This is a genomic window from Nitrosomonas sp. Nm166, from assembly GCF_900112825.1.
In the GTDB taxonomy this organism is placed as follows: Bacteria; Pseudomonadota; Gammaproteobacteria; order Burkholderiales; family Nitrosomonadaceae; genus Nitrosomonas.
Map to the genome: position 1 here is coordinate 1 of NZ_FONE01000026.1, position 43,752 is coordinate 43,752.

Sequence of the window (43,752 nt, forward strand, 5' to 3'; positions counted from 1 at the left end):
CAAGTTGCTCCGTTCCACTTGCCTTCCGTGCCATGATGACCTCTACCAAAGGTAAAGGCTTATATTATTACTGTTTCTATCTGTAATTGGAATTAGTCAAGGATTTCTGGATTTTTATTGCTTAGTAATTCGAGAACCACGCGCACCCTTATTGACGCGCTGCCGAAACGATCCGATCAGGTCTGGCGGATTCTCCTGAGTAACTGCGTCATGAAATTGGCTCAAGATCGCGCCATCGTCCTTAACGGAGATCAGTGTTGGCAGCTTATGCTCACGCACCTGCTGGTATTCAAGCTCAGTAATGGAAAAGGGCTGACCGGGAGGGTGAATCCATAACGCCGACCGATAATTCCGCACCCCGCTACATCTGCCAGACAGCTCTCGCGGATACGCGTTCGTCAGCCGTATAACTTTCGACAACCGTACAATCACCGCCAAGAGCTTTCCGGACTGCTTCGCGCTCAGGGCCCAAATCGTTTTCAATGTCGATGAAAGATAAACTCTCATGGTCAATCAGAAAAGAAAGGGATAGTCGACTCATAGGAGAAAGTCGCCTGAAAATTTCTCAAAATAGATGGCTGTGAAATAATCACTGAAATGATGAGATTTGAGAAAATGATAAAAATAAACATACTCTTGATGCAGTGAAATATACGCAAAGCGATCTATGAAATCAATTTGTATCAATCCAAAATATGCTCGCCCAACAATAGCTTCAGGAATTTATCGCGCGTAGCACTCGATGAATCCCGATAAAGCGTATATTTCGCATGCTGATCCGGCTGTTCCGGGTTGATTTCGATGCCCCAGAGCGGCGCCAGTGTCATCGGCAAATTGGAGTAACGCACATCCACCAATACATTCGGTTGTTCCGGGCGAATCGCGAGCAGCCCTGCTGAGAAATGGCTGAAACGTGCAATGTCGTTCGCCAGCACTGATGAAGCGGGCAATGTGCTCAAATCGCGCTCCAGCACAAATTTATCAACCGATTCCCCGGGATAAATGTGAGGCTCGGAAAACAAACCGACCCGGATGGCATCCACATATAATTTACCTTCAAATTGATAAATCGAGCGCCACAATACCAGATTGGCGAGTGTAGGCTTCACCAGTAACTCTTCAGCCTTATGCCCTCTTTCGGCAATCAATGTTTGAGCCACGGTTTCAGCGCGTTGCAATTGTATCCAGCCGAATGACAGGTAAGCGGCAGCCAGCAATAGCCCAATGCGCGCTGCAGCATGGCTATATTTCTTGAAAGCAACCACCATGGCGACCAGCAGGATCATTGTGAAAGCCGGATCCAGCACAGAAATGATATTCAATGCTACGCGTGCATCGCTCAATGGCCAGAGCAGATTCGTGCCATAGCTGGTAAAAGCATCCAGCACGCCGCTTAAACAATAGCCGAGCAAAGCAAATACATACAGGCGGGCAAAAGGCAAACGCTTACGCAAAAAAGGCCACAGCAGCAGCGCTGCAATCAAGGCGCCCAGCGGCACAAAAAACAGCGAATGCGTGAAATGACGATGAAACTCGATATTCAGTAGCGGATCATTTTCTGATTGAATCAGAATATCAGCATCGGCAACCAGGCCTGCAAAAAATCCGATACCGGTTGCCATGCGTATGTCTGGTTGCTTGGCACCTGATTGAGCCATTGTGGCGCCCAGCAATCCTTGAGTTAATAAGTCCATAATTTAAAAGACAGTACGAAAAATTTTTTAAAATGACGTATAGTATAGAAAAGATGAAGGGTTTGAGTGCGATTTATTCTTATTGCCTTCGTTAAGGCGCAAAGAAATAAGGGAAAATAAGTGAGTAAACATTTAAAAACCTGGTTACTGATTCTGACCAGCCTTATCATTATCGTCGGAGCTGGCCTTTACCTCTTTCGCCATTCGCTGCTGGAAGCACTGATTAGCGATCAACTACGCAAGCAGAATATTCCGCTGCAATCCGTTTCGGTGCTTGATGTTTCACTCAATGCTTTACGGTTGCAGGGTCTGACAGCAGGCGTTGACAAGGAAATGCGTGTTGACAAAATTCTGGTAACCTGGGATTTCAGTGATCTGCTTGCCGGCAAACCGATTGCGATAGAAATCAGCGGCTTGCAAATAATGCTCGATCTAAGCAAGAAGCCTTCTCTTTCAGACTCCCTGCAATCAATGACTTCAGCCACAGAAAAGGATTTGACAATCCCTTGGCTGCCTATCCTTTCATTACGGGATTCAGCGATTCATTTCCATTCGACGGCAGGTGATTTGACTGTAGCGCTGTTCGGAGATATCACGCCAGGCCAATCAGGAAATCAGGCGGTACATCTCAGCGCCATAGTTTCTGGCTCATTCGCTCAAACCAAAGTCATGCTGGCTGCAACTCTGGATAGGCAGGGCCATATGCAGGGTAAAATCACTGTCTCAGAAGGCACGCTCAATTCACCCGAAATCCAAATTTCCAGGTTTGCCGGTGAAACAACTTTTGCGCTAGCGGCACGGCATCTGCAACTGATCCAAACCGAATTCATGTTATCGGATATTCATCTGTCAGCAATACCGCTGCCAGAGTCAGTTCCTGAGCAGACATTCAAGCTGGATAATATGACCATTAACCGGCTTACGCTTAAAGGAAATGCTCGCGGATCGCCTTTGAGCGGAGAGTTAGATCTAAATGTCGATGGCGGCCACCTGGCGGCGGAATCCGTAACCATTCAGCAGATGTCCATTTCACTGCCGCTACAGGTAAGCCTCAATCAGAAAATTGCACGAGTAGGTTTGAGAAATCCGGGGCAGATCAGGTTTGGCAAAATTGACTCCAGCTATGATCTGATCCTCCAAGGTCCGTTGGGATTTTCTATTTCCCAGGCAAATATTGAATGGGCAGAAAATATACTTAAACATCAAATTGCAGTGACACCCACAAATTTTACCTTGCTGGCAAAGCAAGAAAAATCTCCAGCGATTGAAGCAAAGATCCGCCCTGGAGAAATCGTGTTGAGTGGACAACTCAATGTCGATAAGAAATACCAAGGGGAAGTTACTCTCAGCAATGCCGCACTGTTGCTACCTCAATCCCACCTGCAATTAAAAAATATCTCGACCAATTTGCATCTTGGTACCACACAAGCCAATAAAATTGCTGACTTCTCCATCGGCCAACTGCAGCATCTGACATCCGAGCCGCTGTTTGCACCGTTGTCCGTTTCCGGCAGCATCAGGAACGAAGCCGTTGCTGGAAAGCCGGCGGTATATGCATTGGATATTGCAGGTGGCGTGTCGACTGTGCGTTATTTAAAAATCACTGGCAAACACGCATCCGATAGCGGTAATGGCATGCTAAAGGCAGAGATTGTTCCGCTACGCTTTTCACCGGATGGCTTGCAACCGGATGCCCTTTCCCCCCTTCTTGGGTCATTGGATGATGTCAGCGGCTTGTTCAGCGCAAGCGCTCTAATTAAGTGGTCCAATGAAGGGATGCGCGACAGCCACGGTGCAGTCGAGTTACAGAATGTATCGTTTGCTCGCGAGGCCGCGAAAATCGACAATCTGAATGTAACGCTCCATATAGAAGATTTATTATCTCCCAGTAGCCAGCCGAAACAAGCCATTACGGTCCAGCGCATCGATTTGGGCATACCTTTGGAAAATCTGTTGGTTTCCTATCAAATCGAAGACGGAGAATCACCTCGCATCATTCTTGAAAAAGCACAGTTTTCCATGATGGATGGCGTAGTGTCATTGGCACCCACGGTCATCAATCCGGCTTCTGCCCGTTCCGAGATCTTGATACACATCGATAATCTCAATCTCACAACCTTTTTTGATCTGATTCAGGTTAAAGGTCTCACGGGAAGCGGGCATCTCGACGGCGATATCCCGATTATCCTGGAGGAAGGTAATCAGGTCACGATAAAAAACGGCCGTCTCGCAGCCAAAGCACCCGGCATTCTGCGTTTAAAATTAGAAAAAGCTTCGCAGCTATTGGCCAGTGCAGGTGAGGAAATAAATCTGTTACTGAAAGCGCTACAGGATTTTCACTACACTGAATTAACACTGAACCTGGACAAATCGGTCACGCACGATTTGATAGTCAAACTTTCCCTGTTAGGGAAAAATCCTGAGGTGAAAAAGGGACGATCTTTTCGTTTGAATATCAAACTGGAAACGGACATTGACAAGATCCTGGAAACTATCAATCAAGGATATAATTTATCTCATGAAATTCTGCGCGGTTCATTAAGGCTCCATTAAGTTATACTGCGCTACATTAAAGCCAGGAAGCAAATAAAAGCTCATTAAAAGGAGTGCAATCATGCGCCACATTGATCAAATGGCAGATGCCATACTTGCGAAAGTAATACTGACCCTTTGCTGCTTGTTAATGACTGCCTGCGCACCCACAGTGAAAGTCGATCCTCCCGAGGAACCGATCACTATTAATCTCAATATCAAGCTAGATGCCGATATTCGAGTAAAGCTTGAAGAAGAAGCTAAAAAAGATATCGCTGCCAATCCTGGCATCTTCTAATGCTCACCAGATAAAAGGAGAATAATCACATGCCCTATGTTCCAAAGAGGATCATTACAAGACCCTTGTGGGGAATTATGAATACCATTCTGCTGACATTGTCGCTTCTCGGGGCATCTGTATGGGCTGATAGCCTGGAAAGCTTACGCGCATCCGGCGCTATCGGTGAAAGTTATAATGGCTATGTGATAGCGCGAGACCCTGGTGCAAAGGCCGAAGCTGATGCGATTAACGCCAGACGCAGTGCGATTTATCAGGAAAAAGCCGCTGCCCAGGGTATCGACATTGAACAGGTGGGAAAAGTGTATGCAGAAGAAATCATCCGGCAGGTCCCGCCAGGAACCTGGATTCAGATCAATGGGCAATGGAAAAAGAAATAACAAAAGAGCTCATAATGACATGCTTTCTTGTTAACCGCGAAATCTATAAGAATCCAGCTTCTCATCACTGAAGATCATTATTTTTCTGTAAACCAGATATCACCGTACCAGGCTGTAGCCCTTCCACCTGCGTTATCCGTATCGGTCATAATGGCCACGGCATCGGCTTGACCAGGCTCTTCACCGAAGGCACGGCGGTAATCAGCACGCACGTCCCGGCGTTCGCTGATCCATTGACCAGCCCGATCAGAGCCTGATTCTATTGCAATCATGTGTGCATTGCTGGTAAAGGCATTGGGCCAGCTGCTGCCAACCGGCTGCTTGTTCGACCACACGTAATTGATGGCGCGGGTACGCCAAAACATCACGCCACCGGAAAATACCACATAAACTCGTGCCGGATAATCATCGCCTGCGCGGGTGCGCTCATCATTACCCGTCAATATATTGCCAACCTTCCATCTCCAGTGAAGGATGGGTGTTTTGTCAAGATCGACGCTGACTTCGCGATAGCGCCCCGAAGCCGCTGCACTGCTGTCAGCACGCAAGGCAAGCTGTCCATCCGAGTTCTCCAGCGCATAACGGGTTTCGCCAACAAAAGCTTTTTTCTGCCATTCACTTAGATCACCTTGTGAGAAACGGGCGATATCTACACGCTCACCTTCTGCCCATGACATAGCCGGCAGACTGATTACCATCCAGAATAAGAATTTCCTCATGCGTTATTGCATCTTCTCAAATAGCGATTCGATGAGAAACGCATCGTCAAAATGACGACGTCCGTTAAAAGCAGTGGCATGATGTCCCCATTGGCGCATTGCGCCGGGTGAGCGAACACCCATCGGCCACAGAATAAAGCGTTCCGGTCGCTCCGTTCCAGCAATCAGTCCATATTCACCGAACAAGCTGCGATACCCTTCATCCGCAGGTAACGAGCGTAATACATTATAATCCCCCCACGCCAGCGGCTGACTCGCCGGTATCACCGATGATTGACTGCCTAGCACATTATCATGATAGACCCGCTGGATGAAATGAGTACGGGAAGCAATGCGCAGCACCAACGATTGTTGCTCGGGCGCCGATTGCGGCAGTAGTGGCGCTTCAAAATAGAGAGAGGGCAAATCTTGACGCAAGCGCAACTGGTGACTCAGGAAGAATTGATGATAGCAGCCACAGTTATGAATGGTATCGTAAAGCCAAGGCTTTCCATTCGGCCCTAGAGTTACCCGCCAGTTAATGCCGTCGAGTTTACCGGCATAGATGTCATCTCCCGGGCGCGCTGGAAACCAGACAATATAATTAAGCTGCAGCAACACTTGATCGCCGAAACGTGTATGTGAAATCTTGTGATAGAGCGTTGAGTGGGTGATGTCTACAGTCGCCTCGTTTCCCCTCCAGCCTACCCTGCCGATATGATCGTTCTCGTCTACGACATCCACTTCCCATATTGGTGCAAACGTGGCAAAAAGCTGCTCCAATTCAGCAGCCATGGGCAACGGAATCCCGAGTGGATCACGCGAACGTTGCAGGATATCGCTGATTTGCTGAGTGTTGAGAGGTTTAGGTTTATTAGGTAATGGAATGCCTGTTGCGGTAATATTGGTCGTTGCAGGTGGCAACCAACGCACCAGTTTACCCATAACAGGCAGTAATGCGAGCGGTGTGGCGAAGGTATCATGTGTTCTGCTATGCCATGCGGATATACCGGCAGAAACAAGCGGGGCAGTAATTGGATAAAGCCCCAATACCTGCCACCAGGTCACGTAGTCATCCGGAATGCGGACGGCCTCGCGCAGCCGGACAGGAAGTGCCGTGCCCGGTCTCATTAGATCAACCATGATCAATAAATCACGGCAACTGTTGAGTTCGTCAAGTACAGTATCTTTTTGCCGCCCTCCCATTGCTGTGGAAGGTAAATTGCGTAACTCTAATGCACGCGCTCGAGCATCAAGATCAGCCATATGATCAATCCATGCTGACCACTGTGGCGATGCATCGCTGAGTTCGTGGCTGAACGAGGACAGCAGACGTGTCGTGCGAAGATAGGGAAAACCTTGAATTCGAAATGCACCATAGTCACGCATACCTGCATCATCAATAGCAGCATCAACCTCTTCATACAAAGCCCGGCAGGCTGTCTGGGTAATATCTATCGGTGCAGCCATTGGTGCAGCCGTTCTAGTTTTTACGGCAACACAACCAGTCAGAAATAGCACGCTGCAGATAAGAACCACCTGCATCATCGGTATCATGCATTTTGAATGTTCGAAATTATTCATGAACTTTCCCCCGCTATGCAATTGCTTATTGCTCACTGTGAACTCATCAACGCTGAAAAAATGCGCGCTGTGTCAAATTACAATACCGTCATTACATTGTGTATGTATTATTAATTCCTTCTTTATTTAATTAAGCTTAGATCAAAAAGCTTTCATTGTCGAAAAGAATGCGTTAAGCTTTTTTAAAGCTTATTATTTAACAGTTAAAGAAGAAGAGAAACAAAATCATTTATTATTCGTCTCATAGTGTTATTGGATTCTTATATTGGATGTATGTTTTTCAGAATACGCTGCCAGGATGAAATAGACGGTGAGTCCTTTCAGCGGAAGTTACCTGGATTTTCCTTATTCCGCAGTTAAGAGAATTTAGAATTTAGCTACGGAAGAACAAAATAATCATTTGATTTAAGGAGGAGAAGAAAATGGCATTCCATATTTTCCACATTAACGAAGTGTATTCCAATGCTGATGGAACTGTTCAATTCATTGAATTCGTGGGCGATGCCGACGGTCAGCACGTGTGGGCAGGGCATTCGATCACCTCGAGCGACGGTACCAACACGAATACCTATTCTATCAACACCAATCTACCCAACGCAGCGACCAGCGGCAAATCGGTACTGGTTGCAACTCAAGGGTTTGCGGATTTAGGTATTGTTACGCCTGACTACATCATTCCGAACGGATTCTTGTTTACCACCAATGGCAGTATCAATTTTCCAGGAATGTTTGGGGGTACACTCAGTTGGTCGCAGTTACCGACTGACGGGGGACTGTCACTTAATCGTAATGGTACGACTGGAATCAATTCCCCAACGAATTTTGCCGGTAACACAGGCACTGTACCTGTACAGAACAACGTGATCTCAGGCACCGATGGTCCTGATAATTTGGCAGGTACGACAGGGGATGATGTTATTCAGGCTGTCGGTGGCAATGATACGTTGAATGGTGAAGGCGGCAATGACACATTGGATGGTGGCTCGGGTATCGATACCGTAATCTACAGCAATAGCCGCGCGAGCTACTCAATCTCAGGAACAGCATCCGGCATAAGTGTTTCTGGACCAGATGGTAACGATACATTATCTGGTATCGAACGTTTCCGATTTGCAGATAGAAATTTTGCTATTGATCTTAACGACGGACAAGCGACTAACAATACAGTCCGTATCATCGGTGCAGCGTTCGATGCACCTGCTATCCAGGAGCATCCAGATTATGTGGGCGTCGGACTGAATCTGTTCGATTCTGGTCAAAGTGTGCTTGAAGTATCACAACTCGTAGTTGATTTTATGAATCTCAGCAATGAGAATTTTGTGGATACGGTTTTTCAAAATATAGTCGGTACAGCCCCTACGCCTGCAGAACATGATTTTTATGTCGGAATGCTGGAAGGCGGAACATCCACTCAGGCGCAATTGCTGGAACTTGCAGCCAATTCTGACGTAAACGAAACGAACATCAATCTCGTCGGGCTTCAGCAAAGTGGCGTAGAGTTCGTTTAATTGAACTGGGCTTGTCTATTTCTGACTGATCTTACTGTTGAGATGCTCGATTTTTACTTTGGCTACGCCATGTAAACCGATTTTTTTTGCGGCACCATGAGATAAGTCAATGATTCTGCCTTTTTTAAAAGGACCACGGTCATTGACGATGACATCCACATAGCGACCATTGTTCAGGTTGGTAACTCTGACTCTGGAAGGCAAAGGCAAGGTTTTATGAGCAGCGGTTAAGCCATGAGGGACAAAACGTGTGCCCATGGCTGTGCGATTGCCCGATTCTGAGCCATACCAGGACGCAGTCCCAACCTCACGATATCCGGCAGCTGACTTTAATGGATAATAAGTAACGCCGTTAATCTTATAAGGTTTATTATAAGCTGCATTAAAGTTGGGGGCACGGTGCTCACCGCCAGCCGAGTGAGGTAGTGTACCGGAAAACATGGAAGCACAGCCGCTCAGTAGGCCAGCCATCAACAACATGATTCCGATCGATTGAGTGTGACTCAATTGGGACATAGAAAAATCTTGAATGTACAAGTTCTATATAGACAGGCATGATTATATATACCCGCACCCAATTGTAAAACGCTGAGCTTATGACGAAGGTTATCGTATGATTCTTACTGAGTTTATGATCAATTTAAGTTATCTTATTACATCACGATGACTGCTGCTGGACTACTCTCACTTTCGTCAGTAGATTTAATTTCTAATTCATTTTCTGCATGGTGCTTTTTATCTTCACCATCGCTATCAGTTTGACCAGTATGGTCGCTTTCATGAAACTGAACAGGAAATTCCTTCTTTAACTCAATGTGTTCAGCAACAATACGCTGATCCGCATCTAATCGCCCGCTGAGTTGGAGAAGCTGATCTTGCTTGAGATCACCTCTTGCATTACCCTCTATCTGCGCATTGGAATCAAGCGTGACCATATGGCCATTCAAATTGAATTCCTCGTCATTTAATGCATGAATGTAGCCTTCCATTATTACATGCTCTACATCTCCAATACTTTGACGGGTAGGTTCAGTCTGGACATACTGCGCCTCCAGATAAGCACCATCCCAGCGACCCACAACCAGAACTTCCATCCCTTGCATGATGTTGATCGGTAAATCATGATTGATGATGCGAGTACCATTAACTTCAAAGCCATTAGCATCAACTCGAGTGACATGACCCTTTATTCTAGCCTCTTCAAGAGGTGAAATTGAATCGATGCGGGATGCGATAATGACATTACCAGCGAGCCTGTGACCACTAATCTGTACCCAATCACCGGCTTTCAAGCGCGAAAAATTATCCTGATCTTGCGATTGCCTAACTTGTACGGTTTGAGCCAATACATACAATTCTCCAGTTCCAGGATCTAGGTCACTAATAGGTCCAACTGCAGCATGGAAGACCGCAATGTTACGTGCTGTAAACTCATGCCCTGCACCTACAGCTCGCGCAGCAATGACTTGACCTACGGCCAGGTCATGTATGGTAAATGGTTGCCCATCGACTGAGACAGGCGTACTGGCATCATAGTGAATTTCAACATCATTAACACAAATACTCGCGAATCCGGTAATGATTCCAATAATACCTGTGCCACCGATACCGCCATCCTTGGCTTCAATTCCGGTACCGCCTATTCCCCCTTCTGTATTGCCAGTACCCCCAACACCCCCCATCTCTAACTGAGGTCCACCTGTACCGCCTATTCCGGAATTAGTAGCGATGTAAGGATTAATTGATGAAGCGTTTGAATTACAATTGTTTTTCGCTAATGCGTCGACAGAGCATGTGAGCATCAGAGTCATGATGCCTAATATATATCTATTGATATGATATAGCGCTGTCAATGAGATTTTTGTCATGCAGAATTCCAAGTATTTTCCCGCTCAGTAGACATGCTGTTTTTCATCTCGGCAGACTTTTCTGATTGAGCAGGTTCACTAAAATAATAAATACCAAATGTCATGCGATAACGCGGCTCGTTTTTCAGGATATCATTTTTTTCTAGTTCTATCGCTTCTTTATTAATTGCTAATAGAGATTCCATCCCAAGACTTTCAGATTTCTCAGCGAGTATCTTAATCGAGTCCGCGGTTAATTCGTCATAATAAACAGTCCGTTCAAGGAACGGTGGACTTTCCTCCAGTAAATTACTGGCAGCAGCTGCTGCATGATCGTGTAGATTACGACCAAAATAATAAACTTTCTCATCAAAGCCATGCACAGGAATAAAAGCAGCCGTGTTAAGACAAACACGCTTTTTATCATCAAAGCGGGCAACACCCAGCCTTAGCCATTCGTCAAGCACAACTCTCGAACGGATATCGCAGCTCACACTGGTAACCAGGCCTTCAAAAGAAATTTCTCCACCTTCTTTAATAAATCTAGGTAATGGCTTGGGTTGATTGTTTTCATCCAAATAACGCGCATCACTTGTCCAAAGGCTGATAAGCCGCGCACCCAGAGAAACAGTATGCGGAATAATTTCGATATTTGAGTGCGCATAATGGCGCAAGCGTTTAATATCTTTACGATGAATGCCTGTAAGCAAACTTAAGTGACTATCGGTGGAAGGCTTTTCTCCAATCCTGAACTCCTTATCTGCCACTTCTACAAAAATTTCCTTAAGTATCTCACTTAAAAAATTATAAGTAATTCCTTTCGCAAGCATCAGTTTGACCAATGGACGCAATGCTCGACGCAGCGCAGCAACAAGTGCAGGTGAAAATATTGAAATGGAAGGAAGCATGCAGTACATATTCAAATGAAATATCAAATAATTAAATTAAAAATGGATAGTAGATTAACTCTGAATTTGAGTCCATTTTTAATAAGGGTTCATATTAATTTACTTACTTTCTTAAGGAATAATGAAAAAGATTCTTTTTCAGAGATCTTACTGTATTTTGTCAGATACTTTACCTGCTTCCACAAACTCACAATGCCATTCATATAATTTTTACCTTGTAATAGCATAGGGTGATTAATGCATCAGGTAAGGATAGTCTTACGTCTTGTGCGTTATAACTTCAATAGCTGGGCAAACTAAGCTAGCTGATGTTATTTACATGTGATCAGTGGCGTGCATCTAGAAGTCGGTGTTACTTCGTCAAATCTGTGTCAGATCTTGTGTCGCTAAATAGCGATTATATAAAACAACGCTGCAATATGCGCTGAATTTCTAGCAAATACCGATGATCTCTGTCACTTCTCTAATACAAAATATTCGGTTTCCGGATTGTATATTTTATTAATTACAATCACTTACCTTTATCTGATTAGCCGCTACAGCCCTTAAAAATAGAAATTATCAATCATGATAGCACAATGTGATAACACAATGTGGGAAATTATTACATGAATTGTTGACATGAGAAAATTTCCCACGTATGATGAGACTGTGTGGGAAATATTCACACATATGCACATCCTGATAGTTTTACCGATGCTGCGCTTACTTAATTAATCGCGGAAAAGTACTATGAAAAAATTCTCAAATATTACAATTCTAGTATTCAGTATAGGCCTCGTCTCAGGGCCTTGTCTCAGCTCCAGTCCTAGCACGACAAGCCTTAGATAATTATGCCGGATACTCTATGCGTCATGCAGATAATCCAGTCGAGCGATATGAGCATGGCTCAAATGATCTAACACAACAAAGGCAAAGGCGCGACGTAGATGATGCTGCTGAGCTTACTTGTGGTAGTCAAAATCAATGACCGTGAAGTAAGGCGCATTGGAAAACTACTTTGGATTAGCTATATTAATGGCGCCAAAGGTAGCACGGTGTATTAAAGAAAAACTCGATTACGCCGAACTAACGGCGCAACTAAGTTAATACAAAGGCAGGCAGCAAATAAATTAATGTTATTAAATCAAACCAAGGAGAGCATTTAATATGCTTAATACATCTTTCATTAAAAAGATTGTGAGCCTTACAGCTTATTCTTCAGTGGTCTTAGCCCTTCTATCGATAAACAACGCTTCTGCTGGCGCTAACGAAATCGAATTTAAACTCACAGACAACCCAGCACACTGGTTTGATACCGGAACAGCAATCGCAGGCAGTCGCTCCCTTGCAATCGCTTCCCCAGGTGTACGTGTCAAATTTGCCGGTGATTCCAGAACGGTGCACACGAGAACCAGTGTGATCTTTCCAACCGGCGCCGCTAACATGCCATTTAATACAGAACCTACCAAAGGCGGCGATGATGTAACACTGACAACACCAGGCTTATATGTTTTCACCTGCAGTATTCATCCCTTTATGTTAGGTGCGGTGATTGTTGATGACCCAAACACAAGCGGCCTCGATCTTGGATCTTCAATCAGCTTAATCAATGGCATTACCGTGCCAAGCAGCAGCGACCTGGCAACACGCCTGCTGCGAGCTTTCTTTGTCGCAACCAATCCCGCTAACTGGCAAGACTATACAAGTAATAAACCGTGGCATGTTACCTATCCTGATGTTGATGTGCGGGTGGACACCGGTGTCGTTAATTTACCGGCTGTTTTGAATGCCCGCTACGGCAATGACATTCCCCTGGCAGCAATTGTAAATCCTAAGACACCCGCGGTAGGGGAAATATGGGTAGCCACTCAGTTTGAAACCACCACAGGAAAGACAAAACCAGGCACGGTATCAGCGGTAGATGGCTCATCTTGGCAAGTCACTCGCAAAGTAGCACTGCCCTCCATCAACATGAACAATGCACACAATATGTGGACGGATAAGGATCAAAATGTTATCTATGCGACACAATGGTTTGATGACAAACTGACCGTTTATGATCGTCAAACAGGTGCACTGATTCGTAATGTTCCTGTGGGCGAAGCACCTGCACATGTAATGACGCTAACGGATAGCGACCGCCTTCACGTCACCAATAACGGCGATACCCGCACTGATGCTGTGATGGAACTGGCTCCGTTTGCAACCGAGCTGTTGCGCCGAGTGGATATTGGACGAGGCAATCCACATGGACATTGGATGAGTCACGACGGAAAAACCATGGTTACGCCAAATGTCCTTTCAGATGATTCCACGCAATACAATTTCAAAACAAATACGATTGAAGCCATTTTGCCGGTCAGTGGTCCGTTTAGCCATCCTATAGCCACAGGCATGATGCCGGATGCCAGCAAATATTATGTTGCAAGTCTATTAGATAGCACCATTGCGGTGGTGGATATGAATACGCACCATGTCATCAAGAAGATCAATCTGATAGAAAATTATGATCCTGTAGCAGGAACCATTTCTGGACCTGCCGGTGCCCTACCGATTCAAACCCCTGTTTCGCCAGATGGAAAACACATGGTCACAGCCAATATGCTCATAGACACGATTACCGTTATTGATACACGGCCAGGTCTGGTAACTACTGATGAAGTTGTTGCCATGCTGCCATGTGATCCAGGTTGCCATGGTGTGCAATACGGTGCCAAACAAGGCGGTGGTTACTATGCGTATGTTACCAGCAAATTCTCAAACAGAATGACAGTTGTGGATCCTGATCCAAACGGTGACGGCGATCCTTCCGATGCCAGAATTGCAGGTACGGTAGGATTGTTTGCTGCGGACACAACGCAAATGGATGACACCATCAAAGGTAATCCAGGAATGGGAGGACAAGGCATCCTGCCAATCCCCCTGGCTTATAACGGCTGGGTTCAGAATCTACCCGCTTCCTGGAGTAGTCAACTGACACCAGCGCAACGCGATCCGATTAAATAACTCAATTAATCAATGATGGGCGTGAACGTGAACAGTGTTTGATAAGATCTTAGGACATTAGACACCGTTTATATTGCCGAATTTATTTACTTAGAGAAGGAGGAGAAAAGATGAGTACAGAGTATGATGATTCATCCACCCAAAGTGACAAACAATTTATGTTTACCATTGAGAATGGCGTTGTGACGGCTTTTTTCGAAGTTGAAAACGGCGTTAGTGAACAACAATCAATTGATAACGAAGATTCCTTTTTTATTGAAGGTGATCAGATTACACACACAAAGCAAACCGCTGATGGATCTGAAGTCACCATCTATTCTGATTCGGATGGTGATGGCTTGTACACCATTTCCTCTGATTCGGATGATACGGATGACAACGATGATAGTGATGATGACAGCATTAATGACGAGGATGATCATCCGCCGGAAAGTGGAGAACACAAAACCTTCCAATTCACTATTTCCGATGACCAGATAACCGAAGTATTTGAAATTAAAGACGGTGTACCAGAACCTAAATCGGTTGATGACAATAGCGAAACCTATGCAGTGGATGGCACTGAAGTAGTCCATACCGAAATTGAAACTCTCGGGATTGAGGTCACTCGCTATGCGGATATCGATGGCGACGGTTCTTATCACCGCATTTCTGAACAGTGGATACCCGACACACCCGGAAGCGGACCTTTTAATATTGAAGATGAACTCAAATTTTCCCCGACAGACGATGATGATCTTATTGCCGTGCGTGGCGGTGAGGATTGCCATGGTGGATCCGGAGCAGATCAGTTTGTTTTCCGTGAAGCAGCGCATTTGCGTATCGGAGATTTTAATTCTAGCGAAGGTGACTTGCTGGTGTTTGATACTGGCCTTGGCTTAACCTCCGTTGATCATCTGGCGAGTTTTGTTACCGATATTCGCCGTAGTGATGACGACCAGGATCTGATTGTAGACTTTGGCCCGGATGTCTCCATCACGTTCGTGGGTATACAACCTGACCAAATTAGCTGGGATGATGTCAGTGTGTTGAGCTAGCTAGCATTAAATAAAGAAGGGGCGACAATCGCCCCTTTTAGTTTCTGGTCAATAACTCATAAGTTACTCGTAATGAACATTCTCTGCAGCACGCTTAGAAAATAACAAGAAAGCTATATTGCTTAATTTTTTTATAAAACTCACTATCTAGCACAATAAATAATAAAACTAACAATATAAGGTACTTATCGAAAAAGCGCGCAAATTCAGGAACCAAAGCTTCAGGGAGGTAATCTACAATAATATAACCTTCTATAAACTCTACGCTCTATGGGTTGATAGTAAATTTTAGGCCTTAGAATGTCTTTGAAGATCAATTAATCATTTTCTAAAATAAACGAGCAGAGGATTTAAAATGAATATTTCATTCATTAATCAGGAGCGTCTGCTGAATGCCAAAATAGCTTATACGTCACGTAACTTAAACCCGGAATCAGTGGCAATTTTATTGGATGGAGATGATGTTGTTCCTCATGCCGGAGATATGCTGTTAGCCAAAATCATAACAGTAGGTCACTATAACGAACTGGAATTGGTGCCTGGCCGACGTTCTGGTTTGTCTGTAGGAGATGAAATCATCATATGCTACGGAAATCGCTATGCACCCGATCAGTTTGAGGCACAAGTGCCCAATGATCTGAGAATATGTGACCTAGTGGCAGCGGGAGGTATTGCAGCACGCATGAATTATCGTCATGCCCGTGTAAGAAAGCCTACTCGAATTCAACCCATTGGTCTGCTAGCAGATTGCAATGAACGAAGAATCAATCTAAAAAATAATGCCCTACCTGAACTATTCAGTTTATTTCCTCATCCATATACGGTGGCGGTGGTTGGCACGACTATTAATGCTGGTAAAACAATGACTGCAACTACGATGATTCACGGCTTGGCCAATGCAGGATATACAGTCGGCGCGGCTAAGGTAACTGGTACTGGTTCTGGCAGAGATGCCTGGCTTATGGAAGACGCTGGATCCAAATTAACTTTAGACTTTACCCATGTAGGCTTTCCATCGACTCACCTTGTTGCACCAGAACAGGTTGAAAATATTATTGAAACGCTTGTTACGCATTTAAGCGTAGCTAAGATGGACGCCATTGTCATGGAAGTAGCCGGTGGTCTGTTAGGATGCGAAACAACCGCTTTATTGAATTCTAAAGCGTTTGCGAAGCTTGTCGACAGCGTGATTTTCGCCGCAGGCGATGCACTGGATGCAGCAGCAGGGATTGAAAGTTTAAAACGTAAAAAATTACCTGTGACTGCAATCAGCGGCCGATTGACAGCTTCTCCGCGGGCGGTAATTGAAACTGAAGATGCTACAGGATTACCTGTTTTAGATAAAACAGCGCTCAGTTCTCAAACCATAGTTGATGTATTGCAAATTCCCCCCTCAGCAAATACTCTTCATTCGGGATATGATGAAAGATTAAGAGCTTACTAACCACATTTTTATAAATGTCAAACCATCTATAAAAGCCAATACGTGTTGTGCCCTCTACATTTTTATGGCTACTAGCATTTAATTGGCTCAGATTGCGCACTGGCAAAAATTCTGTGCACATCAATCACTCTCCGGTTTTAATATCGAAAGCAAAATATCAGGTAAATCCAACATTATTGGCTGCTCAATTAACATTTGCAGTTGACAAACCTCCCCTTGCATCCAAAATACATACTTATTCATTTAGAGTGTTTGTTATTGCCTGGTTTTTTAACATTTTCATCACATTATAAAGGTGTTCTTTGGAAGACATGCCGCTGCACATCATGCTGATTGCATTGGTGTTCTTGTTAATTCTATCCGGTTTTTTCTCCTTATCTGAGACCAGCATGATGGCGATTAATCGTTATCGCTTGCGGCATCTCGCCAAGCAAGGCCATCGTAGCGCTCGATTGACTGTAAAATTGCTCGATCATACGGATCGCTTACTGGGTGTCATTTTACTGGGTAATAATTTACTTAACACAGCCTCTGCAATGTTAGTGGCTGTCATTATCGCTAAGCTTTTTGCTCATGATGATTTTGCACTGTTCATAGGCACGATAGCTGTTACTTTTGCCATTCTGGTGTTCAGTGAAATTACTCCCAAAGTCGTCGCCGCTGCCTATCCAGAGCGTATTGCGTTAACAGCTAGTTATGTACTGACCCCCTTATTAATCATTTGCTATCCTGTTGTATGGTTCATTAATTTGTTTGTCCGAGGATTGCTGATCCTGTTTCGATTGCAACCCAAAAAAGGCGAGCTCGAGCAAAAAATAAGTACCGAAGAACTTAAGACCTTGGTATTGGAAGGCGGGCATTTCATACAGCATAAGCATCAAAGTATGCTGCTGAATTTGTTCGATCTAGAAACCATCACGGTAGATGATGTCATTGTGCCGCGCAGTCAGATTGAAGCAATTGATATGGATGCGGATGATGAGATGATCCATGCGCAATTATTGACGTGTCATCATACGCGCTTGCCCATCTATCGTGAACGCGTAGATAATATTGTGGGTATTGTTCATGTGCGCAAGGTTTTGAATCAAATGCAAAATGGCAAAATAACAGCAGAAGCGCTTGAAGCAGTGATGCGTGAACCCTATTTTATCCCCTCAGGTACACCCTTATTTTCTCAATTGCAGCTATTTCAGGAAAATCAGCAGAGAGTTGGCTTGGTGGTTGATGAATATGGTGAATGGATGGGCTTGGTTACCTTGGAAGACATTATCGAAGAAATTATTGGAGAGTTTACGACCCATGCACCCACTCAAACCAGCACATTTTTGAAGCAGGAAGATGGCAGCGTGATTGTCGAGGGCAGCACATTATTGCGTGAATTAAATCGCAAGCTTGATTTCCAGTTTCCACTGGATGGGCCAAAAACCTTGAATGGCCTGATACTGGAACATTTTCAGGATATCCCGGAAGCAGGAATCGGGCTAAATATTGCCGGTTATCCAATGGAAATCATTCAAACCAAAAACCGAGTGGTAAAAACTGTTAGAATTTTTCCAGCCTTGACAGAAGTTGAAACAAAAACCCAGGAGTAGTTTAAAATTTCTAATCGAATTTTAGTGTTATCGTGCTGATATAAATTTAATCCAGGTTGGACGAGAACTATAAAAGCAGATATCCTGTCAGCCGATAAAAGTCATCAAAACTTTCATCAAAGCGCCCATAGCTCAGCTGGATAGAGTACCGCCCTCCGAAGGCGGGGGTCGCACGTTCGAATCGTGTTGGGCGCGCCATATATCATCTAATGTATAGATAGAGCTGCAAAAAAAGCTTTGATGGGATTTTTTTTGACATTCAAGACAACCGGTCGTATTATAAACAAATGCCTAAATCAATCCAAAAAGAACTGAATAGAGAAAACTTGCTGAACCAAGGGGTTGCCTTTTTTATAGCGCAAGGCTATCACGGTACCGGACTACAGGAGATTTTGGATGCAGTCAACGTTCCCAAAGGTTCTTTTTATAATTACTTTGATAGTAAAGACGATTTTTGTGCCGAAGTCATTCAGCATTATATCCATCCGTTTATCGCACAATTATCCATATACTTAAACCAATCCGACACGGATGCGCTGGGTGCAATCAGGCGTTATTTTGACGAGCTCATTGAGGAGCTTGAAAAGAACGCGTTCAAAGGAGGTTGTCTGCTCGGCAATCTGATGGGAGAAATCGGCAATAGCAGTGATGCTTGTCAGGAATCCCTTCAATCGGCAGTTAAAAACTATCGGGATTTATTGCAATCTGGGTTGGCCAGGGCCCAGCAGCAAGGTACAGTAAGAAGGGACAAGACAGCTGAGGAAATGGCTGATTTGCTGGTAAATACCTGGCAAGGGGCTTTATTGCGAATGAAAATAGAAAAATCATCCGCACCGATTAAACAATGTTGCCATACTTTGCTGGAAGATTATTTTAAAGCCTGATTGATGCTTTCATAAAATAGACGACCGGTCATATTTTAGCCAATACTACAGGAGAAGTGAAATGCCAAAATATATTATCGAACGTGAAATTCCCGGCGCAGGCTCGCTTAGCCAGCAAGATCTGCAAGCCATTTCACAGAAATCATGCAGCATCCTGAACAGCATGGGCCCACGCATCCAGTGGCTGGAAAGCTATGTGACGGATGATAAAGTCTATTGCGTCTACATTGCACCCGACGAAGCCACCATCAGAGCACATGCCGAGCAAGGCGACTTTCCCGCCAATTGTGTCTCTCAAGTTAGATCCGTGATTGATCCAACCACGGCTGAATAGAATAGGAAAGTTTCTATTGATCACGAAATTTTATTAAGAGGTAACGCTCATGCAATCTCATGCTATTCATTTCACGGTATTCATTCTGATCCTGGTCGTTGTCGGCATTTCCGGATCATTTGCCGCGACTGAAACATTAACCGCAACCAGAAAACCTGAGACCTCAGCAGAACCAAAAGAGCGCCATAAGCATTTTGTACCATCCGATGCAACACGTAAACCGGAGTCGGACGATCAACTTGCACCCAGACTGCATAACCTGGGTACGCACACATTTCCCGTCAGCACCCGAAATCCATTAGCACAACAATACATTAACCAAGGTCTTAACCTTGCGTACGCGTTCAACCATGCCGAAGCGCGGCGTGCGTTCCGCGAGGCAGCACGGCTCGATCCAGAGCTTGCAATGGCTTACTGGGGTCAGGCACTCGTGCTCGGTCCTAACATTAATGCATTGATGGAACCGAACGAGGAGCCACAGGCTCTGGAGTTGGTGCAGCAAGCCAAGTTACGGATGATAAACGCTTCACCGAGAGAACAAGCGCTTATCAGCGCGCTTGAGAAGCGTTATTCAGGAAAAGCCGAGTACCGGACAACGAATGATAAGGCTTATGCGGAGGCGATGCGAGAAGTATATCAGCGTTTTCCGGACGACTTGAATATTGCCATGCTATACGTTGAATCGATGATGGATCTGCGACCCTGGGGCTACTGGATGCCGGATGGTACGCCCTATGAGGGCACAGCCGAAATTGTCGCGCTTACTGAAGAAGTGTTGCGACGCAATCCGAAACACCCCGGTGCACTACACATGTATATTCACCTGATAGAGCCGACCAGCACACCCGAGAGAGCAGAGCAGGCAGCCGATACACTGCTGACTTTGATGCCGGCGGCAGGACACACGGTACACATGGCGTCGCATATTTATCAGCGCGTCGGCCGCTACGCCGATTCCATGAAGAGCAATCAACTGGCTATCGCAGCAGACGAGGATTATATTACACAGGGCCATGCGCACGGTTTATATCCGATGGTGTACTATCCGCACAACATTCACTTTCTCTGGTTCGCAGCTACCGTAGATGGTCAAAGCAAAATTGCCATCGAGTCTGCAAGAGAAGCTGCCAGCAAGATTGGCGATGAAGTACTCAAGGCCATTCCATTGACAGCAATTTTCCGTGTGACACCTTACTGGGCGCTCGCCAGATTCGGGCACTGGAAGGAAATTCTTGCAGAGCCTGCGCCGCCGTTGACCAGTCCATTTTTAACTGGAAGCTGGCATTATGTGCGCGGCCTTGCATTGGTCGCAACACAGCAATTGCAACAAGCTGAGCAGGAGTTGTCAGCGTTGCGTAAGATCATGAAAGATCCATCACTAAACCATCCGCTACTTTCGAAAAATACCACCAGCACAGTGCTGAACGCCGCGCCAGAGGTACTTGCGGGCGAAATCGCTGCAGCACGTGGCCAGTTCGATCAGGCCATTGCGCACCTTGAGAAAGCAGCTCGCCTGGAAGATGCCCTGGTATATACAGAACCATCGGAGTTTCACCTGCCGCCACGGCTGGCGCTGGGTGCCATCTTACTGGAATCAGGACAGCCTGCCGAAGCAGAAACGGTTTACTGGGAAGATCTGCGGCGCAATCGTAACAATGGATGGGCGCTGTACGGATTGGTGCAAGCCTTGCGTGCGCAACAGAAGGATGATCAAGCAGCGCTCATTGAAGCACGTTTCAAAAAGGCCTGGGCACGTGCCGACGTATCCCTTGCTGCATCTCGCTTTGGACGGCCGAGTAACACTAATAAATAAAAAGCGCATATAGCAGAGCTGCAGCCAATGCCTCGATTATTCGAAAACTATTCGAGATATCCTTGATTCCCAGCTATGCCTGCAATATGATCCCTGTCATAAAAGCCATAGAAAAGGGTGTGATGTTTACTGGAATCATAGAAGCCATCGGTGAAATAAGGCAGATTCGTCCGATAGAAAATAATATACATTTTGGGCTGTGTTTAAGTATTTTTCCGGGCAATTTGGACCTGAGCGATGTTAAGCCAGGCGATAGTATTGCTGTGAATGGCGCTTGTTTGACAGTCACCACATTAGCAAATGGCCTCTTTACGGTGGATGTTTCGCAGGAAACCTTAAACTGTACGCAAGGATTGGATCAGATCGATGCACGCGTTAATCTGGAAAAGGCGATGCGTTTGTCCGACCGATTGGGTGGACATTTGGTGAGCGGGCATGTGGATGCCACTGGAACGGTGGTAAAATTTGAACCGGCAGGTGAGAGCTTTTTACTGACCATTAAAGCACCGCTGTCGTTACTGCGATACATTACCCATAAAGGTTCAATCACAATCAATGGCGTAAGCCTGACGGTTAATCAGATTGACGACGATGAGTTTTCTATCAACCTGATTCCACATACCTTAGCGATGACGACTTTGAACGAACTTGCGCCGGGCATGCGTGTGAACCTGGAAACAGACATGCTGGCGCGTTATGTGGCACGATTATTAAATTTAAATGCTTAAGTCTATCAACGAGATTAAACAGTCATGACGATCAGCGCCATCCAGGACATTATTGCTGATCTTAAATGCGGCAAAATGGTCATTCTTGTCGATGAAGAAGATCGTGAGAATGAAGGGGATCTGGTCCTTGCCGCCGATTTTGTGACGCCAGAGGCCATCAATTTTATGGCCACCCATGGCCGCGGGCTGATCTGCCTGACTTTGACTGAGGAAAAGTGTCATCAGTTGGATTTACCTTTAATGGTATCCGCTAATCGCGCGCCCTTAGGTACTAATTTCACGCTATCCATCGAAGCAGCCAGTGGAGTCACCACAGGTATTTCTGCAGCCGATCGCGCACATACCATTCAAGCAGCCGTTAAAGCCGATGCCAAACCGCAAGACATTGTGCAACCAGGGCATATTTTTCCATTGATGGCGCAAAAAGGCGGCGTCCTGGTGCGTGCAGGCCATACGGAAGCAGGATGTGATTTAGCTAGAATGGCAGGCTTGACAGCAGCTTCGGTCATCTGTGAAATTCTGAAAGAAGATGGCAGTATGGCGCGGCTGCCTGATTTAATGGAATTTGCACGTAAGCACCAGCTCAAAATTGGCGCTATTGCGGATCTGATTCAATACCGTAGTCAAACCGAGAGCTTGGTTTCGCGCGTAGCTGAGCGTAAGATTCAAACATTGCACGGTGAATTTCTGCTGATAGCCTATCATGATGAAATAGCCAATACCACCCATCTGGCTTTGACCAAGGGCGAGATCAATCCAACAACCGAAACATTGGTACGCGTCCATGAACCCTTGTCTGTGATTGATTTATTGGATATGGACGATCATACGCACTCCTGGAATATCCATGAAGCAATGAAATTGATCGCTGAAGCAGGGCGAGGAGTGATCGTCCTTCTACATCGTAAAGAAAGTTCAGCCAAATCGATTGAACGCATTCAATTAAAGGAATCTCACGCTAGCCCTATCAAGACAGACCTGCGTAATCATGGTATCGGCGCCCAAATACTGAAAGATCTGAACGTTGGGAAAATGCGACTTATGGCCGCACCGAGAAAAATGCCCAGCGTGACAGGGTTCGGTTTGGAAGTGACCAGTTACGCGGAAACCCACAGGCGATAATTTTAAATTTTTAGCATCGCTCAATTAACTGACAGGAGCCAGATATGCCGTACTACAACGATATTCTAGAATTTGAACCTAACCTGGATGGATCTGATCTACGCATCGGTATTGTCATGAGCCGTTTCAATATTGAAATCGGGGAAGGATTACTCAGCGCTTGTATCGCGGAACTCAAGAAGAACAAGGTGCAAGATGCCAATATCCTGCTCGTTACTGTCCCGGGTGCTCTGGAAATTCCGTTGGCATTGAAAAGAATGGCGATGGCCGATCAATTTGATGCATTGATTGCATTGGGTGCAGTCATTCGTGGCGATACTTATCATTTTGAAATAGTCGCTAATGAATCTGCGCGTGGCTTAACAATGGTGCAGATTGAAGCAGAAATTCCGATCGCCAATGGCATATTGACTACGGATAACGATGATCAAGCAATCGTCCGCATGAGTCAGAAAGGCACCGAATCTGCACAGGCCGCACTGGAAATGGCTAACCTGCAGATAAAAATTGATGAAGTCGCCTTATAGATTTTAGATTTGCAACAGCTGAACAGGAACTGATCGTTAATAAGAAATGGATAAACAACACAAGAGCCGTCGTCGGATTGCGCGCGAGTTTGCATTACAAGGTATTTATCAATGGAAAATTGCTGGAGGCACAGCAAGCTTTATTGAACAACAGCTCCGCGAATCCGATGAATTCAAGCATGTGGATGAAAAGCATTTTTCACATTTGCTGCAAGGCGTCTTACAGGATGTGTCAGAACTTGATAAGCACATCCAGCCCTGTTTGGATCGTCCTTTCAGCGAACTGAGCCCGGTAGAGTTTGCCATTTTATTATTGAGCACTTTTGAATTAATCCATCATCCGGAAATTCCTTACCGAGCGATCATCAATGAAGCGATAGAATTGGCCAGAACTTACGGCGGCAGCGAAGGCTATAAATATGTGAATGGGGTATTGGACAAATTGGCCATTCAGTTGCGCGCAGTTGAGATAGAAGCGCAGAAATTGGCAAAGAACCAGACATAATTTAATTAAAACAACGTGTGCTCAGAATTCGATATTATTCATCGCTATTTCAAACGGCCAACCCCTCGCGCAGTGCTGGGAATTGGCGACGATGCTGCGCTTATTACATCATCAGCCAAAATGGAACTGGCTATCTCAACGGATACTTTGGTATGTGGCAAGCATTTCTTTGCTGATACGGACCCTTATAAACTCGGCTATAAATCCCTGGCAGTAAATCTCTCCGATATGGCCGCAATGGGAGCAAAACCTCGCTGGGCATTACTGGCTTTGACGCTGCCGGGCGATTTGGTGAAGCAGAGTACAACATGGCTAAATAAATTTAGTGACGGTTTTTTTGCACTGGCTGATGCGCATCAGGTGGAGTTAATCGGGGGCGATACCACTTCCGGGCCGCTGAATATCGGTGTGCAAATTATAGGAGAGGTTGCAGCAGGCCAAGCCTTACGCCGCAGTGACGCCAGAGTGGGCGATGATATCTGGGTTTCCGGACAGGTAGGCGATGCTGCATTGGCACTCAATCATGAACTGCAGCAGATCATCCTGACATCCGATGAGATTGCGCAATGCTTGCCTGCATTACTGATTCCCACAGCCCGGGTTGATCTTGGGCAACGCTTGATCGGCCTGGCGCATAGTGCAATTGATATATCCGATGGATTAATGGCAGATTTGGGGCATATCCTGGCCGCTTCAGAGAAAGCAGCCCATATCTATATGGCTGATCTGCCGAGTTCATCCACATTAAAAAAATATTTGCATCAATCGTTCGCTATCCATTGCTTGTTGGCGGGCGGAGATGATTACGAGCTATGCTTCACTGTGCCTAAAATAAATCGCGAGAAAATTGAAAATCTTGCTGCTGAACTGGCTATTCCACTCACTCGCATCGGTGAGGTTCTTGCAGGCGAGGGTTTGATCGTGAAAGATGCCCAGGGAAATGCCATTACATTGGAGACCAGAGGATATGACCACTTCAGTACCCGAAACTGATGATTTATCCAACATTCAGCCCGCTCAGATTCAACCGGATTTAGAGTTAATTTACAGTCATCCGGCCTATATCATCGCATTCTCAGGAGGGGTCGGATTAAGTCCCGTCGCTCCAGGTACGATGGGCTCGCTCGTCGCGTTTCCGTTATTCTGGCTGTTTAATCACTATCTGAGTCCGATTTATTTCTTGCTGCTGATTGATATCATGTTTATTGTCGGCATCTGGGCATGCGGTCTCAGCGGCAAAGCACTGGGCACGCCAGACCATAGCGGTATGGTATGGGATGAAACCGTGGCATTTCTACTGGTTTTATACTTCACACCGGTAAATTGGATATGGCAGTTAGCCGCCTTTCTCTTATTCCGTTTTTTTGATATTGCCAAACCCCACCCTATCCGACATTACGATAGCCGTCTGCAAGGAGGGTTTGGCGTCATGTTTGATGATATGATCGCTGCATTTCTTACGTTACTTTGCTTAGCCGGATGGAAAGCATGGGTGTTATCCGAAGGATATGGCTCATAAAGTATTCATAATCTCATTAACAGCAACGATTTAATCTTCCTTTACCACCGTATCGTGTTTCCTGACGTTCTCTAAAAAATTCCGCATAAGACATGACTGGTTGATCCGGATGCGCATTTCTCATGTGATCGACGTAAGTGCTGTATTCCGGCACACCCACCATCAATCGCATGCTTTGTGAAAGTTGACGCATCGTCTGAGTAATTTTGTTATACATTGCTCGTTTCTCCAATATTTACTTTTCAGTTGCTGCATAAGCAGGTAATAGCTCAAAGGGCGCTTCTTTGGCAGTTGGCTGATAGCTGAGGCGCGCCCGAAGCACAGTTTGAATTCCAAACACCAGCATGCTGGTGAGTACCAGCATGAACAGGCCAGCAAGTGCTGAGTTCACATAATCGTTAAAAATGACCTGCTGCATTTGCTCGAGTGACTTGGCTGGTGCCAGAATAATCCCTTCCGCGATTGCATCCTTATACTGATTCGCATGCGCCAGGAAACCAATGCGCGGATTGGCATCAAAAACTTTCTGCCAGGCTGCAGTAAGCGTACAGACACTGACCCACGTCAGCGGAATAAGCGTGATCCAGGCAAAGCGATCCTGCTTCATCTTAAACAGTACACAAGTCGCCAGAATGAGTGCAATACCCGCTAGCATCTGGTTAGAAATACCAAACAACGGCCATAAGGTATTGATGCCACCGAGTGGATCAACCACTCCCTGATAGAGGAAATATCCCCAGCCTGCAACGCAGAGACCGGTTGCAGTCAGGCTGGCGATCACTGAATCCGTGCGTTTCATGGCCGGAATAAAACTACCCAGCAAATCCTGCAACATAAAGCGTCCTGCGCGGGTTCCGGCATCGACGGCGGTCAGGATAAAAAGCGCTTCAAAGAGAATAGCAAAGTGATACCAGAACGCCATCATGGCAGTGCCGCCAATGATTTCAGATAAAATTTGCGCCATGCCGACTGCCAGCGTGGGCGCACCCCCAGTTCTGGAAATAATGCTGTGCTCGCCGACGTTCTGCGCGGTTTGGGTAATCATCTCGGGGGTAACATAAAAACCCCACTGCGCGATGGTTTGTGCAGCCGATTCTGCGGTGGTACCGATGATTGCTGCAGGACTGTTCATGGCAAAATACACGCCGGGTTCCAGTGTCGCAGCGGCGACCAGCGCCATAATGGCGACAAACGATTCCATCAGCATTGCGCCATAACCGATGAAACGCGCATCGGTCTCAGATTGGATCATTTTTGGCGTGGTGCCGGAGGCGATCAGCGAATGAAAACCGGATATCGCACCGCAAGCAATGGTAATAAACAAAAAAGGAAAAAGGTTACCTGACCAGACGGGGCCAGAACCATCAATAAACTGCGTGATCGCGGGCATTTTGAGTTGCGGCGAAATAAATATTACACCGATGGCCAACCCAACGATCGTGCCGATCTTCAGAAAAGTCGATAAATAGTCACGCGGCGCCAGTAACAGCCAAACCGGCAGCACTGCGGCAATAAATCCATAAGCAATAAGCAGCCAGGTCAGTTGCTCGCCGGTCAGCGTAAAAATAGCGGCTAATTCGGGAATCTCCTGAACGTATTGCCCACCGACGATCGACAGCATCAATAATACAAAACCAATCAGGGACACTTCACCGATCGCGCATGGGCGAAAATAGCGCGTATAAATTCCCATGAACAGTGCGATGGGAATCGTAGCGGCTACTGTAAAAGTACCCCAAGGGGATTCAGCCAGCGCCTTCACAACAATTAATGACAGTACCGCCAGCAAGATCAGCATGATGAAGAAGGTCCCAAACATCGCGATCATGCCAGGTAGCTGTCCGACTTCCGATTTGATCAAATCACCCAGCGAGCGGCCGTGTCGCCGTGTGGATATAAACAACACGATGAAATCCTGCACCGCCCCCGCAAACACTACACCGGCCAACAACCACAACATGCCAGGCAGGTAGCCCATCTGTGCCGCCAGGATAGGGCCTACCAATGGCCCTGCACCGGCAATAGCTGCGAAATGGTGCCCAAACAGGACATATTTATTAGTCGGCACATGATCCAGGCCGTCATTGTGCTTATAAGCCGGTGTCATGCGCGTGGCGTCTAATTTAAGTACACGGTTCGCGATGAACAGACTGTAGAAACGATAAGCAATGAGATAAACGCAAATCGCTGCGATCACGATCCAGATAGCGCCGATGGATTCACCGCGCTGCAATGCAATGACACCAAACGCAACCGCACCGGTGAGAGAAAACATCAGCCAGCCAAGTTTATTGATTAGATTGTTCATTTACTTTCCCAAAAGATAAAAATTCCTACAAATAATAATGAAGCAATGCAAGATGGCTCACCCAATGCTCAACCTCATTGAATTCATCACACAAATAAAAAATAACAAACCATGGTAATGACAACAATACCGATAAAATTAAGCGTTAATCCTTCGCGAACCATGTCGGTAATGGAAACATGGCCAGACCCAAAAACGATGGCATTCGGCGCTGTTGCGACAGGCAGCATGAAAGCGCAACTCGCACTCATCGCTGCGGGTACCATCAGCAGGGTGGGATCCATGCCTGCTGCAAGCGCTGCCGGTGCCAGTATCGGCATCAATAAAATGGTTGTCGCGGTATTGCTGGTGGTCTCGGTGAGAAAAGTAACCATCAGCGTAATGATCGCAATAATAATCAACGGATGTAAGCTGTCAAGAATCGCCAGTTGGGTACCGATAAAGCTGGACAGCCCAGATTCGACAAAAGCTTGTGCAATGGCAATTCCCGCCGCAAACAGAATGAGAATACCCCATGGCACTCTCTCAGCAGTTTTCCAATCAAGCAGCTTGCCTCCGCGCCCATCAGATACTACAAACAGAATCACGACGGCGATCAACGCCACAATCGCATCATTCGCGCCCTTGAGATCAAACCATGTACTCCAGCCGCCAAAGGGCTCAAGACGTGTTATCCAGGCAAAAGCAGTGCAACCAAAAATGATAAGCACTCGACGTTCTTCTGGCCGCCAATCTCCAGTAGGAGGAATGATGAGTCTTCCATGATAATCCAGCTTGCGCGTGAGCCATAAGTTGGCCAACGGCAAAAACAACAATACCACTGGCAATCCCCAGCTCATCCACTGTGTAAAGCTGACTGCCGTACCGGTAAATTTTTCGTACTGCTGCATAAATACCAGATTTGGCGGCGTCCCAATGGGTGTGCCCAGCCCGCCAATGCTGCTACCATAAGCGATGGCCAATAGCAGTGGTATGGCCAATTTTTGGTCGGGACTTTGCGCAATCACGGCCAGTGCGATCGGTAGCATCATTAATACTGTTGCTGTGTTCGATATCCACATGCTTAGTGTCGCAGTAGCCACCATAAAACCTAACACGATACGACGGCTGCTGGTTCCGCCGATTAAATTGATCATTCCCAGAGCAATGCGATGATGTGCCCCGGAACGCTCCATTGCCGCTGAAAGCATAAACCCGCCGAGCATCAGCAAGATCAGTTCGTTGCCGTAAGCAATCGATATTCTTTCCTGTGGTAATACACCGGTCAGTGGAAAGATGGCTAAAGGAATGATCGAAGTAGCAGGAATAGGGATAGGCTCAAATATCCACCAAACCACACACAAAACAGCCACCGCAGCGGTCCAACAGGCAAACATTTCCCAACCTGATTGATACATCCCACCTGCGATAGCGATTGCAAGCAATGGACCGGCAATCAATGCCCATTGACGATTAAAGGTGATGGCCATGTCGTATTAAGCTTAAAGGTAAAATATTGATAAAGCCATACGTGGTTCAGCGTGAATTTTCACATCATGCCGGAGCGTTTTCTGTGCGTCAATGAATGTTACAAAACAAGATCATCAGTTGTAGTTTGCCTCATAGTAAGTTACATGATAAAGAACTATACTTATATAACCGCTTGTTTTGAATAATGTGCTTTGATAACATGGAATCAATGATCTATAATATTAACTTAATTTTCGAGGGGAAATCTGATGGCAACAGGACAAGAAGTATTAGCATACTTAGGATTAACTGTTGAACAGGCCAATAAATTTATTCAGGAAAATATTGGGCAGCCTGAGATTATTTTTGATGCTGCGTACGATGTTGGGGCCACAACCCAGCATCTTAGTGACATCACTGGATATTCAACCGACACCATTAAAAATTTTTTTGCAGCTTTCGAGCTAGATACTAAGTTGCTTGACGAGGTTAAAATCTTGTTTAACTCAGAATTAGGTGATTTAGCCAATTTTGTTGGATTTAATGATCATAGCGGAGTTTTATCTACGGCTTCACTAGGTGATCAAGTAAAATTAGATGTTGACTCATCGGATTATAGCTTCTTTTATGAACCAGTATTCGATTATCAACAAGCTGATGGGATATATACTCCAGATGAGTTAGGTGTTTCGCACTTAGGTAATGTTCCTGCTACTGATGAAAGTATTGAATCGCTGGTTTATGGCACGTTAATAAACATATATTCTGCACTCGATGAGACCGAATTAAGCCAGCTTAGAGGTTTTTCTCATAACGAAAGTAATGTAAACGAATACCGGTCCATGTTAATTGACGCTTTGAGTGACCCTGCTAATCGAAGCGACCAGGATTTAGCCGACCTTATCGTCGACGAAACGGTGATTCTTATTGATGAGTACTGGAATAACATGGATGTTACTGGAATCCTTGATCATAGTATTTTAGGTTTAGCCGGTATTGCTTAGTCAGGATCTGTCAGCTCCCTAAAATTAATTCCACCCCATCACCCCATGAATATGGCATGAGATATAGCAATAATTTGTCTTCTTGAAGACTGCTAGATGCTTAACGCAGCAACCGTTGATAAAAATCTAGCCGCTTAGGGTGAATTTTTCCTTCTTGCGCCGCCAGGACCACAGCACAACCGGGTTCGTTGATATGACGGCAATTATTGAACTTGCAGTGTCCGAGATAAGGATGGAATTCGATAAATCCCCACCCCAGATTCTCGCTCTTAATATGATTCAATCCGAATTCCTGAAATCCGGGAGAATCGATGATTGCGCTATCCGCATCGATACGATAAAGCTGTGAATGGGTCGTGGTATGACAGCCGGAATCCAGCGCCAGCGAGATTTCTGCAGTAGCTCGTCTGGCCTGTGGAATCAGTGCATTAAGCAGGGTTGATTTACCCATGCCGGATTGGCCGGCCAGCACACTGAGATGGCCGGCCAGATAGGGTCGAAGCGCTGACACATTCTTTATTGCACTTAACCGCAATAGCGTATAACCCAGATCCCTGTAAAGCGACAGGGTTTCCATAGCCGTCTGGGTGGGCCCTGCAAGATCGGCTTTATTCAGCACAATCAGCACCGCGAGGTCTTCACTCTCAGCAGCTACCAGACAACGATTAATTAACTCTTCACTAAAGCTGGGAAATGCAGCCACAACAATGATAATTTGTGTCGCATTGGCGGCAATGATTTTTTCCTTGAAAGCGTCACTGCGGTATAACAGCGATGCGCGCGGTTTTATAGTTTCGATGACGCCCTGCCCGGCGGCGGTCAACTGCAACTCAACCTGGTCGCCGCACGCAATACCACCTTTTTTGCCGCGCATGACACAAGACACAATTTCACCGCTTGCTGTTTCAACTGAATAATGCCTGCCAAACGCGGCGATCACCTGCCCACTCAAATACTCAACTGTATGTTTTGGTTTTTTGGAACGAATACTCAAATGGTGAACAACTTATCTATTTTGGCTGCACAGATAAAATCATTCTCGGATAAGCCGCCAATCGCATGTGTTGTGTAAGTTACAATGCATTGATTGTAACCTGCGGTCATGTCCGGATGATGATCTTCCCGGTGAGAAATCCACGCCACCGCATTCACAAAGGCCATGGTTTGATAATAATTTTTGAATGCGTAGGTTTTAGTGATTTGCTTATTATGTAATTGCCATCCGGCAATTTGCTGCAAAAAAGTGGAAACCTCATCGGCAGATAGCGGTGGCACGCCACCTTCGCAAGGTTTGCACTGCTTGGATGTTAAATCACAAATAGTTTCACTCATGATTACCCCTGATTTTGTAGGTGAGCCACTCGGATGGCGGCTGGTGGATGTGAATCATAAAAAGCCGAATGCAGCGGATCTGGCGTAAGTGTAGCCGCATTATCTTGATATAGCTTAACCAAAGCCTGAATCAAATCATCCGCCGATGAATTCTGCGCGGCATAGGCATCGGCCTCAAACTCATGCTTACGTGAATAAATGCTGGCTATCGGATGCAGCAAAAAGGTAAATACCGGCATTACCAGAAAAAACAGCGTCAACGCCATCGCGGTTGATGGCACGGCTGCAACTGATGCGCCCAAGCCCTCATAAAACCAACTTTGACCCATCAAATAATTCAGTAGCCATAAAAACGCCAAGCTCATAGCAAACGATATCACTATGCGTTTGATCACATGGTGATGTTTGAAATGTCCCAGCTCATGCGCCAGTACTGCTTCAATTTCATTTGGATTGAGGCGCGACAACAAGGTATCGAAAAAAACGATCCGCTTGGTTTTGCCAAAGCCGGTGAAATACGCATTGCCATGGTTGCTGCGGCGTGAACCGTCCATGACAAACAATCCGCTGGATTTAAAACCACATTTATTCATCAGTTGCTCAATGCGCGCCTTGAGAGCAGCGTCTTCCAGTGGTGTAAATTTGTTAAACAGCGGTGCAATCCAAGTTGGATAAACCGCCAGAACAATTAAATTGAAAGCAATCCAGGCAAACCAGGCGTACAGCCACCAACTTTCCCCCATTTTCTCCATCAGCCACAACACACAAAATAGTAAGGGTGCGCCCAGCAACAAGCCAAGAAGAAATTGTTTAATCAAGTCAGAAAAGAACATGGCAGGGGTCATTTTATTGAAGCCGTATTGTGACTCGATCACAAAAATGCGGTAATAGCTAAGTGGAATTTCAGTGATGCCAATAATCATAAAAGTACTAATAATCAAAGCCATTCCATGAGCCAAGGGATCATTCAGCCAGTCTACCCAGAAGTTACTCACAGCATCTAACCCACCGCCCAGTGTAAAAACCAGCAACAGTACGACTTGCAGCAAAATACCTACATATCCTACCCGTGTTTTAGCACAAGTGTAATCGGCAGCTTTCTGATGATCATTCAGGTTGATCTGATTGGCGAATTTTTCTGGCACCTTGCTTTGATGTGCACGTACATGGCGAATATGCCGTGCCGCCAGCCAAATCTGAGTTAATGTTGTGAGCGATAGCGCGATAAGAAAAACCAGTGTAAATGTTTGCATAGTCAATAATTTTAACTCTGAAATTTGAATTTAGCAGTGCTTATTTAAAAATGACGGACCGAAGTCAATATGACACAATTGAACGCATTGCATTCAAAAAATACAGAAATAATTATGGCACAAGACAACAATAACCTCATCTGGGTTGACATGGAAATGACCGGACTCAATCCGGATACCGATCGCATCATTGAAGTGGCTTTGGTGATTACTGATTCACAACTCAATACGGTAGCTGAAGGTCCAGTGCTGGTAGTTCATCAACCGAATGAGGTATTAGATGCGATGGATAAGTGGAATAAATCCACACATTCCAAATCCGGCCTGATAGACAAAGTGAAAGCTTCGCGATTCAATGAAGCTGAAGTTGAAGCACAGTTGATCGAGTTTCTCAAATTGCACATACTTCCCGGCATATCACCCATGTGTGGAAATTCAATTTGCCAGGACCGCCGCTTTATGGTTCGCTCTATGCCACAACTAGAAGAATACTTTCATTATCGCAATCTGGATGTCAGCACTCTTAAAGAACTGGCTAAACGCTGGAAGCCGGAAATAACGGCCGGTCTCACCAAAGAAAGCAAGCACGAAGCTCTGGCCGATATTTATGACTCCATTAATGAGCTTAAATACTACCGTCAGTATTTTATTGTTGCGTGAAACAGCATTTCATGTATGTTTCCTCGAATACTAAGATTACACTGGTTTTCGAACTTTCCAGATATGCTCGTTTCTAAAAATCGAAGTAAAAATTTTTACTTTTCATTCACCATAGGAGATACAAGATGCCTGACAAAAGAAATTCGATCGTTATCGCTACCGGAGCTGCTCTTTTACTCACTTTCAGCACAACAACAGTTTTCGCTACCGACGCTAAAGATAGTAGCCATCAGCACCAAAGTGGACAGGCTACAGGCCATGGTGATATGAAGGTTGATCACCATGACCATCATAAAATGTCCTCAGTAGATCAAAATAAAGATGGCAAAATTAGTAAGGAAGAATTCATGAAGCATCACGAAGCCATGTTTGATAAAAAAGATACTAACAAGGATGGTTTTCTGGATGACACAGAGATACGCCACATACACAAACATAAACAGGATCAGCACAAACAGGGGGGCCATGCACCTGGTGATGCAAAAAAATAAGTACCTCGTGAAGCTAAAATGATCCGCTAATTTTTAGCTCAGACACTCTGACAGTGACTTTATTTCAAAGCAACTGTCAGAGCTTTAATTGATTCAATGCCTTAATTCACCAGACACCTTCGCAGATCTTTTTTGCTCCAATGGTTGTGGGTCCAATATAGCTACGGTCAGACTATCATCATTGAAATATTTTTTTGCCACATCCCGTATCTGCTCGGCAGTGACCGCTTTCAATTTCTCCAGCATGAGGTCAATGTCACGAAAAGACAGCCCTATGCTTTCCAATCTTCCAATCTGCATCGCTTGAGAGAAAATAGAATCCCGCTGATACACATGACTAGCCACTACTTGAGCTTTAACCCGAGCCAGTTCTTCTTCGGTAACACCCTGTTGAACGATTTTCTCAATCTCACCGCGTAAGGCCTGCTCCATTTCTGTCACCGTTTTTCCTGCGCTGGGTATCGCACTCAGAAAAAAAATGCTCGGACCGCGAGCCATTGCACTATAGCTAGCACTCGCTGAACTGGCAATGTGTTTTTCACGCACCAGTGACTTGTTCAATCTGGCTGAGGCATGGCCATCTAATATACTTTCCAGCACCTCTAGCGCATAAGGCTCCCAATCTGTTGTTACATTTTTTATTGCCGGGACATGATATCCCATTATGAGATAAGGTAATTCTGCCGGTGCTTTGACCGTTATCCGCTTGATACCAAGTTGCCGCGGCTCAGTTTGCGGCTTACGGGCATTGATCGGCAATAATGGGTGCTTTTTAATAGCGCCATAGTTTCTCTGCGCTAACTTGAACACTTCATCTGCCTCCACATCACCAACTACAACCAATATGGCATTGTTAGGTGCATACCATCGGTCATACCATTCTTGCGCATCTTCTACGCTCATATTTTCCAGATCATTCATCCAGCCGATAATCGGATTCTTATAAGGATGCGATTGATAAGTAGTAGCCATCATTTTTTCATATAACAAGGAACGGGGCTGATCTTCAGTGCGCAACCTTCTCTCTTCCATCACGACTTTGATTTCCTTTGCGAATTCTTCTTCTGTCAGAATCAAGTTATTCATCCGGTCCGCTTCCAGTTCCATTGCCATAGGTAGATGACGTTTATGCAATTGCTGATAATAAGCGGTGTAATCGTAACTGGTAAAAGCATTCTCACGCCCGCCGGCAGCTGCGATTCTCCTCGAAAACTCCCCGCTGGGAACTTTTTCTGTGCCTTTAAACATCATATGCTCTAGGACATGGGCCACACCGGTTACTCCATTTACTTCATCAATGCTACCCGCCTGATACCAGATTTGCGTTACCACGACGGGTGAACGATGATCCTGTTTTACAATCAGTTTTAGCCCATTATCTAGTAGATATTCATATGGATTGGCAAAAGCGGGAGAAGAAATCAGCAGATTTGACAGGAACAACAACCCAAAGAATGAAAAAAAGCGGAAAACAGCAATACGATGACCAGGTTTCATTTTTCCTAACCCAAGTATGAATAAACAGAATAAAATTAAGCTTTGAGAATTCCAATGCATATTAAAGCCTACCAGAATGTTTAGTTTTTTTAAATCTAAAAAGGACCCCTCAGATCCTTCTGAAACAGAGATCACGCCCGATACTGAGTCTGAATCCAAGCCTACTGAACCAGCAAACGATGAGCCAACAAGCTTAGCGAGTAAACTCAAACAAGGCCTGGCGCGTACAAGGCAGAGTTGGGGTAAGCAGCTATCGAGTCTATTTGGCGGCGGCAAAATAGACGAGGCGCTTTATGAAGAATTGGAAACTATTTTGCTAACTTCCGATATCGGGGTCAATGCAACCTATCAGTTGCTTGAAGATTTGCGCAAGCAAGTAAAACGCGATGCATTAACAGATTCTACGCAATTAAAACAGGCGCTTAAGGAATCACTGATCGCCATGCTAGAGCCGCTTGTTCAACCGTTGGACACCACCGTCCCAAAACCTTTCGTCATTATGATAACGGGGGTTAATGGAGTAGGAAAAACAACCTCCATTGGCAAGCTTGCCAAGTACTTTCAAGCGCAAGGCAAATCGGTATTACTGGCCGCCGGCGATACTTTCCGTGCGGCTGCACGCGAACAATTGATTGCGTGGGGCGAGCGGAATAATGTCACCGTGATTGCGCCCGACAGCGATCCGAATAAAAAAAGTGATCCGGCCGCGGTAATTTTTGACGCAGTTAATTCAGCCAAAGCTCGCGGCATAGATATCGTACTGGCAGACACTGCCGGACGCTTAACCACTCAGCTGCATTTGATGGAAGAAATCAAAAAAGTAAAACGTGTGATTGCCAAGGCCATGCCCGATGCACCGCACGAAGTGTTAGTAGTGCTTGATGCCAATACCGGACAAAATGCAATCACACAAGTGAAAGCTTTTGATGAGGCACTCGGCGCCACCGGCCTGATCCTGACCAAGCTGGATGGCACCGCCAAAGGTGGCGTTGTAGCAGCGATTGCTGGCCAATACCCGCAAAACCCTCCGGCATTGCGTTTTGTGGGTGTCGGTGAAGGCTTGGATGATTTAAGGCCGTTTGATGCCAAGGCGTTTGTTGAAGCGATGTTTGACTGATCTGGGAATACATGGCGTCCTATGATCACATTCAAGAATGTCTCGAAACGTTATCCGGATGGTTACGTTGCGCTAAATAACATTCATCTTACGGTTAATTCAGGTGAAATGATATTTCTGACTGGTCACTCAGGTGCAGGCAAAAGTACCTTATTGAAATTAATCGCCGCAATTGAACGCCCGACTTCCGGTACGATTATGATCAATGAGCAAAATATCGCACAGCTTAAGCCAGGGGCGATTCCTTATTTACGCCGTAGGATTGGCTTCATTTTCCAGGATCACAAACTTTTGTTTGATCGCAATGTTTTTGACAATGTTTTATTGCCACTACAAATCAGTGGCTTTGATAATAAAACGGTCGCCAGTCGTGTACGCGCCGCCCTGGATAAAGTCGGCTTGTTAAAAAAAGAAAAAGCCATGCCGATTGCGTTATCTGGCGGAGAAAAGCAGCGATTATGCATTGCACGTGCAGTAGTTCATCGTCCTAATATTTTAATAGCTGATGAACCGACAGGTAATCTGGACGTTGAATATGCCCGAGATATTATGGCGATGTTTATCTCATTTAATCAGGTGGGCGTCACCGTATTGATCGCAACGCATGATGCTTCTTTATTGGAAGACACACAACATCGCATCTTATCCCTTAAACAAGGAAAATTAACAGTATGATTCGGGCATGGGTAATGCAGCACGGGCTTATGTTTTTTCTCACACTCAAGCGGCTGATTTCTACACCCGTTGCGAGTTTGCTCAGTGTCATTGTGATGGGCATCGCTCTGAGTCTACCGGCTGGTATTTATGTATTCATGAAAAATCTGCAGTCCATTTCCGGACAAGCAGTAAGTTCACCGCAAATGAGCCTGTTTCTCAAACTGGATGCGGTAAAAGAAGACATTGAAAGAATCAGGCAGTATCTGGAAGAAAATGCGCAGATTGTAAGTTTTGAGTTCGTCTCCAAGGATGTTGCATTGCACCAGCTGCAACAACATAGCGGGCTTACGGATGTCACGGCGAGCTTAGCCCATAACCCGCTTCCCGATGCTTTTATCGTGCATACATTGGCAAGCGACACTGAAACTCTGGAGCAGTTACGCATGACCATGCAGAAATGGCCAGAGATCGAACATGTACAATTTGATTCTGCCTGGGTTGAGCGCCTGAATGCGTTACTCAAATTAGGACATTACGTAATCCTCATGCTGACCACTTTATTAAGTGTTGCGATTATTGCCATCATGTTCAACACTATTCGCCTGCAGATTCTTACCAAGCGGGATGAAATCGAGCTATCCAGATTAATTGGCGCAACCAATGGCTTTATTCGGCGCCCTTTTCTTTATTTTGGTGCAGTTCAGGGATTAGCCAGTGGCATTACTGCCTGGTCTATCATTGCTTTTGCCATTGAAACAGTGAATGAAGAACTTGTTACACTTACCCGGCTCTATGATCTTGAGCTACATTTACAGCATCTTTCTTCAGAAAATAGCATCAGCTTGCTGATATTCTCATCCTGGCTGGGTTGGTTAGGCGCACGCCTGTCGGTCGCAAGCCATCTTTGGCAAATTGAGCCCAGATAAGTTAAAGTAAGGGTTCGAACTTTTTAAAGAGTTGGCACTCTCAGGATGAGAGTGCTAAAATAAAAAAAGTAAATGCAAATCCATGACCAGGAGATTATTAAAATGACGAATGCTTTAACACTACCCTCAATGGAAGGAAGTCTTGAAAGTTATATTCAGTCTGTTAATTCTTTTCCTATTCTTTCTCAAGAAGAAGAAACCAGTCTGGCCCGCCAGCTATTGAATCATGGCGATATTAAAGCTGCACAGCAATTAATTTTATCGCATTTGCGTTTTGTGGTTGCAATAGCGCGTGGCTACAAAGGGTATGGCCTTCCACAGGCTGATTTAATCCAAGAAGGCAACATCGGTCTAATGAAAGCAGTCAAACGCTTTAACCCGGAACGTGGTGTTCGTTTGGTATCTTTTGCTGTGCATTGGATTAAAGCCGAGATTCATGAATTTATTATGCGTAATTGGCGCTTGGTTAAAATAGCGACTACCAAGCAGCAACGCAAGCTGTTCTTCAATTTGCGCAGTATGAAGCAAGGATTAGATACTATGAATCCCCAAGAAGTCAATGCGATAGCTACACAACTGGGCGTTAAATCTGAGGAAGTGGTCGAAATGGAAAAACGTTTCAATGGCTCGGATATTTCATTGGAGCCAGTATCCGATGATGAAGACGACGCATATAGCCCGATCAGTTATTTGACAGATGGTACTGAACCTTCACAAATCCTAGAAAAAGAGCAGATTAACCACTTACGCAGCAAAGAGCTGCAGCAATCATTAGATTGTCTAGATGATCGCAGTCGCCACATCATTGAAGCGCGCTGGTTAAGAGAAAAAGATACCGCTACCTTGCATGATCTGGCTAATGAATTAGGAGTATCAGCAGAACGTATCCGTCAAATCGAAGCCAAAGCACTGCAGAAAATGCGTGGTGTTATGACAACTAATAATTGAAAACAGATTTTATTCATTTACTCCAAAATGAGCTAAATGGATGTATCATTCTTAGCAAATGGAGAGGTACCGAAGCGGCTATAACGGCGCTGACTCGAAATCAGTTGGTCAAGGTAACTTGGCACATGGGTTCGAATCCCATCCTCTCCGCCAACCAATCTTCCAGAGACATCCAGTAAAGTATATATAATTCAATAAAACAATATAGTTACTAGAACTTCTTGTCCATAGACGTCTCCTGAAATATACTATCATCCAGCATTTAGGGAAAGACGGATGGAAAGACGAGATGGCGCATGAAGTCAAAAAGCTTAAAGCAGTACTAATTAACTCCCTCCCACCAGGTACACATTCAGACGGCGGCAATCTACTTTTGCGAGTTAGAGAATCAGGTTCAAGAAGCTGGGTTTTCCGTTATAAACAAAATGGTCGAGCAAGTGAGCTTGGGTTAGGTTCAACAAATGACAGAACACTAGCTGAAGCACGCGAGATTGCTAACGATATGCGGCGAGCAATCGCACGTGGCCAATCTCCTAAAGAAGTATTGAAAGTTGAAAAGCCTAGCAAAACTTTTTCTGAATATGCGGTTGAGTGCATTGAACAGAAAAAAGCTGGTTGGCGAAATCGCAAACATTCAAGCCAGTGGATAAATACACTAAAACAATATGCCTTCCCATTTATCGGTAACAAATCTGTAACAGATATTGGTGTGGATGATATCAAAGCAGTACTCAATCCAATATGGAAAGGTAAGACGGAAACCGCTTCAAGGGTAAGACAGAGAATAGAAGTTGTGCTGGATTACGCTTTTCTTCATGAGAATATCGATAAAAGTAACCCGGCTCGATGGAAAGGATGCTTAGATCATGTATTTGCTGCACCCAAAAAAGTATCTCCTGTTGTTCATTTCAATGCCATCCCTTATATTAAATTACCTGAAGTTATGCAGGTGTTACGGGCCAAGACCAGTATGAGTTCTTATTGCGTCAGGTGGATAATCTTGACCGCTTGTAGAAGTTCAGAAGCACGTGGAATGACATGGGAAGAAATTGACATGAACGCCAAAATATGGATTATACCTTCCGCTAGAATGAAATCGGGTAGAGAGCATCGTGTACCGTTAAATGATGAATGTATGGATGTTTTGGCTGCCTTAGTTCAATTTAAATCGATGAACAATGACTTTGTTTTTGTTAACAAGCTTAGCGATGTAGCAGTAAGTAAAACCTTAAAACTTATATCTTATCCTGAAGCAACAATACACGGCTTGAGAAGCTCATTTCGCGATTGGTGTGGTGATACTACCCCTTTCTCCAGAGAAGTATGCGAAGCTGCATAGCCCATGCGGTTCAGAATCAAACTGAAGCAGCATATCGCAGAAGTGACCTATTTGAAAAAAGACGTAATCTGATGAAGCACTGGGGAGAATATTTAAATAGCAGCAATCCACAATACGCTGGACGCCCCGCAGCATCTGATACAGGTGCGTAATGCTGGGCGATTGCTTTTTCTACCGGTGTCCAATCAATCAGGTGATCGATTTGTTTGAGAAAGTTTCCTTTACGGGTGCGGCGGGTGACATCAAATTCCGAAAAGCTCATATCAATTAACTCAATTGTATGATTAAAAACACTATTATATCATTAATCGCATCTGAAACTGGCTCTGACCGTGCAAAGTTCTCATTCATTCAACCTTGACTCCTGAGATGATAAACATCGCTGAAAGCGATGCTATAAAAAGTAAAACAGGCTTTAACTCAATTGCGAAATCACAAGTAGGCTGAAAATCAAAGGTTAACATGCCGTACCTATAGTTAATTGTTTCATCGACAGGATAAAAACCAGCACCCCAGGATTCAGGCGTTTCAAGATCGGCGTCTACGTCCTGCTGTTCAATTTGTTCATCTGGAACAGTAGATTTGGGTTCGTGAACGAACAGACTATGGCTAATTTAAGTTTTAAAATTTATTTTCTTTTTTATTTATATAAGGTAAAAACCATGAAAAATATTAAATTAATAGTAATATTATTTTTATTTAGCATATTTTTTGTGCCTGCCATAGGTTCTGCTCAAGATAGGAATTCGGACTCTAGTGTTGGTGCATTTGTAAAAGATTCGGCTATCACGAGCAAAATCAAATCAAAATTGCTTGGTGCAGAGGATATTGATTCTATGGATATAAAGGTAGATACAGATAACAATGGAATAGTTGTTTTAAGTGGCACAGCTAAAACAAAAGCTGAAAGCGATAGAGCACATAGTATTGCGCATTCTGTGGATGGCGTTAAAAAGGTCATTAATCGGATAGAAGTTGGTAAAAGTAAATAATACTTTTCAACGGAACCAGATTAGTTAAAAGTTAATCCTCTAAATTATCAATAAGATTAAAGCTAACTAGTAATTCCTTAGCTTCTGTTAGTTTTACTTCAAAAAAAGTACTCACTGATCTATTCATATAGGAGATCCCCATGAAATACATTACATCATTTTTATTTGCAGCATTACTCACCCTTCCCACGCTGCGGTAACTCCTGGCGTTGGATTGGATGTTCCGGTTACTGGTAACGTCAAATCATCTGGAGATGGAACCACCGTCGGAACAGGTAAGTTTGAGGGAATTTTTACAATAAAAAACTTCATCAAATCAGATAATGGTAGCAAAGTTCTTGCTGTTGGTGTTCTATCAGGATCTGTTGGTAAACAGAATTTAGTCAACCGATCTTACCGTACCAGTTAATCCCAAGGCATTATCTCCAGATGGCAATGCGGGAGCAGTTATTACTCAGGTAACATGTGATACTTTAAATTTAGATATTGGAGCATTAGATCTTAATCTGCTTGGATTAGAAATTCATATTGATCCAATTTCAATAGACATCATAGCTAATCCAGCTGGCGGGTTGCTTGGGGATTTGCTAAGTGCAATTGCTAATCTGCTAGATAGTGGACCTTTAGCTATTATTATTGATGAATTTATAGAATTACTGAATCAATTACTGCAAATATTAGGATAATTTATTAATCCGAAAATTAAGTTAACTAGGGATCATATATTCTTCTCCACTTTGAGTGATATTTCATATTTATAGTTTTGTTATCTTATTGACTGTTCAATGATATTTAGAACTAACTATATTTTGAATTATGTAAAAATAAAAAAAAAAGGATAGAACTTAGTAGAAAATCAGAAAATTCTTGAAGATTTTCTATAGGCTGTTAAGCGGCTTTAAGTTCTACCATTTATAAGAAAAACTCATATTTTTGAAAAAAATAATTTGTTAGTAATGTATATAATAAATTCGCTATTCTTTCTTAGCTTGGCACCTATAGGCTTCTTTTAAGTTTGCTGGCAAGAAAATATATTCTTCCAGGTACTCGAGTATATGTGGATCTAAAGATAACGGAGCATTTTCTGCATATGAAGCACAAGGTATTGTAACTTTTCTTCTTCTTAACTTTTCAAAATAGCAATTCTGCCAAATTAAATTTTGCCGAGCAGGATGGTTTTTATTGTTAATAATTGATTCTAAAAGGCCATCTTTAATAGCTTCAAGCTCTAAGGCAAGCATTGGAATAGGTTCTTTACCTGGAACTGAAACGGAATATCAAGGACACGGCAATATCGCCTTAGCTCCCATACGGCTTTATCAAGCTCAGCGAACACAGATCCTTTTACAAAATATGAAACTTCTAAATATCGATATTGACCGTAAGAATTTAAGTGTTCAAGTAGTTTAATAGAAGAGGCACTAAGTTCAATTACAAAACATAGTTTTTTCGCATATTTTTGTGCAATCGCAAGATCATGTTTTATGTCTTTTGCTACGATTCGATTATAGAGAAGAATAGCTTTGTAGTATTTTTCAAATGCCTGAAGGGCAGACCAGAGGAATTGAGAATACAATGCCGCTCTATAGCACATCCTTGCAGCAATATAATCAAGATCAGCAGTATTTCTGAAGCTCCGCGTCGCAAAATTATTTATATATAATTCAATTAAATCTTTGTTCTTTATTGGCATAAATATCTTCAATTCCATCAATGCAGGTTCAAAGAAAAGTTAAGCAGAGACCTTTGCAAAAACATAACTTTACCTGAAGCGTATTCAGTTCAGATTTTTTTGTGAGCAATGAAGTACTTTTTGTAAGCTTTTCGCAAAAAT

Annotated in this window: 46 protein-coding genes and 2 tRNA genes; 29 read left to right on the plus strand and 19 right to left on the minus strand. The window is 44.6% G+C overall.

Annotated elements, in window-relative coordinates; all coding sequences use genetic code 11:
- Positions 1-114 precede the first annotated feature (114 nt).
- From BM021_RS08545 to BM021_RS08555, 3 genes are all read right to left on the minus strand, one after another.
- Complete coding sequence (locus BM021_RS08545) at positions 115-357, minus strand: hypothetical protein (protein ID WP_090720619.1); 243 nt, start codon at positions 355-357, stop codon at positions 115-117.
- Positions 358-361: 4 nt separating this feature from the next.
- The gene (locus tag BM021_RS08550) at positions 362-541 is read right to left on the minus strand and encodes a hypothetical protein (protein ID WP_090720620.1); all 180 of its coding nucleotides are present in this window, start codon (positions 539-541) and stop codon (positions 362-364) included.
- Positions 542-683: 142 nt separating this feature from the next.
- On the minus strand, positions 684-1,694 hold the full coding sequence (locus tag BM021_RS08555; RefSeq protein ID WP_090720621.1) for a metal-dependent hydrolase: 1,011 nt from the start codon (positions 1,692-1,694) through the stop codon (positions 684-686).
- Positions 1,695-1,814: 120 nt separating this feature from the next.
- Here BM021_RS08555 and BM021_RS08560 point away from each other — a divergent pair, with 120 nt between their 5' ends.
- From BM021_RS08560 to BM021_RS08570, 3 genes are all read left to right on the plus strand, one after another.
- On the plus strand, positions 1,815-4,247 hold the full coding sequence (locus BM021_RS08560; RefSeq protein ID WP_090720622.1) for an intermembrane phospholipid transport YdbH family protein: 2,433 nt from the start codon (positions 1,815-1,817) through the stop codon (positions 4,245-4,247).
- Between the two features lie 61 nt (positions 4,248-4,308).
- Positions 4,309-4,524, plus strand: coding sequence for a YnbE family lipoprotein (locus tag BM021_RS08565; RefSeq protein WP_090720623.1), 216 nt, complete (start codon positions 4,309-4,311; stop codon positions 4,522-4,524).
- A 29-nt stretch (positions 4,525-4,553) separates the two neighbouring features.
- Complete coding sequence (locus tag BM021_RS08570; protein ID WP_090720624.1) at positions 4,554-4,904, plus strand: YdbL family probable chaperone protein; 351 nt, start codon at positions 4,554-4,556, stop codon at positions 4,902-4,904.
- A 77-nt stretch (positions 4,905-4,981) separates the two neighbouring features.
- Here the strand turns inward: BM021_RS08570 and BM021_RS08575 are convergent, their stop codons facing one another.
- A complete protein-coding gene (locus BM021_RS08575) occupies positions 4,982-5,623 on the minus strand; it encodes a DUF3047 domain-containing protein (RefSeq protein WP_090720625.1) in 642 nt (213 codons plus the stop codon).
- Positions 5,624-5,626: 3 nt separating this feature from the next.
- Positions 5,627-7,186, minus strand: coding sequence for a hypothetical protein (locus tag BM021_RS08580; protein WP_143074320.1), 1,560 nt, complete (start codon positions 7,184-7,186; stop codon positions 5,627-5,629).
- A gap of 422 nt (positions 7,187-7,608) precedes the next feature.
- On the opposite strand from BM021_RS08580, the gene BM021_RS08585 reads away from it, so the two are divergent.
- Positions 7,609-8,694 carry a DUF4214 domain-containing protein gene (locus tag BM021_RS08585; RefSeq protein WP_090720627.1) on the plus strand — a complete coding sequence of 362 codons (1,086 nt, stop codon included), beginning with the start codon at positions 7,609-7,611 and terminating at the stop codon, positions 8,692-8,694.
- Between the two features lie 15 nt (positions 8,695-8,709).
- On the opposite strand, the gene BM021_RS08590 is transcribed toward BM021_RS08585, so the two are convergent.
- From BM021_RS08590 to BM021_RS08600, 3 genes are all read right to left on the minus strand, one after another.
- The gene (locus tag BM021_RS08590; protein ID WP_090720628.1) at positions 8,710-9,210 is read right to left on the minus strand and encodes a septal ring lytic transglycosylase RlpA family protein; all 501 of its coding nucleotides are present in this window, start codon (positions 9,208-9,210) and stop codon (positions 8,710-8,712) included.
- Between the two features lie 137 nt (positions 9,211-9,347).
- On the minus strand, positions 9,348-10,562 hold the full coding sequence (locus BM021_RS08595; protein WP_090720629.1) for a DUF5666 domain-containing protein: 1,215 nt from the start codon (positions 10,560-10,562) through the stop codon (positions 9,348-9,350).
- Entirely contained in the window at positions 10,559-11,458 is a 900-nt protein-coding gene (locus BM021_RS08600; RefSeq protein ID WP_371116306.1) for a DUF6502 family protein, read from the minus strand. Before BM021_RS08600 ends, BM021_RS08595 begins: the two co-directional genes overlap by 4 nt.
- A gap of 1,140 nt (positions 11,459-12,598) precedes the next feature.
- Here BM021_RS08600 and BM021_RS08605 point away from each other — a divergent pair.
- From BM021_RS08605 to BM021_RS08670, 14 genes are all read left to right on the plus strand, one after another.
- On the plus strand, positions 12,599-14,437 hold the full coding sequence (locus BM021_RS08605; RefSeq protein WP_090720631.1) for a copper oxidase: 1,839 nt from the start codon (positions 12,599-12,601) through the stop codon (positions 14,435-14,437).
- Between the two features lie 110 nt (positions 14,438-14,547).
- Positions 14,548-15,474 carry a hypothetical protein gene (locus BM021_RS08610; protein ID WP_090720632.1) on the plus strand — a complete coding sequence of 309 codons (927 nt, stop codon included), beginning with the start codon at positions 14,548-14,550 and terminating at the stop codon, positions 15,472-15,474.
- Positions 15,475-15,829: 355 nt separating this feature from the next.
- Positions 15,830-16,918, plus strand: a complete 1,089-nt coding sequence (locus BM021_RS08615; protein ID WP_090720633.1) for a P-loop NTPase family protein — start codon at positions 15,830-15,832, stop codon at positions 16,916-16,918.
- A 311-nt stretch (positions 16,919-17,229) separates the two neighbouring features.
- On the plus strand, positions 17,230-18,513 hold the full coding sequence (locus tag BM021_RS08620) for an HlyC/CorC family transporter (protein WP_090720634.1): 1,284 nt from the start codon (positions 17,230-17,232) through the stop codon (positions 18,511-18,513).
- A gap of 121 nt (positions 18,514-18,634) precedes the next feature.
- A tRNA-Arg gene (locus tag BM021_RS08625) sits at positions 18,635-18,711 on the plus strand.
- Between the two features lie 89 nt (positions 18,712-18,800).
- Positions 18,801-19,397, plus strand: coding sequence for a TetR/AcrR family transcriptional regulator (locus tag BM021_RS08630; RefSeq protein WP_090720635.1), 597 nt, complete (start codon positions 18,801-18,803; stop codon positions 19,395-19,397).
- A gap of 61 nt (positions 19,398-19,458) precedes the next feature.
- Positions 19,459-19,731, plus strand: coding sequence for a DUF4242 domain-containing protein (locus tag BM021_RS08635; RefSeq protein WP_090720636.1), 273 nt, complete (start codon positions 19,459-19,461; stop codon positions 19,729-19,731).
- A gap of 49 nt (positions 19,732-19,780) precedes the next feature.
- The gene (locus BM021_RS08640; RefSeq protein ID WP_090720637.1) at positions 19,781-21,544 is read left to right on the plus strand and encodes a tetratricopeptide repeat protein; all 1,764 of its coding nucleotides are present in this window, start codon (positions 19,781-19,783) and stop codon (positions 21,542-21,544) included.
- A 122-nt stretch (positions 21,545-21,666) separates the two neighbouring features.
- A complete protein-coding gene (locus BM021_RS08645) occupies positions 21,667-22,272 on the plus strand; it encodes a riboflavin synthase (RefSeq protein ID WP_090720661.1) in 606 nt (201 codons plus the stop codon).
- Between the two features lie 24 nt (positions 22,273-22,296).
- Positions 22,297-23,394 carry a bifunctional 3,4-dihydroxy-2-butanone-4-phosphate synthase/GTP cyclohydrolase II gene (ribBA, locus tag BM021_RS08650; protein WP_090720638.1) on the plus strand — a complete coding sequence of 366 codons (1,098 nt, stop codon included), beginning with the start codon at positions 22,297-22,299 and terminating at the stop codon, positions 23,392-23,394.
- Between the two features lie 44 nt (positions 23,395-23,438).
- Positions 23,439-23,921, plus strand: a complete 483-nt coding sequence (ribH, locus tag BM021_RS08655; protein ID WP_090720639.1) for a 6,7-dimethyl-8-ribityllumazine synthase — start codon at positions 23,439-23,441, stop codon at positions 23,919-23,921.
- Between the two features lie 46 nt (positions 23,922-23,967).
- A complete protein-coding gene (gene nusB, locus BM021_RS08660) occupies positions 23,968-24,426 on the plus strand; it encodes a transcription antitermination factor NusB (protein WP_090720640.1) in 459 nt (152 codons plus the stop codon).
- A gap of 15 nt (positions 24,427-24,441) precedes the next feature.
- Positions 24,442-25,419: a thiamine-phosphate kinase gene (gene thiL / locus BM021_RS08665; protein ID WP_090720641.1), complete on the plus strand. Its 978-nt coding sequence runs from the start codon at positions 24,442-24,444 to the stop codon at positions 25,417-25,419.
- Positions 25,394-25,945, plus strand: coding sequence for a phosphatidylglycerophosphatase A family protein (locus tag BM021_RS08670; RefSeq protein WP_090720642.1), 552 nt, complete (start codon positions 25,394-25,396; stop codon positions 25,943-25,945). The genes thiL and BM021_RS08670 overlap by 26 nt, the downstream gene beginning before the upstream one ends.
- Positions 25,946-25,961: 16 nt before the next feature.
- Here BM021_RS08670 and BM021_RS08675 read toward each other — a convergent pair whose 3' ends face one another.
- From BM021_RS08675 to BM021_RS08685, 3 genes are all read right to left on the minus strand, one after another.
- A complete protein-coding gene (locus BM021_RS08675; protein WP_090720643.1) occupies positions 25,962-26,162 on the minus strand; it encodes a YbdD/YjiX family protein in 201 nt (66 codons plus the stop codon).
- A gap of 18 nt (positions 26,163-26,180) precedes the next feature.
- Positions 26,181-28,253, minus strand: coding sequence for a carbon starvation CstA family protein (locus BM021_RS08680; protein WP_090720644.1), 2,073 nt, complete (start codon positions 28,251-28,253; stop codon positions 26,181-26,183).
- Positions 28,254-28,339: 86 nt separating this feature from the next.
- Positions 28,340-29,722 (minus strand): SLC13 family permease, encoded by a 1,383-nt coding sequence (locus BM021_RS08685; protein ID WP_090720645.1) that lies wholly within the window; start codon positions 29,720-29,722, stop codon positions 28,340-28,342.
- 249 nt (positions 29,723-29,971) lie between these two features.
- On the opposite strand from BM021_RS08685, the gene BM021_RS08690 reads away from it, so the two are divergent.
- Positions 29,972-30,706 carry a hypothetical protein gene (locus tag BM021_RS08690; protein WP_090720646.1) on the plus strand — a complete coding sequence of 245 codons (735 nt, stop codon included), beginning with the start codon at positions 29,972-29,974 and terminating at the stop codon, positions 30,704-30,706.
- Positions 30,707-30,806: 100 nt separating this feature from the next.
- Here BM021_RS08690 and rsgA read toward each other — a convergent pair whose 3' ends face one another.
- Genes rsgA through BM021_RS08705 form a run of 3 tightly spaced genes read right to left on the minus strand, consistent with a single transcriptional unit; the run spans position 30,807 to position 33,291 of the window.
- Positions 30,807-31,694: a ribosome small subunit-dependent GTPase A gene (gene rsgA, locus BM021_RS08695; protein WP_371116308.1), complete on the minus strand. Its 888-nt coding sequence runs from the start codon at positions 31,692-31,694 to the stop codon at positions 30,807-30,809.
- Between the two features lie 2 nt (positions 31,695-31,696).
- Positions 31,697-32,038: a 4a-hydroxytetrahydrobiopterin dehydratase gene (locus BM021_RS08700; RefSeq protein ID WP_090720648.1), complete on the minus strand. Its 342-nt coding sequence runs from the start codon at positions 32,036-32,038 to the stop codon at positions 31,697-31,699.
- Between the two features lie 2 nt (positions 32,039-32,040).
- A complete protein-coding gene (locus tag BM021_RS08705; protein WP_090720649.1) occupies positions 32,041-33,291 on the minus strand; it encodes a M48 family metallopeptidase in 1,251 nt (416 codons plus the stop codon).
- Between the two features lie 114 nt (positions 33,292-33,405).
- Here BM021_RS08705 and orn point away from each other — a divergent pair, with 114 nt between their 5' ends.
- Together orn and BM021_RS08715 are read left to right on the plus strand one after the other, a co-directional pair.
- Positions 33,406-33,951: an oligoribonuclease gene (orn, locus tag BM021_RS08710; protein WP_090720662.1), complete on the plus strand. Its 546-nt coding sequence runs from the start codon at positions 33,406-33,408 to the stop codon at positions 33,949-33,951.
- Positions 33,952-34,076: 125 nt separating this feature from the next.
- Positions 34,077-34,442: an EF-hand domain-containing protein gene (locus tag BM021_RS08715; RefSeq protein ID WP_090720650.1), complete on the plus strand. Its 366-nt coding sequence runs from the start codon at positions 34,077-34,079 to the stop codon at positions 34,440-34,442.
- Positions 34,443-34,535: 93 nt separating this feature from the next.
- Here BM021_RS08715 and BM021_RS08720 read toward each other — a convergent pair whose 3' ends face one another.
- Positions 34,536-35,939: a M16 family metallopeptidase gene (locus tag BM021_RS08720; RefSeq protein ID WP_090720651.1), complete on the minus strand. Its 1,404-nt coding sequence runs from the start codon at positions 35,937-35,939 to the stop codon at positions 34,536-34,538.
- 76 nt (positions 35,940-36,015) lie between these two features.
- Between BM021_RS08720 and ftsY the strand changes: the two genes are divergently transcribed.
- The 6 genes from ftsY (at position 36,016) to BM021_RS08750 (ending at position 40,926) form a co-directional block, all read left to right on the plus strand.
- Positions 36,016-37,056: a signal recognition particle-docking protein FtsY gene (gene ftsY, locus BM021_RS08725; RefSeq protein ID WP_090720652.1), complete on the plus strand. Its 1,041-nt coding sequence runs from the start codon at positions 36,016-36,018 to the stop codon at positions 37,054-37,056.
- A 21-nt stretch (positions 37,057-37,077) separates the two neighbouring features.
- Positions 37,078-37,731: a cell division ATP-binding protein FtsE gene (gene ftsE, locus BM021_RS08730; protein ID WP_090720653.1), complete on the plus strand. Its 654-nt coding sequence runs from the start codon at positions 37,078-37,080 to the stop codon at positions 37,729-37,731.
- Positions 37,728-38,639 carry a permease-like cell division protein FtsX gene (gene ftsX, locus BM021_RS08735; RefSeq protein WP_090720654.1) on the plus strand — a complete coding sequence of 304 codons (912 nt, stop codon included), beginning with the start codon at positions 37,728-37,730 and terminating at the stop codon, positions 38,637-38,639. The genes ftsE and ftsX overlap by 4 nt, the downstream gene beginning before the upstream one ends.
- A gap of 102 nt (positions 38,640-38,741) precedes the next feature.
- Positions 38,742-39,587, plus strand: a complete 846-nt coding sequence (gene rpoH / locus BM021_RS08740; protein WP_090720655.1) for an RNA polymerase sigma factor RpoH — start codon at positions 38,742-38,744, stop codon at positions 39,585-39,587.
- A 60-nt stretch (positions 39,588-39,647) separates the two neighbouring features.
- A tRNA-Ser gene (locus tag BM021_RS08745) sits at positions 39,648-39,740 on the plus strand.
- Between the two features lie 136 nt (positions 39,741-39,876).
- On the plus strand, positions 39,877-40,926 hold the full coding sequence (locus BM021_RS08750) for a tyrosine-type recombinase/integrase (RefSeq protein WP_090720656.1): 1,050 nt from the start codon (positions 39,877-39,879) through the stop codon (positions 40,924-40,926).
- 16 nt (positions 40,927-40,942) lie between these two features.
- Here the strand turns inward: BM021_RS08750 and BM021_RS08755 are convergent, their stop codons facing one another.
- Together BM021_RS08755 and BM021_RS16615 are read right to left on the minus strand one after the other, a co-directional pair.
- Positions 40,943-41,188 carry a transposase gene (locus BM021_RS08755; protein WP_090720657.1) on the minus strand — a complete coding sequence of 82 codons (246 nt, stop codon included), beginning with the start codon at positions 41,186-41,188 and terminating at the stop codon, positions 40,943-40,945.
- An 85-nt stretch (positions 41,189-41,273) separates the two neighbouring features.
- Positions 41,274-41,540, minus strand: coding sequence for a virulence factor TspB C-terminal domain-related protein (locus BM021_RS16615; RefSeq protein WP_371116310.1), 267 nt, complete (start codon positions 41,538-41,540; stop codon positions 41,274-41,276).
- Between BM021_RS16615 and BM021_RS08760 the strand changes: the two genes are divergently transcribed.
- Together BM021_RS08760 and BM021_RS08765 are read left to right on the plus strand one after the other, a co-directional pair.
- Positions 41,532-41,918 carry a BON domain-containing protein gene (locus BM021_RS08760; RefSeq protein ID WP_256207848.1) on the plus strand — a complete coding sequence of 129 codons (387 nt, stop codon included), beginning with the start codon at positions 41,532-41,534 and terminating at the stop codon, positions 41,916-41,918. The genes BM021_RS16615 and BM021_RS08760 overlap by 9 nt on opposite strands.
- A gap of 214 nt (positions 41,919-42,132) precedes the next feature.
- Positions 42,133-42,327, plus strand: a complete 195-nt coding sequence (locus tag BM021_RS08765; protein WP_090720658.1) for a hypothetical protein — start codon at positions 42,133-42,135, stop codon at positions 42,325-42,327.
- A gap of 565 nt (positions 42,328-42,892) precedes the next feature.
- On the opposite strand, the gene BM021_RS08770 is transcribed toward BM021_RS08765, so the two are convergent.
- A complete protein-coding gene (locus tag BM021_RS08770; protein WP_090720659.1) occupies positions 42,893-43,159 on the minus strand; it encodes a hypothetical protein in 267 nt (88 codons plus the stop codon).
- Positions 43,147-43,611 carry a HEPN domain-containing protein gene (locus BM021_RS08775; protein WP_177186345.1) on the minus strand — a complete coding sequence of 155 codons (465 nt, stop codon included), beginning with the start codon at positions 43,609-43,611 and terminating at the stop codon, positions 43,147-43,149. Before BM021_RS08775 ends, BM021_RS08770 begins: the two co-directional genes overlap by 13 nt.
- Positions 43,612-43,752: the final 141 nt, after the last annotated feature.

Excerpts from the sequence above, each read along its gene's own strand:
- BM021_RS08715 (WP_090720650.1), top strand. The coding sequence starts at position 34,077 with ATGCCTGACAAAAGAAATTCGATCGTTATCGCTACCGGAGCTGCTCTT.
- BM021_RS08760 (WP_256207848.1), top strand. The coding sequence starts at position 41,532 with ATGGCTAATTTAAGTTTTAAAATTTATTTTCTTTTTTATTTATATAAG.
- BM021_RS08595 (WP_090720629.1), bottom strand. The coding sequence starts at position 10,562 with ATGACAAAAATCTCATTGACAGCGCTATATCATATCAATAGATATATA.
- BM021_RS08690 (WP_090720646.1), top strand. The coding sequence starts at position 29,972 with ATGGCAACAGGACAAGAAGTATTAGCATACTTAGGATTAACTGTTGAA.
- BM021_RS08675 (WP_090720643.1), bottom strand. The coding sequence starts at position 26,162 with ATGTATAACAAAATTACTCAGACGATGCGTCAACTTTCACAAAGCATG.
- ftsX (WP_090720654.1), top strand. The coding sequence starts at position 37,728 with ATGATTCGGGCATGGGTAATGCAGCACGGGCTTATGTTTTTTCTCACA.
- ribBA (WP_090720638.1), top strand. The coding sequence starts at position 22,297 with ATGACGATCAGCGCCATCCAGGACATTATTGCTGATCTTAAATGCGGC.
- BM021_RS08705 (WP_090720649.1), bottom strand. The coding sequence starts at position 33,291 with ATGCAAACATTTACACTGGTTTTTCTTATCGCGCTATCGCTCACAACA.
- BM021_RS08550 (WP_090720620.1), bottom strand. The coding sequence starts at position 541 with ATGAGTCGACTATCCCTTTCTTTTCTGATTGACCATGAGAGTTTATCT.
- BM021_RS08770 (WP_090720659.1), bottom strand. The coding sequence starts at position 43,159 with ATGCTTGCCTTAGAGCTTGAAGCTATTAAAGATGGCCTTTTAGAATCA.
- BM021_RS08575 (WP_090720625.1), bottom strand. The coding sequence starts at position 5,623 with ATGAGGAAATTCTTATTCTGGATGGTAATCAGTCTGCCGGCTATGTCA.
- BM021_RS08700 (WP_090720648.1), bottom strand. The coding sequence starts at position 32,038 with ATGAGTGAAACTATTTGTGATTTAACATCCAAGCAGTGCAAACCTTGC.
- ftsE (WP_090720653.1), top strand. The coding sequence starts at position 37,078 with ATGATCACATTCAAGAATGTCTCGAAACGTTATCCGGATGGTTACGTT.
- BM021_RS08670 (WP_090720642.1), top strand. The coding sequence starts at position 25,394 with ATGACCACTTCAGTACCCGAAACTGATGATTTATCCAACATTCAGCCC.
- ftsY (WP_090720652.1), top strand. The coding sequence starts at position 36,016 with ATGTTTAGTTTTTTTAAATCTAAAAAGGACCCCTCAGATCCTTCTGAA.
- nusB (WP_090720640.1), top strand. The coding sequence starts at position 23,968 with ATGGATAAACAACACAAGAGCCGTCGTCGGATTGCGCGCGAGTTTGCA.
- BM021_RS08635 (WP_090720636.1), top strand. The coding sequence starts at position 19,459 with ATGCCAAAATATATTATCGAACGTGAAATTCCCGGCGCAGGCTCGCTT.
- BM021_RS08755 (WP_090720657.1), bottom strand. The coding sequence starts at position 41,188 with ATGAGCTTTTCGGAATTTGATGTCACCCGCCGCACCCGTAAAGGAAAC.
- BM021_RS08605 (WP_090720631.1), top strand. The coding sequence starts at position 12,599 with ATGCTTAATACATCTTTCATTAAAAAGATTGTGAGCCTTACAGCTTAT.
- BM021_RS08580 (WP_143074320.1), bottom strand. The coding sequence starts at position 7,186 with ATGAATAATTTCGAACATTCAAAATGCATGATACCGATGATGCAGGTG.
- BM021_RS08630 (WP_090720635.1), top strand. The coding sequence starts at position 18,801 with ATGCCTAAATCAATCCAAAAAGAACTGAATAGAGAAAACTTGCTGAAC.
- BM021_RS08590 (WP_090720628.1), bottom strand. The coding sequence starts at position 9,210 with ATGTCCCAATTGAGTCACACTCAATCGATCGGAATCATGTTGTTGATG.
- BM021_RS08585 (WP_090720627.1), top strand. The coding sequence starts at position 7,609 with ATGGCATTCCATATTTTCCACATTAACGAAGTGTATTCCAATGCTGAT.
- BM021_RS08600 (WP_371116306.1), bottom strand. The coding sequence starts at position 11,458 with ATGTACTGCATGCTTCCTTCCATTTCAATATTTTCACCTGCACTTGTT.
- BM021_RS08645 (WP_090720661.1), top strand. The coding sequence starts at position 21,667 with ATGTTTACTGGAATCATAGAAGCCATCGGTGAAATAAGGCAGATTCGT.
- ribH (WP_090720639.1), top strand. The coding sequence starts at position 23,439 with ATGCCGTACTACAACGATATTCTAGAATTTGAACCTAACCTGGATGGA.
- BM021_RS08750 (WP_090720656.1), top strand. The coding sequence starts at position 39,877 with ATGGCGCATGAAGTCAAAAAGCTTAAAGCAGTACTAATTAACTCCCTC.
- BM021_RS08565 (WP_090720623.1), top strand. The coding sequence starts at position 4,309 with ATGCGCCACATTGATCAAATGGCAGATGCCATACTTGCGAAAGTAATA.
- BM021_RS08570 (WP_090720624.1), top strand. The coding sequence starts at position 4,554 with ATGCCCTATGTTCCAAAGAGGATCATTACAAGACCCTTGTGGGGAATT.
- BM021_RS08615 (WP_090720633.1), top strand. The coding sequence starts at position 15,830 with ATGAATATTTCATTCATTAATCAGGAGCGTCTGCTGAATGCCAAAATA.
- BM021_RS08680 (WP_090720644.1), bottom strand. The coding sequence starts at position 28,253 with ATGAACAATCTAATCAATAAACTTGGCTGGCTGATGTTTTCTCTCACC.
- BM021_RS08640 (WP_090720637.1), top strand. The coding sequence starts at position 19,781 with ATGCAATCTCATGCTATTCATTTCACGGTATTCATTCTGATCCTGGTC.
- BM021_RS08610 (WP_090720632.1), top strand. The coding sequence starts at position 14,548 with ATGAGTACAGAGTATGATGATTCATCCACCCAAAGTGACAAACAATTT.
- BM021_RS08555 (WP_090720621.1), bottom strand. The coding sequence starts at position 1,694 with ATGGACTTATTAACTCAAGGATTGCTGGGCGCCACAATGGCTCAATCA.
- BM021_RS08620 (WP_090720634.1), top strand. The coding sequence starts at position 17,230 with ATGCCGCTGCACATCATGCTGATTGCATTGGTGTTCTTGTTAATTCTA.
- BM021_RS08720 (WP_090720651.1), bottom strand. The coding sequence starts at position 35,939 with ATGAAACCTGGTCATCGTATTGCTGTTTTCCGCTTTTTTTCATTCTTT.
- BM021_RS08775 (WP_177186345.1), bottom strand. The coding sequence starts at position 43,611 with ATGCCAATAAAGAACAAAGATTTAATTGAATTATATATAAATAATTTT.
- BM021_RS08685 (WP_090720645.1), bottom strand. The coding sequence starts at position 29,722 with ATGGCCATCACCTTTAATCGTCAATGGGCATTGATTGCCGGTCCATTG.
- rpoH (WP_090720655.1), top strand. The coding sequence starts at position 38,742 with ATGACGAATGCTTTAACACTACCCTCAATGGAAGGAAGTCTTGAAAGT.
- orn (WP_090720662.1), top strand. The coding sequence starts at position 33,406 with ATGGCACAAGACAACAATAACCTCATCTGGGTTGACATGGAAATGACC.